The sequence below is a fragment of the Vallitalea sediminicola genome (assembly GCF_054408565.1).
Map to the genome: position 1 here is coordinate 1 of NZ_BTPT01000045.1, position 48,177 is coordinate 48,177.

38 protein-coding genes, 1 other RNA gene and 1 other annotated feature are annotated in these 48,177 nt (G+C 30.9%); of the genes, 5 read left to right on the forward strand and 34 right to left on the reverse strand.

The features are described 5' to 3' along the window. Positions 1–100: 100 nt before the first annotated feature. The 13 genes from fmt to ACX6CF_RS18330 all read right to left on the reverse strand — a co-directional run bounded on the left by fmt (position 101) and on the right by ACX6CF_RS18330 (position 14,702). The gene (fmt, locus tag ACX6CF_RS18270; protein ID WP_458786804.1) at positions 101–709 is read right to left on the reverse strand and encodes a methionyl-tRNA formyltransferase; all 609 of its coding nucleotides are present in this window, start codon (positions 707–709) and stop codon (positions 101–103) included. A gap of 137 nt (positions 710–846) precedes the next feature. After that, positions 847–1,208, reverse strand: a transfer-messenger RNA (tmRNA) gene (gene ssrA / locus ACX6CF_RS18275). An 86-nt stretch (positions 1,209–1,294) separates the two neighbouring features. Beyond that, positions 1,295–1,759, reverse strand: coding sequence for an SsrA-binding protein SmpB (smpB, locus tag ACX6CF_RS18280; protein WP_458786840.1), 465 nt, complete (start codon positions 1,757–1,759; stop codon positions 1,295–1,297). 135 nt (positions 1,760–1,894) lie between these two features. After that, the gene (rnr, locus tag ACX6CF_RS18285) at positions 1,895–4,048 is read right to left on the reverse strand and encodes a ribonuclease R (RefSeq protein WP_458786805.1); all 2,154 of its coding nucleotides are present in this window, start codon (positions 4,046–4,048) and stop codon (positions 1,895–1,897) included. 207 nt (positions 4,049–4,255) lie between these two features. Beyond that, the gene (secG, locus tag ACX6CF_RS18290; protein ID WP_458786806.1) at positions 4,256–4,504 is read right to left on the reverse strand and encodes a preprotein translocase subunit SecG; all 249 of its coding nucleotides are present in this window, start codon (positions 4,502–4,504) and stop codon (positions 4,256–4,258) included. 179 nt (positions 4,505–4,683) lie between these two features. Next, on the reverse strand, positions 4,684–5,352 hold the full coding sequence (locus ACX6CF_RS18295; protein WP_458786807.1) for a PHP domain-containing protein: 669 nt from the start codon (positions 5,350–5,352) through the stop codon (positions 4,684–4,686). A 61-nt stretch (positions 5,353–5,413) separates the two neighbouring features. After that, positions 5,414–6,733: a phosphopyruvate hydratase gene (eno, locus tag ACX6CF_RS18300; RefSeq protein ID WP_458786808.1), complete on the reverse strand. Its 1,320-nt coding sequence runs from the start codon at positions 6,731–6,733 to the stop codon at positions 5,414–5,416. A gap of 179 nt (positions 6,734–6,912) precedes the next feature. Continuing rightward, complete coding sequence (gpmI, locus tag ACX6CF_RS18305) at positions 6,913–8,451, reverse strand: 2,3-bisphosphoglycerate-independent phosphoglycerate mutase (RefSeq protein WP_458786809.1); 1,539 nt, start codon at positions 8,449–8,451, stop codon at positions 6,913–6,915. 154 nt (positions 8,452–8,605) lie between these two features. Beyond that, complete coding sequence (gene tpiA, locus ACX6CF_RS18310; RefSeq protein WP_458786841.1) at positions 8,606–9,355, reverse strand: triose-phosphate isomerase; 750 nt, start codon at positions 9,353–9,355, stop codon at positions 8,606–8,608. 21 nt (positions 9,356–9,376) lie between these two features. After that, positions 9,377–10,570, reverse strand: coding sequence for a phosphoglycerate kinase (locus ACX6CF_RS18315; protein ID WP_458786810.1), 1,194 nt, complete (start codon positions 10,568–10,570; stop codon positions 9,377–9,379). 185 nt (positions 10,571–10,755) lie between these two features. Next, on the reverse strand, positions 10,756–11,745 hold the full coding sequence (gene gap / locus ACX6CF_RS18320; protein ID WP_458786811.1) for a type I glyceraldehyde-3-phosphate dehydrogenase: 990 nt from the start codon (positions 11,743–11,745) through the stop codon (positions 10,756–10,758). Between the two features lie 69 nt (positions 11,746–11,814). Then, a complete protein-coding gene (locus tag ACX6CF_RS18325; protein ID WP_458786812.1) occupies positions 11,815–12,846 on the reverse strand; it encodes a sugar-binding transcriptional regulator in 1,032 nt (343 codons plus the stop codon). 185 nt (positions 12,847–13,031) lie between these two features. Continuing rightward, positions 13,032–14,702 carry a Na/Pi cotransporter family protein gene (locus tag ACX6CF_RS18330; RefSeq protein WP_458786813.1) on the reverse strand — a complete coding sequence of 557 codons (1,671 nt, stop codon included), beginning with the start codon at positions 14,700–14,702 and terminating at the stop codon, positions 13,032–13,034. 445 nt (positions 14,703–15,147) lie between these two features. On the opposite strand from ACX6CF_RS18330, the gene ACX6CF_RS18335 reads away from it, so the two are divergent. Together ACX6CF_RS18335 and ACX6CF_RS18340 are read left to right on the forward strand one after the other, a co-directional pair. Continuing rightward, complete coding sequence (locus tag ACX6CF_RS18335) at positions 15,148–15,960, forward strand: histidinol-phosphatase HisJ family protein (RefSeq protein WP_458786814.1); 813 nt, start codon at positions 15,148–15,150, stop codon at positions 15,958–15,960. Positions 15,961–16,203: 243 nt separating this feature from the next. Continuing rightward, positions 16,204–17,205, forward strand: a complete 1,002-nt coding sequence (locus ACX6CF_RS18340) for a patatin-like phospholipase family protein (protein ID WP_458786815.1) — start codon at positions 16,204–16,206, stop codon at positions 17,203–17,205. Between the two features lie 266 nt (positions 17,206–17,471). Here ACX6CF_RS18340 and mnmA read toward each other — a convergent pair whose 3' ends face one another. The 20 genes from mnmA to ACX6CF_RS18440 form a co-directional block, all read right to left on the reverse strand. Then, entirely contained in the window at positions 17,472–18,554 is a 1,083-nt protein-coding gene (mnmA, locus tag ACX6CF_RS18345) for a tRNA 2-thiouridine(34) synthase MnmA (RefSeq protein ID WP_458786816.1), read from the reverse strand. A gap of 86 nt (positions 18,555–18,640) precedes the next feature. Further along, positions 18,641–19,078 carry a Fe-S cluster assembly scaffold protein NifU gene (gene nifU, locus ACX6CF_RS18350; RefSeq protein WP_458786817.1) on the reverse strand — a complete coding sequence of 146 codons (438 nt, stop codon included), beginning with the start codon at positions 19,076–19,078 and terminating at the stop codon, positions 18,641–18,643. 55 nt (positions 19,079–19,133) lie between these two features. After that, a complete protein-coding gene (gene nifS, locus ACX6CF_RS18355; RefSeq protein WP_458786818.1) occupies positions 19,134–20,315 on the reverse strand; it encodes a cysteine desulfurase NifS in 1,182 nt (393 codons plus the stop codon). 53 nt (positions 20,316–20,368) lie between these two features. Next, complete coding sequence (locus tag ACX6CF_RS18360; RefSeq protein ID WP_458786819.1) at positions 20,369–20,788, reverse strand: RrF2 family transcriptional regulator; 420 nt, start codon at positions 20,786–20,788, stop codon at positions 20,369–20,371. A gap of 391 nt (positions 20,789–21,179) precedes the next feature. Then, the gene (locus ACX6CF_RS18365; protein WP_458786820.1) at positions 21,180–23,564 is read right to left on the reverse strand and encodes an ATP-dependent Clp protease ATP-binding subunit; all 2,385 of its coding nucleotides are present in this window, start codon (positions 23,562–23,564) and stop codon (positions 21,180–21,182) included. Positions 23,565–24,001: 437 nt separating this feature from the next. Further along, on the reverse strand, positions 24,002–25,027 hold the full coding sequence (queA, locus tag ACX6CF_RS18370) for a tRNA preQ1(34) S-adenosylmethionine ribosyltransferase-isomerase QueA (RefSeq protein WP_458786821.1): 1,026 nt from the start codon (positions 25,025–25,027) through the stop codon (positions 24,002–24,004). A gap of 81 nt (positions 25,028–25,108) precedes the next feature. Beyond that, positions 25,109–26,701, reverse strand: a complete 1,593-nt coding sequence (locus ACX6CF_RS18375; RefSeq protein WP_458786822.1) for a SpoIID/LytB domain-containing protein — start codon at positions 26,699–26,701, stop codon at positions 25,109–25,111. Between the two features lie 130 nt (positions 26,702–26,831). Then, positions 26,832–27,554, reverse strand: coding sequence for an amino acid ABC transporter ATP-binding protein (locus ACX6CF_RS18380; protein ID WP_458786823.1), 723 nt, complete (start codon positions 27,552–27,554; stop codon positions 26,832–26,834). Continuing rightward, the gene (locus ACX6CF_RS18385) at positions 27,541–28,269 is read right to left on the reverse strand and encodes an amino acid ABC transporter permease (protein ID WP_458786824.1); all 729 of its coding nucleotides are present in this window, start codon (positions 28,267–28,269) and stop codon (positions 27,541–27,543) included. Before ACX6CF_RS18385 ends, ACX6CF_RS18380 begins: the two co-directional genes overlap by 14 nt. 390 nt (positions 28,270–28,659) lie before the next feature. Further along, complete coding sequence (locus tag ACX6CF_RS18390) at positions 28,660–29,520, reverse strand: basic amino acid ABC transporter substrate-binding protein (RefSeq protein WP_458786825.1); 861 nt, start codon at positions 29,518–29,520, stop codon at positions 28,660–28,662. Between the two features lie 267 nt (positions 29,521–29,787). Continuing rightward, positions 29,788–32,181, reverse strand: a complete 2,394-nt coding sequence (gene pheT / locus ACX6CF_RS18395; RefSeq protein WP_458786826.1) for a phenylalanine--tRNA ligase subunit beta — start codon at positions 32,179–32,181, stop codon at positions 29,788–29,790. A 107-nt stretch (positions 32,182–32,288) separates the two neighbouring features. Continuing rightward, positions 32,289–33,308, reverse strand: coding sequence for a phenylalanine--tRNA ligase subunit alpha (pheS, locus tag ACX6CF_RS18400; RefSeq protein WP_458786827.1), 1,020 nt, complete (start codon positions 33,306–33,308; stop codon positions 32,289–32,291). 78 nt (positions 33,309–33,386) lie between these two features. Next, positions 33,387–33,645: a binding site (T-box leader), on the reverse strand. 112 nt (positions 33,646–33,757) lie between these two features. After that, positions 33,758–34,783 carry a sensor histidine kinase gene (locus tag ACX6CF_RS18405; RefSeq protein WP_458786828.1) on the reverse strand — a complete coding sequence of 342 codons (1,026 nt, stop codon included), beginning with the start codon at positions 34,781–34,783 and terminating at the stop codon, positions 33,758–33,760. Continuing rightward, positions 34,780–35,454 (reverse strand): response regulator transcription factor, encoded by a 675-nt coding sequence (locus ACX6CF_RS18410; RefSeq protein ID WP_458786829.1) that lies wholly within the window; start codon positions 35,452–35,454, stop codon positions 34,780–34,782. The genes ACX6CF_RS18405 and ACX6CF_RS18410 overlap by 4 nt, the downstream gene beginning before the upstream one ends. 223 nt (positions 35,455–35,677) lie before the next feature. After that, the gene (locus tag ACX6CF_RS18415; RefSeq protein WP_458786830.1) at positions 35,678–36,799 is read right to left on the reverse strand and encodes a KamA family radical SAM protein; all 1,122 of its coding nucleotides are present in this window, start codon (positions 36,797–36,799) and stop codon (positions 35,678–35,680) included. Between the two features lie 669 nt (positions 36,800–37,468). Beyond that, positions 37,469–38,470: a GGGtGRT protein gene (locus tag ACX6CF_RS18420; RefSeq protein ID WP_458786831.1), complete on the reverse strand. Its 1,002-nt coding sequence runs from the start codon at positions 38,468–38,470 to the stop codon at positions 37,469–37,471. Between the two features lie 12 nt (positions 38,471–38,482). Beyond that, positions 38,483–39,175, reverse strand: coding sequence for an iron-sulfur cluster assembly scaffold protein (locus ACX6CF_RS18425; RefSeq protein WP_458786832.1), 693 nt, complete (start codon positions 39,173–39,175; stop codon positions 38,483–38,485). A gap of 247 nt (positions 39,176–39,422) precedes the next feature. Next, on the reverse strand, positions 39,423–40,973 hold the full coding sequence (locus ACX6CF_RS18430) for an ABC-F family ATP-binding cassette domain-containing protein (RefSeq protein WP_458786833.1): 1,551 nt from the start codon (positions 40,971–40,973) through the stop codon (positions 39,423–39,425). A gap of 212 nt (positions 40,974–41,185) precedes the next feature. Continuing rightward, a complete protein-coding gene (locus tag ACX6CF_RS18435) occupies positions 41,186–43,114 on the reverse strand; it encodes an FtsX-like permease family protein (protein ID WP_458786834.1) in 1,929 nt (642 codons plus the stop codon). Beyond that, positions 43,101–43,865 (reverse strand): ABC transporter ATP-binding protein, encoded by a 765-nt coding sequence (locus tag ACX6CF_RS18440; RefSeq protein ID WP_458786835.1) that lies wholly within the window; start codon positions 43,863–43,865, stop codon positions 43,101–43,103. Before ACX6CF_RS18440 ends, ACX6CF_RS18435 begins: the two co-directional genes overlap by 14 nt. Positions 43,866–44,098: 233 nt before the next feature. Here ACX6CF_RS18440 and ACX6CF_RS18445 point away from each other — a divergent pair, with 233 nt between their 5' ends. Genes ACX6CF_RS18445 through ACX6CF_RS18455 form a run of 3 tightly spaced genes read left to right on the forward strand, consistent with a single transcriptional unit; the run spans position 44,099 to position 46,202 of the window. Further along, positions 44,099–44,458 (forward strand): GntR family transcriptional regulator, encoded by a 360-nt coding sequence (locus ACX6CF_RS18445; protein ID WP_458786836.1) that lies wholly within the window; start codon positions 44,099–44,101, stop codon positions 44,456–44,458. A gap of 2 nt (positions 44,459–44,460) precedes the next feature. Then, a complete protein-coding gene (locus ACX6CF_RS18450) occupies positions 44,461–45,153 on the forward strand; it encodes an ABC transporter ATP-binding protein (RefSeq protein WP_458786837.1) in 693 nt (230 codons plus the stop codon). Further along, positions 45,150–46,202: a hypothetical protein gene (locus tag ACX6CF_RS18455; protein ID WP_458786838.1), complete on the forward strand. Its 1,053-nt coding sequence runs from the start codon at positions 45,150–45,152 to the stop codon at positions 46,200–46,202. The genes ACX6CF_RS18450 and ACX6CF_RS18455 overlap by 4 nt, the downstream gene beginning before the upstream one ends. A 191-nt stretch (positions 46,203–46,393) precedes the next feature. On the opposite strand, the gene ilvB is transcribed toward ACX6CF_RS18455, so the two are convergent. Further along, the gene (gene ilvB, locus ACX6CF_RS18460) at positions 46,394–48,058 is read right to left on the reverse strand and encodes a biosynthetic-type acetolactate synthase large subunit (protein ID WP_458786839.1); all 1,665 of its coding nucleotides are present in this window, start codon (positions 48,056–48,058) and stop codon (positions 46,394–46,396) included. Between the last annotated feature and the right edge of the window lie 119 nt (positions 48,059–48,177).

Consider the following 48,177-nt stretch of genomic DNA (forward strand, 5'->3'; position numbering starts at 1 on the left):
TGAACTGTCCATTAGGACCGCTTCCTATTTGATATTGGCTTGCGACACCAGTATCATCTTACCATAGGAGGCTTTTTAATAACATACTTAACACTACCGCTTACTCTATTCGCCCCAGCATAGCTGGGGGATTAGTATTTTCATTTATCTGTCCACTTATAATATTTGGTAATGTTTCTATTAATAATTCTGCACCTAAAAGGCTTAATTTATCATGTAACGTACCTACATTATCAGTTTTTTCTATTTCAATGCTTTTTTGGCTTATTATATCACCATTATCCATTTTTTGACCCATATACATTATGGTTATACCTGTAGTGGTATATCCATCAATAATAGCTCTATGAATAGGTGCTCCACCTCTTAATTTTGGAAGAAGCGATGCATGAACATTTATACAACCATATTTAGGATAATCTAATATCTCTTTTGGGAGAAATTGACCATATGCACAAGTTATAATGATATCAGGATTTAAATCTATTATACTTTGATATTCATTTCTTATTTTAGTTGGTTGTATTACTTTTATATTGTTTTCAAGTGCCACCTTTTTTACATCTGATTCTGTCAATACTTGTTTTCTACCAACTAATTTATCTGGTTTAGTTACTACTGCTATTACATTAGTATTACAAATTAAGCTATTAAGTATATTTACACTAAACTCAGGTGTACCCATAAATATTACTTTCAAATTTTTCATTATTATGACCATTCCTTTCTATGAAAGGCACAAAGGGAAATTAAACCGAAGCGCCTTATCCGGTTATGCTTTTCTAATATTCACTCTTCTTCCAAATATATAAAAAATCCACGACATCTTCCTGTCGTGGATATGTTTAATGGAGGTGAGGGGAATCGAACCCCTGTCCGAAAACCCATCCATCCGAGTATCTCCCATTACAGTCGCTATTTTGACATTCCCTCCATCTAACGCCTACCGACAGGCTGTAGATTTTAGTAGCTTCATAATTCTTCATCCTCCTCAAAGCTTTGGAAGTGAAGTTCCCCGTTTAATTTGGTGCCTCAGCCCTAGCTACGGGTCACTAAGGTGAGACAGCTACCTAATTAGGCAGCAAATGCGAAATTATTATTATTTTCGTCTGCGTTTAATTTAGTTTACCAGGTTGATGACGCAGGCCCAGTGATCTGCGAATGGCTGCTCGTACTTCTGATGTCCCCGTCGAAACCAGTACACCCCCGTATATGATAATTAAGACTAATAGCAATAATAAACATCTAAGATGCTCAGTATAACTATATATCTTTAATTATTAACTAGGTTTTATTACAGGTTACTGACTTTAAATCTTTTTTCTGCTTCACGACGTTGGTCTTTCTTAGCAATATCTTGGCGTTTATCATATTTTTTCTTACCTTTAGCTATACCAATTAGAACTTTCATTAAACTACCTTTTAAATAAATTTTTAAAGGTACGATAGTATAACCTTTGGTTGCAACAGCACCTTGAATTTTAATAATCTCATATTTATTTAATAAAAGTTTTCTTGTTCTAAGTGGGTCTTTATTAAATATGTTACCTTTTTCATAAGGACTGATATGCATATTTAAGATAAATAATTCACCATCAACATTTTTAATAAAACTTTCTTTAATGCTACCCTTACCCATTCTAAGGGATTTCACCTCAGTACCAACAAGAACAATTCCTGCCTCATAAGTATCTTCAATAAAATAATCATGCCTTGCTTTTTTATTTTGTGCAATCAATTTATAATTATTTGCCATAATATCACCACCATTACTTGCCGTGAGATATATTATATCATAAATAATAATTATTGCAAGTAATGTGATGATGAAATTTATATCTTAAATGTTATTTATATATACTTTAACCAATTTTTTCAACTTTTGTTATAAAATCTATTCTTCTTCGTCAGCTTCTTCAGTTGCTAATTCAAAATCAATGGTTCTCTCAACTTTGTTTACACTTAAAACTGATATTCTAACAGCTTCACCCATTCTATATATCTTACTTGTTCGCTCACCTATAAAAATATGTTTCTTCTCATCAAAAATATAATAATCATCATCTAGAGTAGTGACATGAACAAGCCCTTCAACAGTATTAGGTAACTCTACATATAAGCCCCAAGCAGTAACACCGGATATAACCCCTTCAAATTTCTCGCCGATATGTTTTTCCATATATTGAACTTTTTTAAGTTTAATAGTTTCTCTTTCCGCTTCTTCAGCAGTTCTTTCTGTCTCAGAAGTTTGTTTTGCTACATTAGGCAATATAGCATTATAATGCCTGATTCGTTTGTCTTCCATTTTACCATTCAAGTTTTCTTTAATGATTCTGTGTATTTGTAAGTCCGGATACCTTCTAATAGGTGAAGTAAAATGAGTATAATATTTTGTTGCAAGACCATAATGTCCATCACCTGTTACTGTATAACAAGCTCGCTTCATTGAACGAAGAGCTAGTCTGCTTATTATAGCCTCTTCTGGTTTTCCTTCAATTTCAATTAATAATTTTTGAATTTCCTTAGGATGTATTTCACCTTCACCTTTTATACTATACCCAAAATTATGAATATAAGATCCAAGAGTAGCCAGTCTTTCTGGATCAGGTTCTTCATGTGTTCTATATACAAACGGAAGTTCCTGCCAATAAAAATCTTCGGCAATAGTTTCATTAGCCAATAGCATAAATTCTTCAATAAGTTTTGTAGCTACATTTCTATCATAAGGAATAATGTCTATAGGTTCACCTTTTTCATTAAGAATAACTTTTGTTTCAGGAAAATCAAAATCAATAGAACCTCTTCTTTTTCTCTTTCCTCTAAGAATTGCTGCTAGATCTTCCATGTCTTCAAACATTTTAACAAAATCTTTATATTCATTAATAACTTCTTGATCTTTATCAGAAAGAATCTTTCTAACATTGGTATAAGTCATTCTTCTATCTACATTTATAAGGGTTTCTGCTATTTTATGACTAACTACATTACCTTTATCATCAATATCCATAAGACATGATAGCGCTAAACGGTCCGCACCCATATTTAGAGAGCAAATACCATTTGATAATTTATGAGGTAACATAGGTATAACCCTATCAACTAAGTAAACACTAGTCCCTCTTCTTAATGCCTCAACATCAAGTGGTGACCCCTCTGTAACATAATTAGTTACATCGGCTATGTGTACACCTAATGTAAAAGTACCATCATCATTTTTTTGAATGGTTATAGCATCATCTAAATCCTTAGCATCTTCTCCATCGATTGTTACCATTTGAATATCCCTAAGATCCAATCTGCCTACTTTATCCTCTTCTGATACTTCAGATGGGATATAATCAAGCTGGTCCATTACTACGTCTGGAAATTGCATTGGCAATTCATAACTTCTTACAATTGATAGAATATCTGTCCCAGGATCATTAATATGACCAATTATCTCTACAATTTCTCCTTCTGGATTTCGTCTTTCATTACCCCAATCAGTAATCTTTACAACTACTTTATGACCTGATATTGCACCTTTACTCTTGCTTTTGGAAATAAATATATCCTTGGTGAACTTTTTATTATCCGCAACGACAAATCCAAAATTTTTGCTTTTTTGGTATGTTCCTATAACATCACTATCATTACGTTTAATAATCCTTATTACTTCGCCCTCTTTACGTTTACCCTTAGAGTCTCTTTTAATAAGTTTTATAGCTACTGTATCATTGTTGAAAGCACCATTAACATATGGAGCAGGTATAAAGATGTCTTGTTCTTCACCCTCTATTTCAACAAACCCAAAACCTTTAGCATGTGCAATGAATTTTCCTACAATCATATTTATCGCTTCTGGTCTTGCATATTTACCTCTTTTTGTTTTAATTATTTTTCCATCAGCTATCAATTGTTCTAATGTTTCTTCTAGTAAAGATCTTTTCTCTTCATCTCCATTAGTACTTAGTAGTATTACCAATTCTTTGATCTTCATTGGTTTATAATCTTTGTGATTAATTATTTCTAACAATACTTGTTTTCTTTCTTCTAATGTATTTTCCATATTTCACCTTCAAAATTTATTTTTTAGTTCTAGATATAATTGATTATAAATTATATTTGCTAAAATGATATATTTTTTACTTATAGTATTTGTTAAATTTCTTGTAATTATTTATATAAAATAAAACTAACAAGGAAAGTGACTAAAATATATAATTCCTATAGCATAAAAAAACACCCTGCTCTGATGCAAAGTGCTTTACTTTTATTATTGGTATTTAATTAATAAACTTAATACTACAGATAAAACAATAAAAAGAATTGCTCCTACTCTAGTAAATTTTTCTAATTTACCTTCCATAGAACGCGCTTTGTTTTTACCCCAATAAGTTTCAGCAGCTCCACCAATTGCACCTGATAATCCTGCAGCCTTTCCTTTTTGTAAAAGTACTACAGCTATTAGTCCTAAACATATTATGAAATATACTATTTCAACAACTATTATTAACGCTCCCACGATTACACCTCCTAAAGTTTAACACTAGTATTTTAGCACAAACTATATATTAATTCAACTGTTTTTTTCTATTTTTATCTAAGCTACAAAACAAAAGAGTATGACACTTCCATTTATATCCTTAAAATAAAGGTTTCTCACTGAAAAAACACTCTGCTTGATGCAAAGTGTAATTATCTTTAACCTTTAAACAAAGTATAATCTTTATTCTTTAAAACCTTAATTAAATCATCATTTGTTTTTATTCGATGGCTAGTAAATATACCTCCATTATTCTCATCTCCAAAATCATGAAAATCAGAACCTGAAATCATATAAAGATTATTCTTATCTGCTATTACTTCTATTTCATCATTATGTGAATCATGACGAGGATTTCCGTTATGTACTTCAACACCATCCAATAATGTTATATCTTCTAGATGACAATATCCTCTTAATGGATGTGCCTGATATAATAATAAATCATTTTGGCTACAGAACTTACTCAAACCTTCTAGTCCCAAACTCAATAGGTCTGGAGATTCTTTCAAAATTTCTTCAGTAATACCGTATATAAGGAAATCATTAGTTTTGGTATTATTGAAAGCAAATTCTATCCCAAGAAGTACATCTATATCATATTTATCCCCTAGAGATTTAGCAATCCTATATCCTTTTAAAAAATCATCAACCTTATCTTGCCAACTTGTAAACTTACTATTATTAAAGAATACCGGTCTATAATGATCAGTAATCACAACACCCGAATAGCCATTTTCTTTATAGATTTTCATCATATCTGCAGCTGTTACATTAGCACATGGACTAGTTTCTTGTGTATGAACATGCAAATCATATTTATACAATGCTACCACCTACTTATTCTAAAAATTAAAGACCCCGATTACTCGAGGTCCATAAAATCATTTACTTGTCTTTTAAATTAAACCAAGCATCAAGTCCTCTATATTCAGACGCATCTTCTAATTCTTCTTCAATTCTTAATAATTGATTGTATTTAGCAACACGGTCAGATCTACAAGGTGCTCCTGTTTTAATTTGTCCAGCATTAGCAGCTACAACTAAATCAGCAATAGTGTTATCTTCTGTTTCACCAGAACGATGTGATACAACTGCTGTATAACCAGCTCTATTAGCCATTTCTATAGCATTAAATGTTTCAGTTAATGTACCTATTTGGTTAACTTTTATTAAGATAGAATTAGCAACACCAAGGTCAATTCCTTTTTCTAATCTCTCTGTATTAGTTACAAATAAATCGTCACCAACTAATTGTACTCTGTCGCCTATTCTTTCAGTTAATAACTTCCATCCTTCCCAATCTTCTTCATCTAATCCATCTTCTATAGAAATGATTGGGAATTTGTTAAGAAGGTCTTCGTAATAATCAACTAATTCTTCTGATGTTCTTATTACTTCTTCACCTTTCATTTTGCTTTCGCCTGGGAAGTGGTATTTACCAGTTTCTTCATTATATAATTCAGAAGCTGCTACGTCCATAGCGATTCTGATATCACTATCTGGCTTGTATCCAGCTCTTTCAACTGCATCAATAATTATTCCTATAACTTCTTCTGATGATGCGATATCAGGTGCAAATCCACCTTCATCACCAATACTAGTCGCTAGTCCTTTTTCATTTAATACTTTTTTAAGATTATGATATACTTCTGAACACATTCTTAATGCATCTTTAAAAGAAGTTGCTCCTACTGGCATTATCATAAATTCTTGTATATCAACTGTATTATCAGCATGCTCTCCACCATTTAATATGTTCATCATAGGTACAGGCATTACCTTAGCATTAAAACCACCTAGATATTGATATAATGACATACCAACAGCTTCTGCTGCCGCTTTTGCAACTGCCATTGATACACCAAGAATAGCATTAGCTCCTAATTTACCCTTGTTGTTGGTTCCATCTAATTCAAGTAATTTTTGATCAATTCTTACTTGATCAAGTGCATTCATTCCAATTATTTCTTCTGCAATAATATTATTAACATTGTCTACTGCATTTTCTACACCTTTGCCCATATAACGGTCTCCACCGTCTCTAAGCTCAACTGCTTCAAATGCTCCTGTTGATGCTCCTGAAGGAACTGCTGCGCGTCCTAAATATCCGTCTTCTGTCACTACTTCTACTTCTACTGTTGGGTTAGCTCTTGAGTCAAGTATCTCTCTTGCATAAACGTCAATAATCTCTACATAACTTTTCATACTTTTTTCTCCTTTCGTATCTATTAAAAAATTATATTAATTAAAAGGTAAATATTGTATATATGCAAAAATATTAAGCTAAAAAAATCAGTCAACATATATTTTTTCTCATAAGATAAATCTTATACTCTATATTTTACCCATAATAATATCTTATTAATACTTCTTAAGTACTTAAACTATTTATTCTTCAATAAAGATTCGCCTGTCATCTCAGCTGGTTTTTCAACTTCCATTAATTCTAGTAGTGTAGGTGCAATATCTGCTAATTTTCCACCTTCTCTAAGTGTAATATCATCTTTATAATTAACTAAGATAAATGGAACTGGATTAGTTGTGTGAGCAGTAAACGGATCACCAGTTATATAATCAACCAATTGTTCTGAATTACCATGGTCAGCACATATAAACATTTGACCATCTACTTCAAGTAATGCATCAAGTGTTCTTCCAACGCATGTATCCACTGTTTCTACAGCTTTGACTACGGCTTTTTCAATTCCTGTATGACCTACCATATCAGGATTAGCAAAATTAACTATAATAAGGTCATATTTATCTGATTTAATAGAATTTACTAGATTATCACACACCTCTTCTGCACTCATTTCAGGTTGTAAATCATAAGTAGCAACTTTTGGTGATGGAACTAATATTCTATCTTCACCTTCATTAGGTTCTTCAATACCACCATTAAAGAAAAATGTAACATGAGCATATTTTTCTGTTTCAGCTAATCTAAGTTGTTTTAATCCTTTATTCGCTAAGTATTCACCTAATGTATTTTGAAGCATAACTTTATGGAATGCTACTATTTTATTAGGTATAGTAACGTCATAATCTGTAAAACAAGCATAAGTTACTTTGAAGAATTCTCTTTCAAATTTATCAAATTTTTCATCACAGAATGCTCTTGTAATCTGTCTAGCTCTGTCAGGTCTAAAATTGAAACATATTATAGAATCGTTTTCGCTTATCTTACCAGTTGGTTCTCCTTCTGCTAAAACAATAGTTGGAAGTATGAATTCATCATATACTTCATCTTGATATGAACCTTGTACTGCAGCTTGGGCACTCTTAGCAAGTTTCCCTTCGCCTTTTACCATAGCATCATAAGCAAGTTTTTCTCTTTCCCAACGATTATCTCTATCCATTGAGTAATAACGTCCCATTACAGTGGCTATCTTACCAACACCAATTTCTCTCATTTTTTCTTCTAATTCTTCAATATAATCTTTACCTGAAGCTGGAGCTGTATCTCTACCATCTAAAAATGCATGTACATATACTTTTTCAACATTATGTTCTTTCGCTAATTTTAATAAAGCATATAAATGTGTATTATGTGAGTGCACTCCACCGTCTGATAATAAACCATATAGATGTAATGCTGAATCATTTTCTTTACAATTTTCAATTGCCGCAAGTAGAGCTTTATTGTTAAAGAACTCTCCATCACCTATTTCTTTAGTGATTCTAGTAAGTTCTTGATAAACAATTCTACCAGCACCAATATTAAGATGGCCTACTTCTGAATTACCCATTTGTCCATGAGGTAATCCGACATCTAATCCACTTGCAAATCCTTCAACGCAAGGATATGTTTCCATAATTTTATCTATAATAGGTGTTTTCGCAAGCTTAACACCATTACCTTCAATTTTTTCATTAAGCCCAAATCCATCTAATATCATTAATACTGTTGGTTTTTTTGACATTTCTTAACTCCTTCTTATCAAATCTATTTTAACTTGTAATCAAGAAAAATGACTATGTGACATCTTCTACAGGAAGTTTCAGTCGTTAGGAAACTTTCCTATAAGAAGATTAGAAGGTTATGAATAAATTCATAACCTCATCTAATAATCATTATTATTTGTAATTTATTACTTTACCAAAGTCAGCTTTCAGACTAGCTCCACCAACTAATCCACCATCAATGTTTTCCATAGCGAACAATTCATTTGCATTACCTGCATTAACGCTTCCACCGTATTGAATTCTAGCTGCATCTGCCACTTCTTCGTCATAAACTTCTCTTACCACTTGACGTATAGCTGCACAAACTTCTTCAGCTTGTTGTGATGTAGCAGTCTTACCAGTTCCTATAGCCCATATTGGCTCATAAGCAAGAACAACATTTTTTGCATCTTCTTTTGAAACATCTTTCAATGCAACTTTCATTTGTGTTCTAATAAGATCAACTGTTATACCTTGTTCTCTTTGTTCTAATGTTTCACCACAACAGATAATTGGTGTTAATCCATGTTCAATAGCTTTAAGTACTTTTTTATTAACTATTTCATTAGTTTCTCCAAAATACTCTCTTCTTTCGGAGTGACCTAATACAACATATTTAACTCCTATTTCAGTTAACATATTAGGAGCAATTTCTCCAGTATATGCTCCACTTTCTTCAAAGTACATATTTTGTGCACCAATTTCAATGTTACAATCTTTTGTAGCTTCAACAGCTAATACTAATGAAACATAAGGTGTACAAAATACAACATCTACATCATCATTTTTAACTAATGGTTTTAACTCTTCAATTAAAGCAATAGCTTCTCTTGGAGTTTTATTCATCTTCCAGTTTCCTGCGATAATCATCTTACGCATTATTAAAACCTCCTATTATTATATTTATTTGTCGTCAGCCGCTGCAACACCTGGTAATTCTTTTCCTTCTAAGAATTCAAGTGAAGCTCCACCGCCTGTAGAAATATGAGTCATTTTATCTCCGAATCCAAGTTGGTTAACAGCCGCTGCTGAATCACCACCACCGATGATAGTTGTTGCATCAGTTTCAGCTAGTGCTTTTGCTACAGCTATTGTTCCACCTGCAAAGTTTTCAAATTCAAATACACCCATAGGACCATTCCATACAACTGTTTTAGCATCTTTTACAGCATTAGCAAAGATTTCTCTAGTTTCTTCACCAATATCAAGACCTTCCCAGTCAGGTTCAATCATTCCTCTTTTTACAGTATTAAATGGTGTATCATTTTTAAATTCTTGTGCCACTACATTATCAACTGGTAATAAGAAATTGACACCTTTTTTTTCTGCTTTTTCAATCATTTCTTTTGCATAATCAATTTTATCTTTTTCAAGTAATGATAGACCAACTTCATTGCCCATAGCTTTTAAGAATGTATATGCCATTCCTCCACCTATGATTAATGTATCTACTTTATCTAATAGATTATTTATAACATTGATTTTATCTGATACTTTTGCTCCACCAAGAATAGCTACAAATGGTTTTCTAGGATTATTTACAGCATTACCTAAGAAGTCAATCTCTTTTTGCATTAAATAACCTACTACACAAGTATCCACATAATTAGTAACTCCTACATTAGAACAATGTGCTCTATGAGCAGTACCAAATGCATCATTAACAAATATTTCAGCTAGACTTCCTAATTCTTTACTGAAATCGTCACCATTCTTAGTCTCTTCTTTTCTGTAACGAGTATTTTCTAAAAGAACTACTTCTCCATCTTTCATATCAGCAACTGCTTTTTTAGCATTGTCACCAACCACATTGTCATCAGCCGCAAATACAACTTCTTTATTTAATAATTCACAAAGTCTTTTTGCTACTGGAGCAAGTGAAAGCTCTGGCTTAGGTTCTCCTTTTGGTTTTCCAAGGTGTGAACAAAGAATAACTTTAGCACCATCTTCAATTAATTTGTTAATTGTAGGTAATGCAGCTGTCAAACGGTTTTCATCTGTAATCGCTCCATCTTTTAAAGGTACGTTAAAGTCACATCTAACTAATACTTTCTTACCTTGTACATTTATATCATCAACTGTCTTTTTATTAAGCATTATTAGTCGTCTCCCTTCAATATTATTCAATCTATATATCTTAAATAAATTAACTTTTTTCAAATTTTCAATTTATTACAATTAGTAATCATACTCATCTGAGTACTAAAAAAGTCCTCCCTATAGTCTGACCTACAAGAGAGGACCATATGGACCTTATTTAAATCTATTCAAACTTATATTAATTAAAGTCTTTCAGCTACATATTTTGCTAAGTCAATAATTCTGTTTGAATAACCCCACTCATTATCATACCAAGAAACTACTTTAACTAAGCTTCCTTCCATAACAAGTGTTGCTAATCCATCAACGATTGATGAACGTGAATCTTTTCTGTAATCAATTGATACTAATGGTTCATCAGAATATCCAAGTACATTACTTCCTTCTGATGCAGCTTTTAAAGCTCCATTAACTTCTTCAACTGTTACATCTTTTCCTAATTCTACTGTTAAGTCAACAACAGATACTGTAGGAGTAGGTACACGCATAGCCATACCAGTTAATTTACCTTTTAATGAAGGGATAACTTTTGCTACTGCTTCAGCTGCTCCTGTAGTTGTAGGAATAATTGATTCAGCTGCTGCACGAGCTCTTCTTAAATCTTCGTGAGGTAAGTCTAATATTCTTTGGTCATTAGTATATGAATGAACTGTAGTCATAATACCTCTTTTAATAACAAATGTATCATTTAACACTTTAGCGAATGGTGCTAAACAGTTAGTTGTACATGAAGCATTATCAATGATATTATCTTCTGCTGGGTTATAATCTTCTTCGTTAACACCCATTACAATTGATTTTGTTCCTTTACCAGGAGCTGAAATGATTACTTTCTTTGCGCCAGCATCAATATGTAATTGAGCTTTTTCTTTTTGTCTGAATAAACCAGTTGACTCAATAACAATATCAACACCTAATTCTTTCCAAGGAAGATCTGCTGGATTTCTCTCAGCTAATACTTTAATTTGCTTTCCATTAACAACTAAAGTTCCATCTCCAACTTCTACTGTTCCTTCAAATCTACCAAAACATGAATCATATTTTAATAAGTGAGCTAATGTATTAGCATCAGTTAAATCATTAATAGCTACAATCTCTACACCTTGTTCCATAGCTATTTTAAATGCGTTACGTCCGATACGTCCAAATCCATTAATTGCAATCTTTGCCATATTCTTGTTCCTCCTATAAATTATAATTTTTATATTAAACTGTATAACAGTTAATAAACATTTTTAGTATTACTTCATAACTTCAATTATTCTAGTGGCAGCATCTTCATCAATTATTAGTGAACCGTTTTTAATAATATTCTTAACCGCCATTATTGCTTCTGCTTTTTTTGCTCCTCCCGCTACAGCTATCGGATAAGGAGTCTTAGTCATATGTTCTAATTTTATACCAATCGACCTTGATGTATACACTATTTCACCATTTTTATTAAAATAATAACCCAATGCTTCAGCAACAGCCTGTCTTCTATGAAGAAAATCCATCTCTGGTTCAGGTAAGTTCCTTCTTCTAGCCATTTCGTAAGCATTACCAATACCAAAAAGTATTATATTCGCTTTTAAGATATTAGATATTGTTTGCTTGATTTCAGGCTCTTTCCTTACACTGTCAAGTGCTTTTTTACTGAGATTATCTGGTATATTAAGAAGTTCATAATCTCCACCAAGTTTCTTAGCAAGCTTAGATACAATAGTATTAGCTTGAAATTCAACATTATTCCTCAAACTACCTCTAGCAGGAACGACCAGTATGTCTTTGTAGGATGTATTTGGTTTATTATTTAGTGATTTAACCACATTATACACTGTACTTCCACCAGTAAGAGCGATAATTGTATTATCTTTAATATGTTTTAACAAAACATCACCAGCAGCTTTTCCAATATTCTCTTTTATTTCATCAAATTCAGATGAATTACCAGGTACTACAACTACTTCTTCGCATCCAATCAGTCTCTTAACCTCTTCTTCCATATAGTTAAGACCTTTAACATGATGCATGATCTCTTTCAAATCCTCAAGTATAGTATCTCCTGAATCAGTAGTACTCATACCAACACCTGATACTAGTATGAAACCTTGTGATTTTAAATATTCAGTTTCATTCCTAATAATTTTTTCTGTAATTGATAATTTTTGGGATAAACTTCGTCTTCCTATTGGTTGATAAATATGTATTCCCTTTAATATCTCATATCTTCGTTGCAATATTTCAATCTCTTTTGGAATAATTTTCTTAAGTGTTAATAAGGTATTTTCCATTATAAATCACCTTTCGGTACCTTTTGGGGCCCTATGAACAATTATAGTCCCTATTGCTTCAAAAAAAAGGAATTAAACCACCAATTCATCCCAATTTATATTATAAACAATGTAGTCCATAATTTCAAGTTTTTTTTATGTTTTTAACAAAATATTAACAATGGGGGTATTTTACCCCCATCTATTTATAACAATTCATCTCTTACATAGTAAGCAATATTTAGTGCATGGTCTGATATTCTCTCGTAATTACTAATTAAATCTAAGAATACTACACCAGTAGTTGAATCACATATGTTTTGAGCTAATCTTCTAATATGCTTCTCTCTTAACTCATCTTCTAATTCATCCACTAAATCTTCATTTTGCTCAACTTTTCTTACAAGGTCAACATCATCATTTTCTCTTGCTTTTATTGCAAGTTCTATTGTTTCAGTAGCTCTATTTGATATATCCATTAGTTCATGATTTGCACTTTCAGAGAATGTTAAATTATTTTCAATAAAATATTGTGCTAATTCAGCTATATTTTCAGCATGATCTCCAACACGTTCTATATCATTAACTGTATGGAATAAATTTGTTACAATCTCATTCTGACTTTCGTTAATTACTGAGTTACTTATCTTAATTAAATATTCCGTTATAAGTCTTTCTAGCGTATTGATATTTTTTTCTTGTTCAAATACTTTGTTAACTTTATCCATATCTTTTTCTAATATTGCACTTGTTGCTAACTTAGCATTTTCTGATGCAACATATCCCATATGAATAACTTCTTTTATAGCATTTTCTACTGCAAAACTAGGAGTTTCCAATATTCTATCATCTAAATGTCTAAGTGCAACTTGCTCTTCACTTTCCTCTTGCTCATCTTTACCTCTTACAATTTTTTTAGAAAGAGATACCAGTTTATCTGCAAATGGGAATAGAACTACTGTATTACTGATATTGAATGCTGTATGGAATATACTTACACCTATCATATTAATAGCTACATTATTACCAAAATCAGGATTTATGAATGTAAAGTAGATTACACATAGTATTGCAAATATGACCGTACCAATAATATTAAAAAGCAAGTGTATATATGCTGCTCTTTTAGCGGTTTTATTAGCTCCAATACTAGAAAGCATCGCTGTTACACAAGTACCTATATTTTGTCCAAGAACAATATATACCGCAGCACTCCAAGGAACGAATGTTACTGTTGCTACTGTTTGTAAAATCGATACTGAAGCTGAACTACTTTGAATAACAGCTGTAACAACTGCACCTGTCAATATACCTAAAACTGGATTTCTACCGAACATTCTAAACGCTTCTGTAAATGCTGGTGAATCTTGAAAAGGTTCTATTGCCGTTTTCATATATTCTAAACCAATAAATAAAAGACCAAATCCAATTATAATCTCACCAATTTGTTTTTTACGTTGACTCTTTGCAAAAAATAGAAATAGTGCTCCTATACCAATTGCTAAAGGCGCTAATTGAGATGGTTTCAAGAATACTAACCATTCTTGACTTGATACAATCCATGAGGTAATGGTTGTACCAATATTGGCTCCCATTATAACTCCTACAGCTTGAGATAGATTGAATAGACCTGCGTTAACAAAGCCTACAACCATAACTGTACAAGCAGAACTACTTTGAATAATGGCTGTTACCAGTGCACCTACTGTGACTGCTAAGTATCTATTGTTGGTTAATGCACCAAGTAGGCTTTTCATCTTGTTACCCGCTGATTTTTGAAGGCCTTCTGCCATAATGTGCATACCGTATAGGAACATACCAAACCCGCCAATAAACGCAAAAAAAGTAAATATGTATTCCTTCGTTAGCCAATTCATTTAGATATTTCCTCCTAATTGTGATATATATTTTGTCTTAGATAAATATAAAAAATAAAATATAAATAAATTGCAAATTAATATTATGTAAATAATATGTTAATTTATTATTAACAACACATTAATAGTATCATAATCGTTTCATCAAAAACAAGCAAAATTATTTATCAATAATTATTTTTTTTTCCCTATTTTTTAGTAATTATGCCAAATATACTAATGATAACTAACCAATATACTTACACCTCTTGTTGTTTTTATTGTTTTTTAGTATAATATTCAGATACAGATTTATACATTTTTTACTATACGATTTTAATAATCACTATTATTAGTCTTAATCGCCCAATCAATTATTTACTTATTATATATTATTATTAAAAACCTTTAATTTTATTAAGTAATTATTTTAAAATTTATTTTTTGTTAAAGAAAGGTGATGAATATGAGTTATTATGATTTCCATACACATACATCATTTTCAGGTGATTGCAAACATCCAATGGAAACACAGATTTTACAAGCCATTCAACACAATATTATTAAATTATGCTTTACCGATCACTATGATTATGATTATCCAAGTACCCCTGAGTTAGCATTTGATATTGACTTACCAAAATACTATGAAACATATCTTCAGCTAAAAGAAAAATATAAATCTAAAATACAATTATTATTCGGTATTGAAGTGGGTCTGCAACCTCATATATTTGATACAGTTATAGAAACTATTAATAAGTACCCTTTTGATTTTGTTATAGCTTCAACTCATGTTGTAGATAAACTTGACCCATATTTTGGCTCGTACTATCTTAATAAAACAAAAAAAGAAGCCTATTCCAGATACTTAGAAGACATTTTATATAATGTAACCAACTATGATAATTATAATGTGTACGGTCATCTAGATTATATAATTCGTTATGGCCATTATAATGACAAAAAACTATATTACCACGACCACAGCGACCTTCTTGATAAAATATTAAGCCAAATCATTCAAACCGGTCATGGTATAGAACTTAACACTTCTGGTTATCGCAAGAAATTTAATGAACCCCATCCTAATATAGAAATTATAAAAAGATATAGACAATTAGGTGGTGAAATAATAACAATTGGTTCTGATGCTCACTTCCCTGAACATCTTGGATATAACTTTGATGTTGCTTATAAAGTATTAAAAGAATGTGGTTTCAAATATTTTTCTATATTTGAACAAAGGAAACCTGAATTTATTAAAATACCAGATTAATCATTTATGGTCTATATAAATTGAATTAAATAAAATATATTGTACTTATTGAAATGGTTGTATAGATGTTTAAGTTCAATATATCTGTATACTATTTTTTATGTTACTTCAAAATAATATAGACCTAATATATTAAATAAAATTTTATACTAAATTACTAATGATTATAAACTTATTTACTTTAGTTATAAAAGACAAGAAGTCCCTTATATAATTTAAATAAGAAACCCTTTAGGTGTTAATATGGTTAATGGTAAAAAAGATATTGTAAAGATTCTATCTATTGACGGTGGTGGTGTACGGGGAATAATTCCATGTGTATTTCTAGATCATCTTAGAAAAGAATTAGATAGTTTTGGTAATAAAACACCTTTTTATAATTTATTTGATGTTATATCAGGTACATCTACTGGTTCATTGATATCATTGATGTTGATAAAACCACCCGAAGATTATACTGACCAAGAAAGACTTGATCTACTATTGGATTTATATGAGAACAAAACAAAAGATATTTTTCCTGAAGCCAAATGCGAGATATGTCAGACAGTAAAACACTTTTTTAGACCTAAATATAATGGCAGACCACTACGAAAATTATTAAGACAAAACTTTAAGAATCTTACCCTAGAAGATTCTCTTTCCAATCTAATAATACCTACTTATGACATGATATCCATGAGACCGTATTTGTTTAAATACCGTACAGATATTAATGATTACTACCAGAATTTTTTCCTAAAAGACGTAGGTTTATCATCATCTGCTGCACCCACATATTTACCTCCTGCAAATATAAAATGCATAACAACAGGTCAGGCTTACTGCTTTGTCGACGGAGGAATATTCTGTAATAATCCTTCACTTTGTGCCTATACATATGCAAAAAAATTATATCCTCATGCAAAACAATATATAATTGTATCTCTAGGTACAGGTGAATATGTAAGAACCTACGAATGTAAAAAAGTGAAAAAATGGGGGGTACTAGGATGGATGAACCCTATTAATGGAATTCCTCTATTAACTGCATATATGGATTCCCAGATGGAAAGTGACAACTACATCATCAACAGCATGGATGACGCCAAAGAATATAGATTCGAAATATCCCTCAATGGAATATCTTCCGAATTAGATGATTCATCAGAAAGAAATATAGATTTACTTAAAGGAAAAGCAGCCGAACTTATCCTACTAAACAGACACAAAATAAATCAACTAGTCAAACTATTGAATATTTAAAATCTGATTATATATATTGAACTTAATCATCTATTCCCCCACTTCAATAAGTTCAATATATTCCTTGCTAATAGTTGCTTCCCCAAAACATATTTTACTCAATGTGGTACAACAAATAAATAACCATATATAGTGATAAGAATGCCTTCTACGGCTTGTTGTATCCTTATTAAAACAGATAAAACAACAAACGTAACGAAAGTGATTATCACTATATATGGTTTTAATATACTACCGTTGTCCACATAATTCTTTTTAAAAATTCCCTATCTTCTTATTATACTTCCTCCACCAACAAGAACATCTCCATCATAAAATACTACAGCTTGCCCAGGTGTTATAGCTCTCTGTGGCTCATCAAATACACATTTCAGTATATCTTCATCAACCATTTCTATAGTACACAAAGCAGGTTTATGACTATAGCGAATCTTTGCTTCTATTTTCAACTTACCTTCTATCTTTTCTATTGCCATAAGATTAACGTTATCAGCATAAAGCGTATTACTAAATACATCACTATTATCTCCAATAACCACTTCGTTAGTCTCTGGTCTTATCTCTACAACAAAAGCTGGTTTACCAAGTGATAATCCAAGACCTTTTCGTTGACCTACTGTATAATTAATAATGCCTTTATGTCTACCTAATACTTTTCCATCCATATCTACAAAATTACCTTCAGGAATCTTTTTATTAGTGTATTCTTCTATAAAAGCTGAATAATCATCATCAGGCACAAAACATATTTCTTGACTATCTGGTTTATTTGCAATTCTAACATTAATTTTCTCTGCAATTTTTCTAACTTCTTCTTTAGAATATTCGCCTACTGGCATTAGCGTATGACTTAATTGATCTTGAGTAAGATTATATAAAGCATAAGTCTGATCTTTTCTTATACCAACAGCTTTCTTTAAAGCATATCTTCCATTAGGTAATTTTATGACCCTAGCATAATGCCCTGTGGCTATATATTTAGCTCCTATAGCAAGGCATCTTGTAAGCATTGACTCCCATTTCACGTATCTATTACATGCAATACATGGATTAGGGGTATTACCTTTTTGATATTCCTCAACAAAATAATCTATAACACTTTCTTTAAATTCCCCTTTAAAATTCATAACATAATAGGGAATTTCAAGAGCATCTGCAACACGACGTGCATCATCTACAGCACTAAGACCACAACATCCACCATTTTCTTCTTGAATATCTATTTCCTCATCTTGCCATATCTGCATTGTTACTCCAATAACATCGTAACCTTGTTCTTTTAGTAGATAAGCTGCAACAGAACTATCAACTCCACCTGACATACCAACTACTACTTTTTCTCTGTCCATTCAATCACCTGTTCTATATATTACACAACTTTTTAAGTATTTTTCATGAATCTCATATCAATAAATAAGATTATTAATATCTACTATTATTCTTCTATATCAATAGAATGGTCATCATGTATATCTGCCTTTGGTGGTTCTAATCCTTCTATCTCAATATTATGTTTCTTAGAATAATCCCACAATGCTGCATGTAAAGCTTCTTCAGCTAATAATGAACAGTGTATTTTAGCTTTTGGTAATCCATCTAATGCTTCAACAACTGCATCATTAGTAATTTTTAGAGCCTCTCTTACTGATTTACCTTTAACTAACTCAGTTGCGATACTACTTGTAGCTACCGCAGCACCACATCCAAAAGTCTTAAAAGTTACATCTTTAATAATTTCATCTTCAACTTTTAGGTAGATACGCATAATGTCCCCACATTTTGCATTTCCAACAGTACCAATACCATCTGCATTTTCAAGTTCTCCCATATTTCTAGGGTTTACGAAATGATCCATTACTTTTTTAGTATACATAACTAACACCTCAATTTTTTTTATTTATTTACAAGTACCCTAACATTAATTCTATCTACTTATTATTTTTAATAAAATCTTCGTATAAAGGTGACATATCTCTTAATCTCTTAACTATATTTGGTAAAACTTCAATGAGATAATCTACATCTTCTTCTGTATTATCTATTCCTAGAGTCAATCTTAATGAGCCATGTGCTTTTTCATGAGGAAGTCCAATACCTAATAATACATGTGATGGATCAAGGGATCCAGATGTACAAGCAGAACCACTAGATGCACTTATGCCTTTCATGTCTAACATAATAAGTAATGATTCCCCTTCAATAAATTCAAAACTATAATTAACATTGTTCGGTAGTCTTTTCACTGGATCACCATTCAACATACAATATGGTATTGCTTCCTTGATACCTTTTACTAATTTATCTCTTAATCCAAGTAATTTTTTTGTTTTTTCTTCCATATTAGATTCAGCAATTTCTGATGCTTTACCTACACCTACGATACCTGGTACATTTTCTGTTCCTCCACGACGTCTTCGTTCCTGAGCTCCACCATGGATGAAAGATTTTAGCTTGATACCTTTTTTAACATATAGAGCACCTGTACCTTTAGGTCCATTTAACTTATGACCAGTCAATGATAACATGTCTATATTCATATCTTCAACATCTATAGGAATCTGTCCAACAGCTTGTACCGCATCAGTGTGAAAAAGAATTTTGTTTTCTTTAGCTATTTCACCAATCTCTCTTATTGGTTGAATAGTTCCTATTTCATTATTAGCAAACATGATTGTTATTAATATAGTTGTATCCTTGATGGCATTCTTGAGGTCATCTATGTTTATTAATCCATTTTCATCTACTGGTAAATAAGTAACTTCAAAACCATTTTTCTCAAGATATTCGCAAGTGTGTAAAACAGCGTGATGCTCAATGTTTGAAGTTATAATATGATTTCCCTTTTTCTTATAACTCTCAGCTATACCTTTTATAGCCCAGTTATCAGCTTCTGTAGCTCCACTAGTGAAAAATATTTCAACAGGTTTAGCACCTATTAATTTTGCAACTTGTTCTCTTGCATTATCTATTGCATTTTTATTGATTTGTCCTATTTCGTATATACTAGAAGGATTACCAAAATTTTGTGTGAAATATGGTAACATTGCTTCCAACACTTCTGGATGAGTTGAAGTAGTTGCAGCATTATCAAAATACACTCTTTTTTCCATATTTATCTCCTCTTTTACTGTATATTTTATTAATTAAATTCTCCCAAATTTTATTATAATTCATTATGATCATCTACTAAATCTTGTAAAGATATATTATTAACGACGTCATTAATACTATCACTTATCTTTTTCCAAACAATTTTTGTGATACAGCAATCAGCTTCATCGCATTGTTTTTCTTCATTAACCAAAGCACAATCCACTGGATTAAGATTACCTTCTAATGCTCTTAATATGTCACCAACAGAAATATCCTTTGCCGACTTTGCCAATGAATATCCACCTTTTGCACCTCTTACACTTTTTACATAACCAGATTTCTTAAGAACAGAAATAATTTGCTCAAGATAGTTCATAGAAATACCTTGCCGCTTGGATATGCTTTTTAGTGAGATATTGATTTCTTTGCTATTTACAACTAGATCTACCATAGCTCTTAAACCATATCTGCCTTTCGTCGATAATTTCATATTAACACCTCAATTCAATTCCTAGTATAACACTAGGATTTAAACTTATTATAAGATTATCATTTTTCTTTACACTTGTCAATATGTGTATACAAAATATTTTAAACAATTTCATCTTTCAACAATAATAGTCTACAACCTATGTACACACTATGATAATATTCAATTTCACTAATATCTTTTCCTCACTAAACATGATCATATAAACAAAGAACCATTTCAGTGTAATAACGACTTTTACGGTTTGTTGCAATTACCTATCAAACAGATAAAGCAACAAACGTAACGAGAGTGATTATCACTATAAATGGTTCTAATTATACACGTTGTCTGTTTTTGTAATAAGACTTTGTACAATATTATAGGCCACTTATTAGGCAGCCTACAAATATTATTCATGTTCAATTGTATCTATATCTCTATCTTTTATCTTAATGACAATCTTATCATTTTTAAGATTAAGAATTGCCGTATCTCCGTCTATTAAATCACCTTTAATATAACTTTCAGCAACCTCATCTTCAATATATCTTTGTATCGTCCTTCTTAATGGTCTAGCGCCATATTTTGCATCGTAACCTTTTTCCAAGATAAATTCTTTTATGTCTTCAGCTACTTTTATAGTGATGTTCTTAAGTTTTGCTTCTGTAACTACTTCATTTAACATTAAGTCAATAATATCTCTAAGTTCATCTTTATTTAATTCTGTAAATACTACTGTTTCATCTACTCGATTTAGAAATTCAGGTCTAAATACTTGTTCGAGAGCTTCTTTACATTTACGCTCAAGAGAATCAAAATCATTTTTGCCAAATCCTATCCCATTAGTTTTCTGGGCTGTACCAGCATTAGATGTCATAATAACTACAGTATCTTCAAAACTTACTACACGTCCAGTATTATCAGTTAATCTTCCATCTTCTAATATCTGAAGCAGAATATTAAATACATCAGCGTGAGCTTTTTCAATTTCATCTAATAATATTACTGAATAAGGTTTACGTCGTACTTTCTCAGTCAATTGTCCAGCTTGATCATATCCTACATATCCTGGAGGTGCTCCAATTAACTTGGATACAGTATGTTTCTCCATAAACTCTGACATATCGAATCTAATCATCGCATCTTCTGAACCATATAATTCATGGGCCAATGCCTTAGTTAACTCTGTTTTACCTACACCAGTAGGACCCACAAAAATAAATGATGAAGGTTTCTTCCTCTTTCTAAATCCAGAGCGATTTCTTCTAATTGATTTAGATAATCTAACAACTGCATTTTCTTGACCAATTACTCTCTCATGTAATCTATCTTCTAAGTTAAGTAATTTTTTAGCTTCTGATTCAGTTATATTTTGGACAGGAATCTTAGTCCATGCTTCAATAACATATGCTATATCTTCTTTGTTAATTGTTACGTTATTACATTGTTTTTCTATTTTTTCTATCTTAGAAAGCAAATCAAATTCACTTACTTTACACCTAGCAGCATTTTCATAATCATCCATTGCTGCTGCTTGTTCTTTTTCGTCAATGACTTTGCTTAGTTCTCTTCTTAATGCTTCTAGCTCAACCAATCCTAGATTTAGTAAGTTAGCACGAGAACCCGCTTCATCTATAACGTCAATTGCTTTATCTGGTAAAAATCTATCATTAATATATCTTTCGGATAGATTTACCGCACATTCAATAATTTCATCTGATATCTTGACCTTATGAAAATCTTCATAATAATTCTTGATTCCTTTTAATATTTCTATGCTATCTTCTTTGCTGGGTTCGTCAACCTTTACCGGTTGGAATCTTCTTTCTAGTGCTGTATCTTTTTCAATATGTTTCCTGTATTCATCAAGTGTTGTAGCACCTATTACTTGAATTTCACCTCTAGCTAAAGCAGGTTTTAAAATGTTAGCAGCGTTCATTGAACCACCTTCTGCTTCACCAGCTCCAACAATATTATGAACTTCATCAATAACAAGTATTACATTACCACATTCTTTTGCTTCATTAATTATAGCTTTCATTCTAGATTCAAACTGTCCTCTGAATTGTGTACCAGCAACAACAGCTGTCAAATCCAATAAATAGATTTCAGTACCAATTAATTTTGCAGGTATTTGGTTTTCCACAATTCTAACTGCAAGTCCCTCTGCAATTGCGGTCTTACCTACTCCTGGTTCTCCTATAAGAATAGGATTATTTTTTGAACGACGGTTTAATATCTGTATGACTCTATCAATCTCTCTATTTCTACCAATAATTCTATCTACTTTACCCTTAATAGCATTTTCTGTTAAATTAATACCGTAAGTATCAAGATATTTACGTTTATTTTTCTTAGCAGTTTTTTTCTTTTTAGTTCTAATACCAGCAGTATTTTTAGTATTAGGAATCTGTTCCTGCTCTTCCTGCTCTTCCTGTTCTTCCTGTTCTATCTCTCCTTCCGGTTGATACTCTGACTTATTACTGTTTTTCATTCCAGAAAAGGCACTATTTAATAAATTCATAAAAGAATTACCGCCTTCTGGCCCGTCAGGATCACTCATGGAAGATGTCAATTCATCCATGTCTACATTTTCAAACATAGTCATCATCTGTTCATTAACATTTTCAAATTCTTCTGGACTCATACCGCTTTGACCCATAAGTTGGTCAAGGGGTGCAATACCACTTTTTTGTGCACATGGAAGGCACATTCCTAAACGTTCTTGTTTTCCATCAACTATCTTTGAAACAAAAACTACCGCTGTATTTTTATGACAAATCGAACACTTCATATATATCATCTCCTATATAAAAACAAACACTATATATGTTGAATATATTTTTTTATGTTGTTAAGCCTTATAATTCAACATATTCCCTTTAAATTTATAAATTGGATGTCTCTAAATAATTATCGGCTCAATAATTATTATTCAATCCAACTTATATAGTCAATATACTATTGTACTTGGTCTAGATTAACAATCCAACTTTATCTTTACTATCTTATTAACTTAACACATTTATGGTTATTAGTCTATATTATTTACTAAATTACTTATGGAATTAACAGTTTATTAACAATTTTTCCATATAATACTGTATGAAATTTCCACAATAAAAACACTAGACTCCGTTCAGCAATTCAGACCATTAAAAGATCTGTACGAAGCCATGAACGGCTTCGCTTACTGCCAAACAGAGTCTATATAACTAATGCACTTATTAGTTATTTAATAAGCATTGCATCTCCAAAACTAAAGAATCTATATCTTTCATCTACAGCAACTTTATATGCATTTAATACATTTTCTCTTCCTGCAAGAGCTGACACTAACATAATCAATGTTGATTCTGGTAAATGAAAGTTAGTTATTAAAGTATCTACTACTTTAAAGTTATAACCTGGATATATAAATATGTCTGTCCAACCTTTAGATGCTTTCAAATAGCCGTTATCATCAGCAACAGATTCTAGAGTACGACTGCTAGTTGTCCCTACAGCAATGACTCTTCCACCATTTTTCTTGGTTTCATTGATTTTATCTGCTGCGTCTTCTTCTATCCAATAATATTCAGAATGCATTGTATGTTCTAGTATATCATCAACTTTGACTGGTCTGAAAGTCCCTAGTCCAACATGTAATGTTACATAAGCAATCTTTATCCCTTTATCTTCAACAGCCTTTAATAGATCAGGTGTAAAATGCAATCCCGCTGTTGGTGCTGCCGCAGATCCTCTATGTTTTGCATAAACAGTTTGATATCTTTCTTGATCTTCTAATTGATGTGTTATATAAGGTGGTAAAGGCATTTGTCCAAGATCATCTAATACTTGTTCAAATATACCTTCGTACTCGAATCTAGCTATTCTATTTCCGCCCTCAACAACTTTTAATACTTCTGCCTTCAATAAGCCATTACCAAATTCTATTCTATCTCCTGGCTTAGCTTTTCGACCTGGTTTTACCATCACTTCCCAATTGTCATTTTCTAGTCTTTTCAGTAATAAGAATTCAACTTTCCCATGAGTTTTTTCTCTACTTCCAATAAGTCTTGCTGGAATCACCTTGGTATTATTCAATACTAAGCAATCACCTTTATCTAAATAATCTATAATATCTTTAAATATTTTATGGTTGATTTCTCCTGTTTTTTTATCAAGAACCAACATTCTTGAACTTGACCTATCTTTTAAAGGGTCCTGTGCAATTAATTCTTCTGGTAAATTAAAATCAAAATCTTTACGTTTCATTAATGTCTCCTATTCCTTTTAAATGTATTTACTTGACAATATTAATGATATTAAAATCCTATCCTATTATACTACTATTTATTACTTAATATCTACACCTTTATAATAATATTTTAGAATTTCATCATATGTAAAACCTTCTAATGCCATACCTTTAGCTCCTGATTGGCTCATCCCAACTCCATGCCCATAGCCTTGACCTACAAATATATATGTGTCTTTTTTACCTACCATGGTTGGAATACCATCAATATTATGTTTACTAAGGATAATCAGCTGTTCATCATTGATGGATAATTTTCTACTGCTATTAGAACCAGTCGCCACATACATGTTGTTTATGTTTTTAACTTTTACAAATGAACCTGCTGACATAACATTGAACATTTTTTTATTGGAATAATCTTCTTTTACTATAGTAAATTTTCTACTGTATAACCCTAACCAATTTCTAATAGTTTCTTTATTTATTATATGTTCTCCCTTTGTTCCTACTATCTTAAGGTCAATAACTCGCTTGCCTTCTGTATATCCCATAGGAATAACATCTGTAATATCTCCTATATCAATATTATACTTTGCTAATCTTTGCTTTATCTCTTCAGCGGTAAGCTCTTCAATCCATGGCTTCTTAGCTGGTTGCATTTCATAGATATCAGGTACCCCTTTCAAAAACGGTACTGTACCATTCCATACATTTTCACTATTCTCAGTATGCCCACCACTAGTTGAAAAGAAAGTAGCCTGAATAACTTCACCTTGATGGTAAATCAACTTATTTGCTGTTTCATTAACAGCTATCATAGTATTAGCGTGTTCTACCGAACATCCTTTATATGCTTGAGAATTGGTTTTGTCACACACTACATATGGCTTATCTGGGTATTTACTGTCTTTTTGCATATAATAAACAGCATAATTCCTTGCAGCAAGAGCTTGCGCTTTTAAAGCTTCTATAGGCCAAGATGGTGACATTTCCGATGCTAACACGCTATATAGATAATAATTCATTGAAACTATATTAATTGCTGTAATACCTGATTCATCATATCTTCCAAATTCTAACCTACCTCTATATTGTCTATCTCCCAAATCAATAAAATTAGTATCTTCATCATTACCCATAGGCGAAAATTGGGGATGCCCATATGTGTTTTCCATAATAAGAGCATCATCTACCGATAATTCCATCATCGTCCTACAATTATTATCAGATACCTGTTCATAAGTTAAATTGTTTTGACCATTTAATTTAAAAAATATTATCTTAGATTCATCACTATTTTCTGCTTTGATATATAATTTCCATATACCTTTTGACGTATTACCAACATAAGCTTTATATCCTTGTTCTTTTAATATCTTTACTTGTTCCTTAGTTTCATCATAAGTTTCAAAACTATTTATAGATATTAAATAGTTAGCCGTAGCTGGTTTAAATGTAAAGCCCTCATCTGACATAAAAACCTGTTCAGATATATATTCATCATCTACGATATATCCCATATTCAGTACTTTATTATTTACTGTAATAGCTTCTTTATTTTCATATAATTGTCTTAATCCAACTCTTAATTCTTGTATAATATCATCCTTCGCATATATATTATTAGAACTACATAATAGTGTTATTGTTATAATCATGATATTGCACCATATAATTACCTTTTTCATATAATCCCCCTGTATTTGATTTTATAGAATACAAAAAGCACCCTATTATATTATAAGGTGCCAACAAACAAAAATCTACATAAATTTGCTTATCTAGTAAAAAATATCCATTATATATGTTTTTTCTCCACTAAAGAACTTTACTGAAGAATTCCTTTGTTCTTTCATTTTTAGGATTATAAAAGATTTCTTTAGGATTACCTTCTTCTGCTATGATTCCTTCGTCCATAAAAAATAATCTTGTGCCTACTTCTTTTGCAAATCCCATTTCATGCGTAACAACAACCATAGTCATACCTTCTGAAGCCAATTGTTTCATAACATCCAACACTTCTCCTACCATTTCAGGGTCAAGAGCTGATGTTGGTTCATCAAATAGCATAACATCTGGTTCCATAGCTAATGCTCTAACAATAGCAATTCTTTGTTTTTGCCCGCCAGATAATTGTTTTGGATAAGCACTTGCCTTATCTTCTAATCCTACACGAGCCAATAATGCCATAGCTTTTTTCTCAGCATCCATTTTTGAAAGCTTTTTAACTTTTATAGGTGAAAGAGTTATATTATCAAGAACAGTCATATGAGGAAAAAGATTGAACTGTTGAAAAACCATTCCCATTTTTTGTCTTTGGGCATTAATATTATTTTTCTTACTTGTTATATCTACATCTTCAAATATAATATTACCTTGAGTAGGCATTTCAAGTAGGTTAAGGCACCTTAAGAAAGTACTTTTACCAGAACCACTAGGTCCGATAACAACTACTACTTCACCTTTTTTTATATGGGTATTAATCCCTTTCAATACATGTAATTCATCAAACTTCTTATGTAAATCATTAACGTATATCACCCGCTCTTAGCCTCCTCTCGATTTTTCTCATAATAAATGTAAATATAGATGTTAATATAAGGTATATAATTGCTGACGTAATCAAAGGTTCAGCAGGAGAATATGTTTGACCTATAATAATATTATTTGCTTTTAGAATATCATTTCCAGCAATGTATCCAATAACTGATGTCTCTTTTAAAAGCACAATGAATTCATTTACTAATGTAGGCAAAATATTTCTTATTGCCTGGGGAATAATTATATGTCTCATAGCCATTCCATATGGCATACCTAATGAACGAGCTGCTTCCATTTGTCCTTTATCTAATCCTTGTATACCTGCTCTTATAATTTCTGCAACATAAGCCCCACTATTAACACCAAAGGCTATTGCACCTATAACAAGTTTTGGTAAATTACTGGTGGAAAAAACGACTAAATAGATAAATAATATCTGTATCAATACAGGGGTACCCCTAATCAAATCTGTATAAATAGAAGCCAAGACCCTAACAATCTTATGTTTTGATAGTTTGCACATAGCAATAAATATCCCGATTGCTATACCGATACAAGCTGCTAAAAGAGTAACCTCTAATGAAAACTTAATTCCATTTAACCAATACATATATCTGGGATAACTACCTGGTCCATTTTCAGGTCCAAAAACTATTTTGAAAAAGTGGTTAAAGTAGTTAGTTATCTCTGACATGTTAATTAATAAAAAATTCACCTAATCACCTGCATTCTTATTTTTTCTTAAGAAATTGCAAAATCAAACTATGTATCAGCGCATAAATATAAACCCAACTGTATATTTAGTTACAATTTTGCAATCCCTTAATAAGGGTTTTACTTACGGCATGAAAGCCTCGTTAACTCATAGGAATATATTTTATTTCATATACCGCAAAAAATACTTTCCTATAAAAAGAGTAAAATGTGTGCCTATGACACACATATTAAGGAGTTAGGAAAGCAGATGGGAAGTCCACTTTCCTATTGGGTAAGTAGTAATAACTACTTAACTTATACTCTCAAATATATTTGAAAGTAAGGTTGAAAGGATATAATTGTTATAATAAAGAAAGACTAGCTCTCTTTATCTAACTTGCATAATAAATTATTCTTCTTTTTCGCCAAAATATTTTTCATATAAAGCATCATATTCGCCATTTTCATGCAATTCTTTAATTACTTCATTAATTGTTTTTAACAATTCTTCATTTTCTTTATTAATAGCAATTGCATAATTTTCTTTAGTTAATTCTTCATCAAGAATCATTACTTTATCATTTTGTGCAACAAATTTTTCAGCAGGTTTTTGGTCTATAACTACCGCATCTAATTTTCCATTTGATAAACTCATAACAGCTGCATAACCTGCGTCAAAAGATTCAACAGTTGCGTCTTCGATTTTTTTAGATTCTATTTCACCGGTTGTTCCTAATTGAACACCTATTTTTTTACCTACTAAATCTTCTTTTGATTTTACTACATCACTGCCTTTTTTCACAATTATTACTTGTGAAGCTGTAAAGTAATCATCTGAAAAATTGACTTCTTCTGCTCTTTCAGGAGTATTTGTCATACCAGCTGCAACAAAATCAATTTTTCCTGATTGTAATGCTGCTGTCAATGAAGCAAATTGCATATTTTCAACTATAAGTTCTACTCCTAATTTTTCAGCAATCTTTTTAGATATGTCTACATCAAAACCTACAACTTCGTTTGCCTCAATATATTCAAATGGAGGAAATTCTGCATTTGTACCCATAACTATAACTTTTTTGTCATCTTCTTTGTCAGTATCTTTATCCTCTGCATCTTTATCCTCTGTATTTTCCTCTTCTTTGTCAGTATCAACATTACTATATGTATCATCTGAAGTAGTTGTTGTATCTTTCTTACCACATCCTGCAAATAATGTCATTGATAATGCTAATATTAATAATAAACTAATGCTTATAATTTTCTTTTTCATTTTATGTCCACCTTTTCACTTCAATTTATTTAATATTCATTATATACACGCAATAATGTATATTTATTAAAAACTTAGCATAATTATACATTATTCTACAGAATATTACAATGGTAAAATTGAATATATATACAAACAAATTCATAAGTATTCTAGGCAGATTGTACAAATGGGTGGGTTGAGTAAGTGAACAGTCGTAGAGAGAGCATAGAAAAAGCTGCCTCTTACATCTTAAAATGTACTGAGACAACTTTATATTCATTTAATCTACTGTCTTAATTTGACATCCAACATAGTTTCAAGACCGTTAAGAATCTTACTCATAGTTTTACTTATTTCTTTTTCTTTTAATGTATGGTCATTAGCTCTAAAAATAAGTGAGAATGCTAGAGATTTATATCCCTCTTCTATTTGAGAACCTGTATATACATCAAATAACTTGATATCTTTTAATATCTTACCACCACGTTGTTTTATTATAGCTTCTATTTGACCAACTAAAACTTCGTTTTTGGCAAGTAAAGCTAAATCTCTATTTACAGCTGGATATTTAGCTAACGGTTCATATGAACGTTCTAGGTCAGATTTCTTAACTAATACTGGCATATCAATAACAGCTAAATATGCTCTAGTATCAATATTATAATTATCAGAAACCTCTGGATGTACTTCTCCAATAATTCCCAATTCTTTTTTATTGATTGTTATTTTAGCCTGTCTTCCTGGATGAAGATAATTAATAGATACATTAGGATCATATTCATAGCCTTCGTAGATTCCTAATCTATTGAGCAATGTTTCTACCACACCTTTAACATTATAGAAATCAATATCTCCATACATACCCATTGTTAATTGCATTCTTTCATCTGGAAGTTCGTTCATGTTTTCATCTTTTGGAAGATAAACATAAGATAACTCATACAAACTTGCACATTCATTTCTTCTATTATAATTAGTAGATAATGCAGTCAACATTCCATTAACTGTTGTCGTACGCATCATACTAAAATCTTCACCAAGTGGATTAGAGATAGTTACAGCTTTTCTTAAAGAATCATCTTCATTAAGTCTAATTTTATCAAATACCTTTGGACTTTCAAAAGAATAAGTCATTGCTTCACTTAAACCACAGTTTTCCATTACAACTCTAGTTATATCTTCAATTTTTTGTTTATAAGTTTTCTTACCAACTGTTGGAGTACCTGTCGCAAGTGTTACAGGAATATTATCATATCCATAGAAACGTGCAACTTCTTCAGCCAAATCAGCTTCTCTCTCAACATCCGGTCTAAATGTAGGTACTATGACAATACCTTTTTCTTTATTAACTTTCAAATCGATTTTCTCGAAAATCTTAATAATTTCATCTTCTGATAAATCTGTTCCCAATAATTTATTAATACCTTCTTGTGTAAAAGCAACTTCTTTCTCTACTCTTTTACTTGGATATACATCAACCATTCCAGAAACTACTTCACCAGCACTTAACATATTAATTAATTGACAAGCTCTATTAATAGCCTCCTCAATATTATTAGGATCTAGGTATTTTTCGAATTTTGCTGATGAATCAGAACGAAGTCCTAATTTCTTAGATGTAAAACGTACATTGGTTCCTTCAAAATTAGCAGCTTCAAAAAGCAATGTAGTTGTTTCTTCTGTAACTTTTGTATCTTCTCCACCCATAACACCAGCTATTGATACTGGTTTACTTTCATCCGCTATTACAAGCATTGATGAATCAAGTTCTCTATCTTCACCATCTAATGTCATTATCTTCTCATTATCTTTAGCTTTTCTTGCGATAACTTTTTTTCCTTTTAATTTATCTAAATCGTATGCATGCATAGGCTGACCAAATTCCATCATAACAAAATTAGTTATATCAACAATATTATTAATTGGTCTAACACCACATGATAATAATCTCTTTTTCATCCACCATGGAGATGGCTCTATCTTAAGATTCTTAACTACTCTACCTGCAAATCTAGCACATAATTCTTTATCTTCTATTTCTATTTTAATATAATCATTGGCATTGCCTTCTACTTCATCAACTTTAATTTCTGGATACTTGAAATCTTTAGAAAAAGTAGCTGCCGCTTCACGACCAATACCTACAATACTAAAACAATCAGGACGGTTGGATGTTATCTCATATTCTACTACAATGTCATCAAGACCAAATATACTCTTGACATCCATTCCTAATTCATATTCTTTATCAAATATATATATACCATGTTCTGGTGCTTCTGGGAAATCTTCTACAGCTAACCCAAGCTCTTCAACAGAACACATCATACCATTTGATGGAATTCCTCTTAATTTTCCTTTTTTAATCTTGATTCCTTCTGGTAATGTAGAACCAACAAGAGCTATAGGTACATAATCTCCTTCACTAATATTGTTAGCTCCAGTAACGATCTGTATAGGTTCTTCTTCACCTACATTAACTTGTGTTACAACTAACTTATCAGCATCTGGATGCTTTTCAATCTTTAATATTTTTCCAACTACTACTTTTGTAATTTCTTTTCCTAACTCTTCATATCCTTCCACCTTGGACCCTGACATTGTCATGCCATCAGCAAAAGTATCTATATCACAATCAATTTTAACGTAGTCATTCAACCACTGCATAGGTACGTTCATTTTTACACCTTCCTTATGAATTCTAAACGGATATTACCGTTACATCTATTTTTAATTTGACCTGTAAACATTTTTCAACTTATATCATTATGCCTTTATATATATTATTAAAACTGTGATAAAAATCTTACATCATTTTCATAGAATAAACGAATATCATTAATATCATATCTTAGCATAGTAATACGTTCAAGTCCTATACCAAAAGCAAAGCCACTATATTCTTTAGAGTCAATTCCAGCCATTTCTAATACTTTTGGATGTACCATACCACATCCAAGAACCTCTATCCATCCTGATCCTTTACATACTCTACATCCTTTGCCACCGCACATAACGCAAGATACATCAACCTCTGCACTAGGTTCTGTAAATGGGAAATGATGTGGTCTGAATTTAACTTTTACCTTATCACCATATAGTTCTTTTATAAATACTTCTAATGCACCTTTTAAGTCTGCCATAGTTATATTTTTATCAATTACTAATCCTTCTATTTGATTAAATACAGGTGAATGTGATGCATCTACCTCATCTGAACGATATACTCTACCAGAAGTAAGAATTTTAATTGGAGGTTTATTATTTTCCATAACCCTTATTTGAACAGATGAAGTTTGTGTTCTTAGAACAGTCTCTTTATTGATATAGAAAGTATCTTGCTCATCTTTCGCCGGGTGATTTTCTGGAATATTAAGTGCTTCAAAGTTATAATAATCTTTTTCTACCTCTGGACCTTCTACAATCTCATATCCCATTCCAATAAAAATATCTTTTATATCGTCTAGAACAATATTCATTGGATGTCTATGTCCCATTACAGCTTTCTTAGCTGGCATAGTAACGTCAATAACTTCTTCTGTCAATTGTTTCTCTCTTTGCTTCTTAGCTAAACTACCTTTAGCATCTTCTAATTTTTCCTCAATCAAGTTTCTAACTTCATTAGCCAATTGTCCTATAACAGGTCTTTCTTCATTAGTCAAATCTTTCATACCTCTAAGAACGCTTGTTAACTCTCCTTTTTTTCCCAAGAAGTTAACTCTAATGTCATTAAGAATTTTCAAATCTATTGCTTCATTAATACTTTTTACAGCTTCTTCTTTTATAGCCTGTAACTTTTCTTTCATGCTATATACTCCTTTCAAACCTTTTTATTAAAATCTCAATAAAATACTATATTACGCAACAAAAAAACTCCATCCCCTGTAAGGGACCGAGCAAAGTTCGGTGGTACCACCCTAATTTCAATAGGCATATTATATACTACACCTAATTAGACACTCAACTAACGTAACGTGCTCAACGTTATCTCTTAATTATAGCTAATACAGATTAACCATGTTCAGAAATACAGCTCAAGTGGGAAATTCACTAGCTATCAGAACTTAAAAGTGTTTTCAGCCAAGGACACTTTCTCTCTAAAAGTAAAATAACTAACTACTTATTCACTATCATTGCCTTTATTATTATACATATCAATAATTTACTTTCTATTTTATCATATTCCTAATATGTGTCAAGGACTTTCTTAAAAAACTAATTTCATTCACTACCTAATTTTCTCAAAAAGAATCCGCTACCTCAAAAAATATTCCCCCACCTTACTAACATGAATCCTAACCAAAGTATAGATATTAGACTTAGACTCAATCGTAAGCTTATGTCCAAGTTTCCCAGCTAATTTTCTAGCCAAATATAACCCCATTCCAGTAGACTTTTCAAAATACCTTCCATTAAATCCAGTGAATCCTCTCTCAAAAACCCTCCTGATATCTTCCATCTTGATTCCTACGCCATTATCTCTAATAAGCAACCTATATTCTCTATCATCTTCATAAGTACTAATCTCAATCCTACCATCTTCTTTATCTGTATACTTCAACGCATTAGACAATAATTGCTCTAATATGAATCCAAACCATTTCTTATCTGTATAAACATTAATATTTTCATCAATATCAACAGCCAAACTAATCTTTTTACCAATAAATGTCTTAGCAAATTTTTTAATCGACTGCTTCACTAACTTATTCAGATTGTATTCCCTAATAAGATAATCTTTTGAAAAGCTCATACTTCTAGAATAATATAAAGTCTGTTCAACATATCTCTCTATCTTTTCAATTTCATTCTCTATACTGATTAATGTATCTTCAGCATCTTCCTGGTGACTTTCAATAAGCAATCTACTGGCAGAGATAGGTATTTTAACAGCATGAACCCAAGATGTTATAAAATCATAATATTCCTCATTATCTTTATCTAACATTTCCTTAGAATTATTAACAGATGCAAAAAATTCATTAAATAATTTAAAATAGATTTTCTTCATATAAGGGATATTACCTTTAATATCAAATTCTTCAAAATGATGATGATTAATTTTATACTCTATATCTTTATATAACAAATTATATTTTTTATAATCAACAGCTAAATAAACACCCATTATAAACACCGACAGAATATCCATATAAATAATATTATTAATATTTATAGCATTATTTTCATCCAAGATAAGCACTAAATTAATTACAAATAAGTTGCCTAAGTAAAAAAACATGAGACAAAATCTATCTCTCAAAAATTTTAATATATTCATTCTATGATATACCCCTGTCCTTTTTTAGTAGCTATAAAATTATCCAAACCTTTATTATCTAATTTTTTTCTCAATCTATTAATATTAACAGTCAAAGTATTATCATCTACAAAACTTTCATGTTCCCATAGATTCCTCATTATTTTATCTCTTGAAACAATGCTGTCCTTATTACTCATCAATACATACAATATCCTATATTCGTTTTTAGTCAAATCAATCTTTTCATCATTGTATACTAATGTTCCGTCATCAATATTAAGAATTGCTCCTTTATGTTCAATAAGATTCGTCGCCTTATTAGTATAAGAATAGGTTCTTCTAATTAGTGCGCTTATTTTGGCAAGTAGAATTTCCATAGAAAAAGGTTTCGTCACATAGTCATCTGCTCCCATATTAATAGCCATCAATACATCCATATTCGAATCTTTAGATGAAATAAAGATAATTGGTACTTTAGATTCTTTTCTTATCTTTGAACACCAATAATAACCATCATAGAGTGGCAATGTAATGTCCAACAAAACCAGATCTGGTTTAAAATTAACATATTCTGAGAATACATCTGAAAATTCTTTTGCAACATTAGTCTCGTATCCCCATTTCCTTAGATTATCAGATATAATATTTGCAATTGTAGTGTCATCTTCAACAATAAATATTTTAAACATAATTAATTATCCCTTCTTTAATAGAAAAGCGACTGAACCGCATTATTTTCGTAAGTAAAAAGAAGCTGCACTTCGTAAAAGCTTCAAGGAAAGTTACCTTTCCTAGTATTTAAAAAAAGATAATCTAATATGATAGATTATCTTTTTTAAATATATCATTACTATAAAATTTTTTCAATACATACAGTACAAATTAATATTTTTCTAATCTATTAAATTCCAATTAACCTATTTTCTTAAGGTCTTCTTCATCAAGACAGATATCATCATCTAACCAGCCTTGCTTTTCGCCTACTTTAACACTAAATACCGTTCCCATTCTTGAATCTATAGGTGATTGATGATATTTAAATAAAATTTGCTTATTGAATTCTCCTAATATCTCTATTTTACCTGTCTTATGTGACATAATAAATTTAAATCTTTTTGAATGTCCACTTAAACTTTTTTTAGCTTCTTCTACAATTTTCACTCCTTTTGCAAGAGGTACTTGGAAGCTGTGTTTCACACCTTTTACTGGTCTACATTGGAACAAATAGTATGGATTAACGCCATATTTCACTAAATCATTCATTAACTTAGCTAATACCTCAGGTTTATCATTAACTCCTTTTAATAAAACTGTTTGGTTATTAATTATGATGCCAGCTTTTTTCAATCGATTTATTCCCTCAACAGATTTACTAGTTAATTCTCTTGGATGATTAAATTGTGTTACTATATATATCTGTTTCATCTTTGAATATTTTTCAAGTGCATTTATAAGCTCATCGTCTTCGATAATTCTGTGAGGTAAAACTACAGGAAGACGTGTGCCAAACCTTATAAACTCTAGATGCTTAATCTTCGAAAGTGTTTCCATAAAAACTTTTAATATATTGGTTGGTAAGAAAAACGCATCTCCCCCAGTAATAAGAACATTGTTTATTTCTTCATGTTGTTTAATGTAAGATACCGCTTTTTCAAAATTACTTAAAACCTCTTTATTACTAAGCCCCACTAATCTTTTCCTAAAACAATGTCTACAATACATAGCACATGAATTAGTTGCTAATAATAAAGCCGTTGTCTTATACTTATGTTGTAATCCCTGCATTTTAGTATTCTCAGATTCACCACTGGTATCAAATACTCCTTCTTCACTTTTTTCACCAAATGAAGGTATCTGCATTTTCTTGATAGGATCATTAGAGTCATCTCTATTAATTAAAGATACATAATATTTTGTGGTACAAAATGGATGTTTTTTGGTGATATCTTCGAATAGCATCTGTTCTTCTCTAGTCATAGGAATATATTCTTTTAATTCCTCTCCAGTTGTAATTAAATTTTTTTTCCAATTCATTCACTTTCCTCCTTAAGAATAATATTAGATATATGGTATAAGCCTATTAATAAAGGCAAATAAACACAAGGCTAAATTAACGATAAATTAAATCTATATATATTAAATTGAAATGTCTATACACCCATTTCAATAAGTTCAATATATTTTCCTTGATTTCATGCGTTGAATAGAACTAAATAATTGCTTACTCTATAGCAATTACTTAATTCAACTTATATAGTTAAACGAAATATCTTTCGGAATATTCAGATATATAATTATTGACTTTATAAAAATTTTATATATGGGTTTAATTAATAAATCTATATAACAAATTTTACCAATTATGTTAAAAATCGGGTCATGTTTTTTGAATTTAAATAGTGATTGATATTTAATATCAATTAATTGTTGTTCATTATTATAAAATAAATCCAATATGAAAATAAGAAATAACTTATTTTATTCAGATATGAGTTAGATAAACAAAAATGTATAATAGAGAAAACGGATTTACATTGAGAAAATCATTTTCATTATACTATCTTAAAAGTAGATTAACGCTCTACTTATATATAGTATAACATAACTCAAGTAAAAATCAAAATTTTTTTTCTTACAAAATACCCTATATATAACTAAAAAATCCCCAACCTTCAGGTTAGGGATTTCAAATAATCAATTGAATTATTTATTCATTGCTTCTTGTACTGCAACTGCAACTGCAACTGTAGCACCAACCATTGGGTTGTTACCCATACCAATAAGACCCATCATTTCAACATGGGCTGGTACAGATGAAGAACCAGCAAATTGAGCATCTGAATGCATTCTACCCATTGTATCTGTCATTCCGTATGATGCTGGACCAGCAGCCATATTATCTGGGTGAAGAGTTCTACCTGTTCCACCACCAGATGCTACTGAGAAATATTTTTTACCTAATTGCACACATTCTTTTTTATAAGTACCAGCAACTGGATGTTGGAAACGAGTTGGGTTAGTTGAGTTACCAGTAATAGATACGTCTACGCCTTCTTTGTGCATGATTGCAACGCCTTCACGAACATCGTCAGCTCCGTAACATTTAACTTTTCCTCTTTCGCCCTTAGAATAAGCTTTTTCCTTAACAACAGTTAATTCACTAGTATTGTAGTCGAATTGTGTTCTAACATATGTAAATCCATTAATTCTAGAAATAATATGAGCAGCATCTTTACCAAGTCCATTAAGGATTACTTGTAATGGCTCTTTTCTTACTTTATTAGCAGAACGTGCAATACCGATAGCACCTTCAGCAGCTGCAAATGATTCATGACCAGCTAAGAATGCAAAACATTTTGTTTCTTCTTTAAGAAGCATAGCTCCTAAACCACCATGACCAATTCCAACTTTTCTTTGGTCAGCTACAGAACCAGGAATACAGAAAGCTTGTAATCCTTCTCCAATAACTTCCGCTGCATCTGCTGCAACTTTGATTCCTCTTTTTATAGCAATTGCTGCACCTAGAGTATAAGCCCAACATGCATTGTCAAAACAAATAGGTTGAATAGATTTAGTAATTTCACTTACATCAATTCCTTTTTCATCACATATTCGTTTAGCTTCTTCAAGAGAATCAATACCATTTTCTTTCAAGTTTTTGTTTATACTATCAATTCTTCTATCGTATCCTTCAAATAATGCCATATTAGTAACCTCCTATTCCTGTCTTGGATCGACTGTTTTAACTGCGTCTGCAAATCTACCATATGAACCTGTAGCTTTTTCCATTGCTTCAACTGCGTCCATACCAGTTTTTATCATATCCATCATTTTACCGAAGTGAATGAATTCATAACCAATTATTTCATTATCTTCATCTAAGCCAACTTTAGTAACATAGCCTTCAGCCATTTCAAGGTAACGAGGACCTTTATCAAGTGTTCCATACATAGTACCAACTTGTGAACGAAGACCTTTTCCTAAATCTTCAAGACCTGCACCAACTGGAAGTCCATCTTCTGAAAAAGCAGTTTGAGTTCTTCCATAAACTATTTGTAAAAATAATTCTCTCATTGCAGTATTGATTGCATCACATACTAAATCAGTATTTAGAGCTTCTAAAATTGTTTTTCCAGGTAAGATTTCTGAAGCCATAGCTGCTGAATGAGTCATTCCTGAACATCCAAGTGTTTCAATTAAAGCTTCTTGAATAATACCCTCTTTTACGTTTAATGTAAGCTTACATGCTCCTTGTTGAGGTGCACACCAGCCAACACCATGAGTAAGACCTGAAATGTCTTTTACTTCTTTAGCTTGAACCCATTTTCCTTCTTGAGGAATAGGCGCTGGACCATGGTTAGGACCTTTTGCAACACAACACATGTTTTTCACTTCATGAGTGTACATCATATTCTCTTTTTCCTCCTTTAATGAATAAACGATAATGATAATATTTATCAAATCGTATTCTTATGTTATATAGAATGTCAAAAATGACGAATGAAGCCATTTTTTAGAATTTCCCCACCTATTATATCGAATTTCTAACTTTTTTACAATTGGTTTCAACATATTTTTGAAAATATCCTTCTTTTTTCTTTTCCCCAAAGGCAATTACTTTAGTTAGAACAAGTAAAAATAACTTTCCACATTTTCCTTATATAATCTTGGTTGTCCAATCTTCCAAGTTCCAGATTTCATCTATAACGTCTCTATAAAACTCTGGTTCATGAGATACCATTATCAATGTACCTTTAAATTCCTTTATAGCTTTTTTCAATTCATCTTTCGCTATAACATCCAAGTGATTAGTTGGCTCATCTAAAACAAGTACATTAATGTCACGTAACATCAATTTGCAAAGTCTTACTTTAGCTGCCTCTCCTCCACTTAAAACTTTCATTTGACTGGTTATATGCTCATTGGTGAGACCACATCTTGCAAGTGCCTGCCTAACTTCATAATTAGTGAGTACAGGGTATTGTTTCCATATTTCATCAATAGCAGTATTTCCATTATCAGGATTACTCTCTTGTTCAAAATAACCCATTTCAAGATAGTCACCCAATATGACTTTGCCTGAATAAGGTTTAATAATCCCTAATAACGTCTTTAATAACGTTGATTTTCCAAGTCCATTGACGCCTTTTATTGCAACTCGTTGACCTCTTTCCAACATCATATTCAGAGGACTTGTTAATGGTTCATTATAACCGATTACCATATCCTTAGTCTCAAAAATAGTCTTCCCAGCTGCTCTCCCATACCTAAAATTAAATTTCGGTATAGGTTTCTCTCTAATCTTTTCAACCTTTTCCATTTTATCTAATTTCTTCTGCCTACTATTAGCCATACCTCTTGTTGCTACTCTAGCCTTATTTCTTGCGATAAAATCTTCTAATTTATCAATTTCTTTTTGCTGCTTTTCAAACGCTTGTTCCACTTGTCGTTTCTTTATCTCATGCATGCGTATGAAATCATCATAATTACCTGTATACCTAGTAAATTCACCATTTTCTATATGATAGATAACTGATGCTACACTGTTTACAAAAGGGATATCATGTGAGATAAGAATAAAACTGTTTTCATACTCCCCAAGATATCTTTTCAACCATTCTATATGATTTTCATCAAGAAAGTTAGTTGGCTCATCAAGTAATAAGATAGTTGGTCTTTGTAATAGTAACTTAACTAGTAATACTTTTGTACGTTGACCACCACTTAGCTCACTAACATCTTTATCCAGACCAATATCACCCAATCCTAAACCGTTGGAGACTTCTTCAATCTTTGAATCAATTACATAAAATCCACTATGATCAAGTATTGTTTGTATATCGGCAGCCTCTTCTAATTTGGCTGTCATTTCTTCTTCAGCATAATTAGCCATTTCATCATAAATCTGTATCATTTTCGCTTCTAACTCAAAAACTTCCTTGAAAGCTTCTTTTAAAACTTCTCGAATACTACATCCTTTTTGTAATTCTGCATGCTGGTCTAAGTAACCTACTTTTGCTTTTGGTGACCACTTAATAACGCCCTCGTCTGGCATAAGTTTGTTGGTTATTATCTTGAGAAAGGTACTTTTCCCTTCTCCATTTGGTCCAACAAGAGCAACATGTTCCCCTTGTTTTAATCTAAAAGAAACATCACTTAGTATAATTCTTCCACCAAAATCATGGTTGACTTTTTCTACACTTAACATCTATCAAAACACCTCATTCAATTTCATATGTCATTCTCAATTATCCTTATATGCTGAATTCAACTTATATATGGATTCTTGCAATATTTTATAGAATATCATGATATAGATACAAAATCAATTAAAAACTAACTCAGGTAAATCTATATAGTATTGAAACCATAGTCAACATTATTGTCAACCATGGTTTCTCAACTAAAATAATATGCATTTTATTTTTTTAATATAATCTTTTTATAATAATTTACTGTAAGATAATAATATATGAAGTAAATCATTGAATAACCTGCCATAGTAATTATTACAGGTGTTAATATGTGTGCATTCAATACTTTATTAAAAGCACTTAGAGCAAATCCCGAATGAAAAAGTCCAACGATTAGAGGCAACAAGAACATCATTAATATTTGTTTCTTTATAGACCTTGTGATATCTTTTTTACTAACACCTATTTTCTTAAGAATAGTATATCTATCTTTTTCCTCATTAGCTTCAGTAATTAATTTAAAATATATTATACTTCCTGTAGATATCAAGAATATAATCCCAATGAAAAATGCTGCAAATAATAGGACTACCTGTGTTTCATTAGCATCTTTAAATTGATAATAATATGCTTCTAATTTTGTCTCTTTTGGAATTATCTTTTCAATTTCATCTGTTAATTCCTTGCTTTGAAGAGGTTTAGTTATATTTATACCATAGTAGCTGTTAGTTTCTGCTCCACCACTAATATATTCATCATAGACTTTATCACTTACAACTAAATATTCTGGGTCATAACCGTTTCTGACCATAGCCTGTTTATGAACTTCTTTTATAGTTAATACTTTTTTAGGTATCTTTTCTGTGAATACATCCATTGTATAATCTTTCAATTTATTCATGTCATATAGCATAAGACTTGAATAATTAATTACACACTCATCATCTTTTAATTCTATACCTTTATCCATACCTCTTATTTCCATCATCTTATTGAAAACAGAATTAGAGATCATATAATAGTTATTTACTTCACCTAAATTCCATTCACTAAGCTGTGTCTCAAAATCATAATTGAACTTAACACTAACTTTAGCTCTATCTATTTTAATACTTCCAATCAAATCACTAGTTTCATTACTATCAATCATATTCAATACTTTATTATTCATCTCTTCATCAACATAATTATAAGTAAAAGAATATGGATAATTCTCAGCTTCATTACTTTTAAAATCATAATAAACACTATCTACCATCCCTAGTGATGCAATCGTCGAAGCACTTAGTACTGCAATAGTAGCAAAAGTAACTGTATGGCTCTTAATCCTATAGGCTATATTAGAAATTGCTACTATATTATTACCTTTGTAAAATGTTTTCTTTCTCTTTTTAAGAACTCTAACCATAAAAACCAAAAAATATGAAAACAAACCATATGTACCTGCAATAACACTTCCAAGTACAAGAAAAACATTGATTAAAAACATACTGTTAACCATATGTTGTGATAAATAATAACCATAAATTACTAACCCTAGTGAAATTAATGCAAATATAGGTCTAGTCTTAAAAGCTTTTTCACTTTTTCTCGCTGAAGCAAATAACTCAATTAGTTTAACTTTATATATTATCCTGTAACTGTGGATAGATGCAAATAAAAATATTATAAAGAAAAATATAACAGTGTCTCTAGCAGCCTCAATTGAAAAAGTGAAATCAACATGTATAAACTCGCTCATCATTCTTAATAAAATCATAATGAATAATTTTGAGAACAAAGTACCCACAGCAATACCAATTACTAAAGATATAGCTGCTATAATCATATTTTCCCAAAACAGCATCCTACCGATTTTTTTCTTTTTCAAACCTAGTAATGAATAGAGTGCGATTTCTTTTTTCCTTTTTTTAACAAAAAAAGAATTTGAATACCATATGAATATCAATGAAAAAATAAGTACTACATAGCTGGTTGCTGAAAACACCGTTGTAACTTTATCTGATGAGTTAATAGCCGATATTATTTGCTTATTATATTTAATGGAACAAAACAAGTAGAATATCAACACACTAAATATAGTGGACATTATATATATATAATAGTTCTTAAAACTCTTTTTCATATTATTCAACATAATATTATAATACGTCATTAAGGTCTCCCCCCATCATTGCAAGAACATCAATAACCTTATTATAGAATTCCTTTCTATCACCGTTACTGATAAGTTCAGAAAAGATATTACCATCTTTTATAAATAAGATCCTGTCACAATAACTTGCTGCAAATGCATCATGAGTTACCATAAGAATTGTACTGTTATATTCCTTATTCAACCTTTTCATACATGTAAGAAGCTCTGCAGAAGATTTGGAATCCAAAGCTCCTGTTGGTTCATCAGCTAGTACTAATCTAGGATTATTGATTATAGCTCTTGCTGCAGCAGTTCTTTGCTTTTGTCCTCCTGATATCTCATATGGATATTTTTTCAATATATCATTTATACCAAGAATCTTAGTAACATCTTGTAGTCTTTTTTTAATTTCTTTTACATTCATTCTTGAGATAGCTAATGGAAGAACTATGTTTTCTTCAACACTTAATGTATCTAACAGATTAAAATCTTGAAATATAAAGCCCAGTTCATTTCTTCTGAAATCAGATAGTTCGTCCTCTTTCAATGAACCTATATCCTTGCCTTCATAGGTTATTGTCCCACTAGTTGTTCTATCAATTGTTGAGATAACATTAAGCAATGTACTTTTACCTGAACCTGACGGACCCATAATACCAACAAATTCACCTTGGTTAATATCAAAATTAATATCCACAAGCGCAGTTGTCTTATTTAACTTGGAACCATAAACCTTCGTTACATTACTGACTTTTATTATTTGTTTCATAATATATATCCTCCTAATTCCTTTTATTATAAAAAGAAATTTTATTTAATAAATTTATTTATTATTATTTACAAACCTATTATAAGCGTAATAAAATTTATTAACAATAAATTCATCTTACAAATACTAGGATAAACTTACATTTTTGTAAGATTGAGAAATAATCTTACTTGACAAAGTGTTTTTACTGTATTATAGTATTAATACAGTATATATTTAGGAGGCAAGCATTTATGGAATTTGATAATAATATCCCTGTGTATGTACAGATATTATCTTATCTAAAAGAACTAATGACAAAAAGGGAATTGAAAGAAGGTGATAAGATGCCTTCTGTACGTGAATTAGCAAAAGATCTAAAAGTCAACCCTAATACTGTTCAAAGAGCTTATAGAGAATTGGAGAGCGAAGGATTAATTATATCCAAGAGGGGTATGGGTTCTTACGTAACTAATGATGAAAATATGATTAATAATCTAAGAAATGATATTGCTAAAGATGCTGTTATAACTTTTTCAAATCGCATGAAAAATATGGGGTTTTGTAAAAAGCAGATCTTAGAAATTATTGATTCTTATGTGGAAGGAGATTAAGTATGTTAGATATAAAGAAACTCTCAGTAAGCTATGGTAAGTATAAAGCTCTAGATAATATAACTTTTCATATAAATAAAGGTGAAGTTGTTGGATTACTTGGTCCTAGTGGAAGTGGTAAAACAACTTTCATGAATACTGTAGCTGGTCTTATACCTTATAATCATGGAGAAGTATTAATAAATGGACAAAACCCCAATGAAAAAACTAAAGGTTATGTCTCATTGCTTACAGAAAAAAATGCTATTCCAAAATGGATGGGTGTAGAAGATATTAGGGAATTTTATATTGAGATGTATGAAGATTTTAATGAAAATAAATTTGATAGCATATTACAAGACATTAAAATTAATATACCCTATTCAAAAAAAATCAAGGATCTATCAAAGGGAATGGCTCAATTGTTAAGACTATCTCTTTCAATAGCTAGAGAAGCAGAACTTTATCTATTGGACGAACCATTAGGTGGCATGGATACACTTGTGAGAGAACAAGTAATAGATACTATTATTAATAATATTGATAGTAATTCTACTATCATCGTTGCTACTCATTTAATTCCAGAAGTAGAAAAATTATTAGATAAAGTTATTTTCTTAAACAATGGACAAATGATAGGGATTCATAATTGTGAAGATTTAAGGTTCCAAAAAAATCAATCCATTGAGAAAACTTTCAAAGAGGTGATGAGATGAAAAGTTTGATTAAGTATGAATTCAAAAGAGATTTCTATAAGATAATATGTGTCATAGTAGGAGTTCTTATTTCTACATATTTAGCCAAAACATTAATATATCCAAATCAACCACATAACATGATTCGATTCCAAGGAATAGTTATTATTGCTGGCTTTTTATTTGTTATAGATAAAAAAATTACTCATCTTGCCAAAAACACAATATTTGAAAACAAAGAACATATGATGCTTATTCCAAAAAGCATATTACAAATTGTAATTGCAAATGCTTTAATAGTCTACATGTATTGCATTATATTTATAAGTATCTTAATGAGTATATTTAATATTTCTAATATTACAAAAATATTAAGAGGACTTGTTTTCGTTAACATTGCATTCTTAGTTTACGTATTATTTACTTGTTTGTATATAATATCAGGTCAAATTATTAAAAAACCTTTATTTGCTACTATTACAGGAATATTAGTAACAATTAGTATTACTGTTATATTAATGCTTAATGGTGCCTTAGAAATATTCATAGCTAGAATTGTTATATCCACTTTACTGTTTATCTTGTTAGCAATACTTGGAATTATAGGTATCGCGGTATCACTAGGCTACAAATTCAAAAAAAAAGCAACAACTACTATAGTAGTTGTCCTACTAATATTAAGTATATTTAATTTAGGAAGTATAATTCACAGTTACAATAATCGTATAATTGAGAATATTGATATATCATTTACGAATGATGCACAAATTATTGGAAAATGGCAAACAGTTGATTTTGTTGATGAATATGAAGGATATACCCCTAATGAAGTTGAAAAAAAGTTATATATTAACTCTCTAACATTTAATGAAGATGGTAGCATTGAAGAACGAAAGGAATCAAATTGGACAAAAGGATTTATTATAGCATTTCCAATTGAACATACAAAATCCCAATATATTATTCAAGAAATAAACGGTAGCAAATATTTATTTGTACAATGGAAATCCGGAGATTATATATATAGACATCAAAAACCACACTACTATGTATTTAAAAAAGTTGGTTAATAATACTTCAAAAAGTATACTTATAGCAAGAAACAATACTATAATCATATTTAATTTTTTTTATATTTTAAAGTTTATCACCTGTATTATTATATATATGAAATCCATACAATATTATGTTAGAAGTGACTACGTATTACATGTCAAAAAAAGGAGCTATCACAGCTCCTTGATTTAACTAATCATATATTTTAATCTTCCATAATTAATGAATCTATTGCCTCTCCAGGAGCAACCATTGGAAATACTTTATCATCTTCATGAATTCTGCAATGAACTAATACTGGTCCTTTGCAATTAATAGCTTCTTGTAACACTTCCTCAACTTGTTCTTTTCTAGAGATTTCCAATCCTCTCATTCCAAAATTCTCAGCCAATCCAACAAAATTAGTTGCATGATTAAGGGTAGTCTCTGAATATCTTCCTTCAAAGAATAATGACTGCCATTGCCTAACCATTCCTAGAGAATTATTATTAATAAGTATTATAATTATTGGTAGATTATAGTTAACTGCTGTTGCAAGTTCAATAAGATTCATTTTAAAACAACCATCACCAGCAATGTTAATAACTGTTTTAGTTGGATTACCAACTTGTGCTCCTATTGCTGCTCCTAGGCCGAATCCCATTGTTCCAAGTCCTCCTGAAGTCAAGAATTCCTTTGGACTATTGAAATTATAATACTGTGCTGTCCACATTTGATGCTGACCTACTTCTGTTGCTACAATAGTATTTTCGTCTGTAAAATCATTAAGTTTTTCTATGATATATTGTGCTTTTAGACCATTATCAGGATATTTCAATGGATATTTATCTTTGTATCCTTTGATCTTGTTTACCCACTGCATTCTATCTTGCTTTGTAATATCATTATTAAGTCGCTTTAATACTTCTCTAATATCTCCAACTATATAATGATACGAAACAACGTTCTTATTAATTTCAGCAGGATCAATATCAATATGAAGTATCTTAGCATCAGGTGCGAATTTTTCAACTTTACTTACAACTCTATCACTAAATCTAGCACCTATAGCAATTATCAAATCACTCCTATTAATTCCTTTATTGGATGCTTTTGTTCCGTGCATCCCAATCATCCCTGTAAACAACTCATGGCTACTAGGGAATCCTCCAAGCCCCATTAGACTAGATGTTACTGGAGCATCAATTTTTTCAGCGAACTCTAATAATTCTTTTGATGCTTCTGATCTAACTACACCACCACCAATATATATGAATGGTCGTTTTGAATTTTTGATAAGTTCTAATGCATTATTTACAGCTTCCTTAGTAATATTTTTAGTACATCTTTCTACTAATCTAGGTTCTTCGCATTCATAGCTTGTTGTATTCATTGCAATATCTTTGGGAATATCTATAAGTACTGGACCTTGTCTTCCTTCACTAGCTATATAAAAAGCTTCTCTTAATGTATCCGCCAATTTAGTTATATCTTTAACTATATAATTGTGTTTTGTAATAGGAGCAGTAACTCCTGCTATATCAACTTCTTGAAAACTATCTTTTCCAAGTAAAGATAATGGAACGTTACCTGTTATTATAACCATAGGTACTGAATCCATATAAGCAGTAGCAATACCAGTAACAAGATTAGTTGCACCTGGTCCTGAAGTAGCAATGCATACTCCAACTTTACCTGTAGACCTTGCATAACCATCTGCCGCATGTGATGCTCCCTGTTCATGAGCAGTCAATATATGCTTAATAAAATTTTTATTTTTATACAATGAATCGTATATATGAATAACATTTCCTCCTGGATACCCGAATACGGTATCTACTTTTTGTTCCTTCAAACATTCTATAACTATATCTGCACCGGTTAATAACATATGTAACATCTCCTTTTTATTATTTAATTTTGATTGAAAATAAATTAATCATCACAAGAAAGTTCAACTAGCATTCAAGCAATCAAATTTTCTCCAAGAATCACCACCACCCGTAAAAC

Bases quoted from the DNA above. Each gene is read 5' to 3' on its own strand.
- ACX6CF_RS18330 (WP_458786813.1), bottom strand. From the start codon at position 14,702: ATGAATTGGCTAACGAAGGAATACATATTTACTTTTTTTGCGTTTATT.
- ACX6CF_RS18435 (WP_458786834.1), bottom strand. From the start codon at position 43,114: ATGACGTATTATAATATTATGTTGAATAATATGAAAAAGAGTTTTAAG.
- ACX6CF_RS18450 (WP_458786837.1), top strand. From the start codon at position 44,461: ATGTTAGATATAAAGAAACTCTCAGTAAGCTATGGTAAGTATAAAGCT.
- ACX6CF_RS18440 (WP_458786835.1), bottom strand. From the start codon at position 43,865: ATGAAACAAATAATAAAAGTCAGTAATGTAACGAAGGTTTATGGTTCC.
- ACX6CF_RS18340 (WP_458786815.1), top strand. From the start codon at position 16,204: ATGGTTAATGGTAAAAAAGATATTGTAAAGATTCTATCTATTGACGGT.
- ACX6CF_RS18360 (WP_458786819.1), bottom strand. From the start codon at position 20,788: ATGAAATTATCGACGAAAGGCAGATATGGTTTAAGAGCTATGGTAGAT.
- pheS (WP_458786827.1), bottom strand. From the start codon at position 33,308: ATGAAAGAAAAGTTACAGGCTATAAAAGAAGAAGCTGTAAAAAGTATT.
- ACX6CF_RS18430 (WP_458786833.1), bottom strand. From the start codon at position 40,973: ATGTTAAGTGTAGAAAAAGTCAACCATGATTTTGGTGGAAGAATTATA.
- ACX6CF_RS18445 (WP_458786836.1), top strand. From the start codon at position 44,099: ATGGAATTTGATAATAATATCCCTGTGTATGTACAGATATTATCTTAT.
- eno (WP_458786808.1), bottom strand. From the start codon at position 6,733: ATGAAAAGTTATGTAGAGATTATTGACGTTTATGCAAGAGAGATACTT.
- pheT (WP_458786826.1), bottom strand. From the start codon at position 32,181: ATGAACGTACCTATGCAGTGGTTGAATGACTACGTTAAAATTGATTGT.
- ACX6CF_RS18455 (WP_458786838.1), top strand. From the start codon at position 45,150: ATGAAAAGTTTGATTAAGTATGAATTCAAAAGAGATTTCTATAAGATA.
- queA (WP_458786821.1), bottom strand. From the start codon at position 25,027: ATGAAACGTAAAGATTTTGATTTTAATTTACCAGAAGAATTAATTGCA.
- rnr (WP_458786805.1), bottom strand. From the start codon at position 4,048: ATGGAAAATACATTAGAAGAAAGAAAACAAGTATTGTTAGAAATAATT.
- gap (WP_458786811.1), bottom strand. From the start codon at position 11,745: ATGGCAAAGATTGCAATTAATGGATTTGGACGTATCGGACGTAACGCA.
- ACX6CF_RS18415 (WP_458786830.1), bottom strand. From the start codon at position 36,799: ATGAATTGGAAAAAAAATTTAATTACAACTGGAGAGGAATTAAAAGAA.
- ACX6CF_RS18390 (WP_458786825.1), bottom strand. From the start codon at position 29,520: ATGAAAAAGAAAATTATAAGCATTAGTTTATTATTAATATTAGCATTA.
- ACX6CF_RS18335 (WP_458786814.1), top strand. From the start codon at position 15,148: ATGAGTTATTATGATTTCCATACACATACATCATTTTCAGGTGATTGC.
- ACX6CF_RS18410 (WP_458786829.1), bottom strand. From the start codon at position 35,454: ATGTTTAAAATATTTATTGTTGAAGATGACACTACAATTGCAAATATT.
- gpmI (WP_458786809.1), bottom strand. From the start codon at position 8,451: ATGTCAAAAAAACCAACAGTATTAATGATATTAGATGGATTTGGGCTT.
- ACX6CF_RS18315 (WP_458786810.1), bottom strand. From the start codon at position 10,570: ATGCTTAATAAAAAGACAGTTGATGATATAAATGTACAAGGTAAGAAA.
- fmt (WP_458786804.1), bottom strand. From the start codon at position 709: ATGAAAAATTTGAAAGTAATATTTATGGGTACACCTGAGTTTAGTGTA.
- nifS (WP_458786818.1), bottom strand. From the start codon at position 20,315: ATGGAAAAAAGAGTGTATTTTGATAATGCTGCAACTACTTCAACTCAT.
- ACX6CF_RS18375 (WP_458786822.1), bottom strand. From the start codon at position 26,701: ATGAAAAAGGTAATTATATGGTGCAATATCATGATTATAACAATAACA.
- ACX6CF_RS18420 (WP_458786831.1), bottom strand. From the start codon at position 38,470: ATGGCATTATTTGAAGGATACGATAGAAGAATTGATAGTATAAACAAA.
- ilvB (WP_458786839.1), bottom strand. From the start codon at position 48,058: ATGTTATTAACCGGTGCAGATATAGTTATAGAATGTTTGAAGGAACAA.
- ACX6CF_RS18325 (WP_458786812.1), bottom strand. From the start codon at position 12,846: ATGGAAAATACCTTATTAACACTTAAGAAAATTATTCCAAAAGAGATT.
- mnmA (WP_458786816.1), bottom strand. From the start codon at position 18,554: ATGGACAGAGAAAAAGTAGTAGTTGGTATGTCAGGTGGAGTTGATAGT.
- ACX6CF_RS18365 (WP_458786820.1), bottom strand. From the start codon at position 23,564: ATGAAGTGTTCGATTTGTCATAAAAATACAGCGGTAGTTTTTGTTTCA.
- ACX6CF_RS18405 (WP_458786828.1), bottom strand. From the start codon at position 34,783: ATGAATATATTAAAATTTTTGAGAGATAGATTTTGTCTCATGTTTTTT.
- nifU (WP_458786817.1), bottom strand. From the start codon at position 19,078: ATGTATACTAAAAAAGTAATGGATCATTTCGTAAACCCTAGAAATATG.
- ACX6CF_RS18425 (WP_458786832.1), bottom strand. From the start codon at position 39,175: ATGATGTACACTCATGAAGTGAAAAACATGTGTTGTGTTGCAAAAGGT.